The sequence below is a fragment of the Oceanicoccus sp. genome (assembly GCF_029238675.1).
Lineage (GTDB): Bacteria > Pseudomonadota > Gammaproteobacteria > Pseudomonadales > Dasaniaceae > Oceanicoccus.
The window spans coordinates 1-57,671 of sequence record NZ_JAQWFR010000016.1; the positions used below are offsets into that span (position 1 = coordinate 1).

Sequence of the window (57,671 nt, forward strand, 5' to 3'; positions counted from 1 at the left end):
TTTGGTGGAGCCGGCGGGAATTGAACCCGCGTCCGTCAGTCCGCTGCTTAGCGCTCTACATGCTTAGATTCCGTCAATTAATTTAGCCGCATTCAGCCCGACGGGCAGGACGAAATTGGCGATCCTGATTAATGTTTAGCAGATCCACCTCAGGCGCGGCTTCACAACGATCCAGTTCTGAGTGACGGACATTAGCGCGGTACTGGCACCTTGCTAAAGGCCGCTAGCGGACGCATCCACTAGAAGGTACAACAAAAAGCTACTTACGCAGCTAGTTGAGCACCGTAGTTGTCATCGTTGGCAACTAATAGTTTGCAGCTTTGGATTTACGTGATTGGCTACCATCACGGCATGCACACATAAGTTTTGTAACCGGCGTCGAATCCAAATCGGCCCCGAAACTTGTGAACAAGGTAATTGTACACCTGCTGATGATGCATAGGTAGCGGATGGGAGGATTTAGCGGAAAATAACCATAAATGTACAAAGGGTGCGGCCAGCCTCGCGCTGGTCCGCACCCCAGGCTCTCCTATAGGAGGGCAATCACGGTAACAAGTACCTCTTTAAATATGGCGTACTTTGACGGGATTTCAACTGTGCCATTAGAGGATTTATGACTTTAAAAAACGCTGTAAATAAATATTTTTGAGGGCTGTTCGGGAGTTAATTGGGGTGGCGCATAATCCGCTGCTTTTGCTTATCCCAATCCTTGTTCTTCTCTGCCTGGCGCTTATCGTGCTGCTGTTTACCTTTGGCAATACAGATTTCAGCTTTGACTAAGTGGCCCTTCCAGTACAGAGCGGTACAGACACAGGTACGGCCATCTTGCTGGGTTGCTTCCAGTAGTCTGGCTAGCTCCCTTTTATTCAGCAGTAATTTGCGGGTGCGGGTGGGGTCGGTAACGTAGTGAGTGGAAACGGTTTTTAATGGGTTGATATGAGCGCCCAGCAAAAAAGCTTCACCGTCCTTCATTAACACATAGGTATCGGTAATCTGTATTTCGCCCATGCGCAGGCTTTTGACTTCCCAGCCTTGCAGCTGAACGCCCGCCTCAAACTTCTGTTCAAGGTGATAGTCATGTCGCGCTTTTTTGTTCTGCGCGATAGTATTGCTGGATTGTTTCGGTTTCTTTTTGCCCATAGCGGCGCATTATAGCGGTTGTCGCTGGTAAAGCGTAATGGTCTGGGTTAAAAAGAGGCTTCATATCGACTAAAAAAGATTGAATAAAAAGCTAAATGAATAATCATTATAAATCCAGGCGCCGGGGGTGGCGTCGCAGTTGGTCGTTTGTGGCGGCAACCACTGGCGCGACTATCGGTTTGGGTAATCTTTGGAAGTTTTCTTACCTCGCTGGTGAGAATGGCGGCGCGGCCTTTGTATTGGCCTATTTAATCTGCATTGTGGTGGTGGCGATGCCGGTAATGATTGCCGAGGTGGTGTTGGGCAGTCGCGGTCGGTCTAACCCTGTGAGCACAATGCAGGATGTGAGCCTTGAGGCTGGAGCCTCATCATCCTGGCAGCTGATCGGCTGGTTGGGTTGTATTGCGGGTTTATTGGTGCTGTCTTATTACAGTGTGATCGCTGGCTGGAGCTTTGCCTATGTGGGTAAGCTGTTAGGAGGAGAGTTTGTTGCCGCCAGTGCCCAGTTGTCGGGGGATATGTTTAACAATCTATTGGCGGCTCCGGCTTTGCTGATGCAGTGGCAGGCGTTTTTCCTTTTAAGTATTTTATTAGTCGTGGCCCTGGGTGTCCGCAAAGGTATCTCTGTAGCGGCTCGCTTATTAATACCGCTGTTGCTTGTTATGCTTATTGCCCTGGCGATTTACAGCTCTCAAGTGGGTGATTTTAAAGCTGCCGCTGAGTTTCTATTTCAGCCAGATTTTTCAGCGTTAAATCAGCAAGCCTTACTCGATGCTTTGGGTCATGCCTTTTTTACTTTGAGTATTGGGGTGGGGGCGATGATGGCCTACGGTGCCTATGTGCCTGACCAGCGTTCGATTACTGGTATGGTTTCGACTGTGGTGTTGATGGATACACTAGTGTCTGTGTTGGCCGGTTTGGCCATTTTCCCCTTAGTATTTAGCTTAAATATGGCACCGGCTATGGGGCCGGGGTTAATGTTTGTGGCCATGCCCTATGGCTTTGGTAATATGATTTACGGCAATTATTTTGGTGCGCTGTTTTTTGTGATGGTTTCATTGGCAGCAATAACCTCCGGCGTTGCCCTGCTTGAGCCCGCCACTGTCTGGCTGGCACAGCAGTTTCGCTGGTGGCGACCCGTCGCCGCTGTGGTGATGGTGTTAGTGGTTTGGTTACTGGGCCTGGCGACGATTTTCTCCTTTAATATCTGGCAGGATATCGACCTGTTTGGCATGTCGGTGTTTAGCTTTCTGGATTTTGTGACGGCTAATTTGATGTTGCCGGTGGGTGGTTTCATGACGGCAATCTTTGTCGGCTGGGTGATGCGCAAAGAAGTTCTGCGTGATGAATTATATGTTGAAAGCCGGCAGATTTTTTCGCTTTGGCATTGGCTTTTGCGGTATATTGCCGCGCCCGGTGTGTTAGTGGTGTTTTTATGGTCACTTTCCCCATGGCTAAAAAACCTGTTTATTGAATAAAGGTATTGAGCTATGACCGACATTAATCGCAGTGCCTTATTGCCTTATGCGGCGGATAGAGTCTATACGTTAATCAATGATATCTCTGCCTATCCCCAGTATATGGATGGCTGTGTCGGCACCGAGATATTAGCGCAGGGTGAGGATGAGCAGGGTGAGTTTATGGAGGCCCGGCTGGATTTATCCAAGGCGGGTTTGCGTCATAGCCTGACCACCCGCAATCGTTTGCAGCGACCGACAACCGTTAAGATGGCCCTGGTTGATGGCCCTTTTGATGATTTTGCCGGGATTTGGACAGTTCAGCCCTTGAGTGATTCTGCCTGCAAGGTAAGCTTAGAGCTCAGGTTTACAATAACAAATAAGCTATTAAACATGGCGGCCAAAACCTTGTTTAATCCCATGGCAGATAATTTGGTAGATGCCCTGGTTAAAAGAGCCCATGATTTACACCAGAGTGAGTAACGAGTTAAGTTCCTATGAGCGATGAGATGATTAATGTCGAGGTGTCTTACGCCTTGCCCAATAAACAGCAGATTATTGCGCTTGAAGTCGCGGAAGGCACTACGGTCTATGGTGCGGCTGAAGAGTCCGGGATTGCCGGTCAATTTTCGGATTTGGATTTAGCCTCGGCAAAAATGGGTGTTTTTGGTAAAGCAGTACCCAAACCAAAACAGGAGCTGGTTAAGGCGGGGGATCGTGTTGAGATTTATCGTCCGTTAATCGCCGACCCTAAAGAGGTACGCAAGGCGCGGGCGGCTAAGGTTAAAGCAGAAAAAAAAGCGGCTAAAGAGTCTTAGCCTTCTTTTTCAGCAGACTGCTGTGCTTGCTCGGTAATTGCCGTAGGGACAAAATCACCAGTGAAGTAATCCAGCCTATCGGCTTTAAAGAAGATGGTCATTCGTTGTTCTTTGTGCAGCTCGTCACCACGTCGGATGTTATAGATATAATCCCAGCGCTTGGCATTAAAAGAGTCTTTAATTAGCGGGCTACCCATAATATATTCTACCTGGTCTTTAGACATACCGGGCTTTAGCTGGTCGACCATTTCCTGGGTGATGACATTCCCCTGTTCAACGGTGATTTTATATACCCCTGGAAATTGCAGGGTACTACAGGCCCCAAGCAGGCTGCTGATGGCAAGCAGGGCGACAATAAAAATATATTTTGGCATTTGGCTTTCACTCTATTACTGTGACGTGGATAATACCCCAAACAATTCTTTAACGCTAAGGCGGTCTTCAATATGGCAGTGGAAAATCAGGAACTACGGAAAGCGGGCTTAAAAGTCACTTTGCCAAGGGTAAAGATTTTGCAGCTAATGGAGCAGGCAGAAGAGGACAATCATCATCTGAGTGCTGAGGATGTGTACAAGTCGCTGCTGGAAGCGGGTGAAGATGTGGGTCTGGCCACGGTTTACCGGGTATTAACCCAGTTTGAAACCGCAGGTTTAGTGGTGCGTCATAACTTTGAAGGTGGCCATTCTGTCTTCGAAATGGCCAAAGGTGATCACCATGACCATATGGTTTGTCTTGAAACCAATCAGGTTATTGAGTTTGTTGACGATGTGATTGAGCAGCGCCAGCATCAACTGGCCGAAGAGCAGGGTTTTGAGATTGTTGACCATAGTTTGGTGCTTTACGTAAAACCCAAAAAATAACCCTATTCCAAAAACCCTCCGTCATTCCCGCCCCCGAGTGCATTTGTCGGGGGCGGGAATGACGGGCGGTTAGTGCGACAACATCTCCTTAGCGTGGGCCAGGGACTGATCGGTAATCGCAATCCCCCCCAGCATGCGAGCAATTTCCTCAATTTTCTTTTTGTCGCTAAGCTGCTCCAGCTTGGTACTAACGCTTTTCTTGCTGGCGGTTTTGCTGACATAAAGATGCTGGTGCCCTTTGGAGGCCACTTGAGCCTGGTGGGTTACGCATAATACCTGCCCGCGATCACCCAGCTCCTGTAGTAAGTTACCCACCACCTCAGCTACCGCACCACCAATACCCACATCGACTTCATCAAATACCAGGGTAGGTATGGCACTGGTTTTGGCAGTAATCACCTGAATGGCGAGGCTGATTCTGGATAGCTCACCACCTGAAGCAATTTTGGAAAGAGCCGCAGGTTCCTGCCCCGGGTTTGTGCTAACTAAAAAGGCAATATCTTCATTGCCGTTAGCATGAGGTGCATTATCAGTTCGGGCTGCCAGATCAATACTAAAACTACAGTTAGCCATAGCGAGCTGTTCTAGCTGAGCTTCCACTTGTTTCTGTAACTTTTTAGCAGCAGTTTTACGCTTCTTGCTAAGCTTCGCAGCTAGCTGTTGGTATTGTTGTTCTGTCTCGGCAAGCTGCTGTTGCAGTTGCTCAATTTCTTCATCACTACCTGCAATACTGGTCAATTCATCTTGCAGGCCCTGGTGTAATTCAGGCAATTGCGTCGGTTGAATATGGTGCTTGCGGGCGATGTCATAGACGGTGCTAAGGCGATTCTCTACAACATGTAAACGCTCTGGGTCCAGCTCAAAGCTATCCAAGTGATGTTGCAGTTCGTTATTGGCTTCTTCGGCTTGGATCAATGCGCTACTTAATAATTGCGACGCTTCATCGAGTGATTGGCTTTTAACGGGAATATCACCTAGTGAGCGCAGGGCCTGATTTAAAATACTAACCACGTTCAGTTCGCCTTCACTGCAAAGAGCGATTGTGTGCTGGCAAGCTTGCTGAATCTGTTCACCATTGGCGAGTTGTTTTTGTTCTTGCTCTAATTTTTCCAGTTCGCCATCGATGAGTTCAAGGTTATTCAGTTCATCAACCTGATAACCTAGCAGTTGAGCCCGAGCGCTTTGCTCGGTGCGGTTGCACTCTAGTGTATTGAGCCGCTGTTGTGTTTGTTGAAATTGTTTAGCAATGATTTTCAAGTTAGCGGTACTGTCACCTAGTCCCGCAAATTCATCGAGCAGGCGGCGTTGCTGGTCTTTTTTAAGCAATGATTGGTGGGCGTGCTGGCTATGAATATCAATCAGCATTTCGCCAAGAGATTTTAGGTCTTGCAGGGTGACAGGGCGGCCATTGATATAACCGCGAGAGCGGCCTTCTTTGGTAATGACTCGACGAAGCAGGCAATCGCTGCCATCCAGTAAGTCATGTTCTTGCAGCCAGCTTGTGGCGTCTTTGATATCGGAAATATCAAAACGCGCATGGATGTCGGCGCGTTCTGTGCCGCTGCGGACTATGCCAGCATCCGCTCTATCGCCCAGTGCCAGCCCCAGTGCATCCAGCATAATCGATTTACCGGCACCGGTTTCGCCGGTAATTACGGTCATACCCCGATTAAATTCCATCTCAAGTTCGGAGGCAATGGCAAAGTTATTCACACTGAGATCGACTAACATGGCTGCTTTCCATTATCTGTTTATTTGTACAGTATTATGGTTGTATATACAGTGGTTTGTCCAGTGCCTTTTTCAAGCCTGTGTCATTCCCGCGCAGGCGGGAATCCAGGCTGCGCTGATACCAGGTGTTATCGGCCCACTCCTATGCTCTATGAGCAGTTTATCCCGATGGTGGATATCACCGCACAAACCCTCAGCGTGGCCCTGAAAAAGTCATAATTCTCACCGCTTTTACTTAATTTAAGTCATTGAATTATATGTAAAAATCAATTCTGTAATAACTCCTTAATTATTTCCCTTGAATTGCCTTGCTATGCCCCCATATAGCAGGTCAGTGAAGATATTGGCCAGACAGTAAAAACCGGAGAACGCAGTGTCCAACGAAGAAACCATTAACCCTGATCTTGAAAGCGCTGAGCAGTCAACAGAGGAGCTTGTTGAAGAAACGCAAGCCACAGAAGAGGTTGCGCAAGCCGCTGAAGAGGGTCCAGGCCCTGAAGCTCAAATTGAGGCACTTCAAGACGAATTGACAAAAACCAAAGACGACGCCCTGAGAACCCTGGCTGATGCCCAGAATATCAAGCGTCGTGCCGAAGGTGAGATCGATAAGGCGCGCAAATTCGCCCTGGAAAAATTTGCCTCTGAATTATTGGGTGTTGCCGATAATCTTGAGCGCGCTCTGGAAGCCGCTGATACGGATAACGAAGCCGTTAAGCCTCTGGCTGAAGGCGTTGAGTTAACGCAAAAAACGCTGGTTGATGCACTGGCCAAATTTAATGTTAAGCAGCTAGACCCGGTTGGCGAACCCTTCGACCCGCAGTTTCATCAGGCGATGTCGATGGTAGAAAACCCCGACGTGGAACCTAACACCGTCACACTGGTGATGCAGAAAGGCTATACCTTGAATGAGCGCCTATTGCGCCCAGCCATGGTGATGGTATCCAAGGCTGCAGCCGGTTCTATCGACGAAAACGCATAAATAGTAAGCACATAGCCGGTGTGGACTTGAAATGATCAAATTCGCACCAATATACAGAATCATCTAACGAAACAATTTATACAAACAACTGAATTTAAAGCATTGATTGGCCTTAGCGGCCAGTTGAAAACTGGAGAAAGAACAATGGGTAAAATCATCGGTATCGATTTAGGCACCACAAACTCATGTGTTGCTGTACTAGACGGCGACAGCAGCAAGATCATTGAGAATGCTGAAGGCGATCGCACCACCCCTTCAATCATTGGTTACACCGATGATGGTGAAATCCTGGTAGGCCAGAGCGCCAAGCGCCAGGCCGTTACCAACCCTACTAACACTTTGTATGCGGTTAAGCGTTTAATCGGTCGTAAATTTAAAGACGATGTTGTGCAAAAAGATATCGCTATGGTTCCTTACACCATTTCCGCCGCCGACAATGGCGACGCATGGGTTGAAGCTCGCGGTGAGCAAATGGCACCGCCACAGGTGTCTGCTGAAATCCTGATGAAAATGAAAAAGACCGCTGAAGAATATCTTGGTGAGCCAGTCACAGAAGCGGTCGTTACCGTTCCTGCTTACTTCAATGACTCACAGCGTCAGGCCACTAAAGATGCCGGTAAAATCGCAGGTCTCGAAGTAAAACGTATTATCAACGAGCCAACCGCTGCGGCACTAGCCTACGGTATGGACAAAGCTAAAGGCGACCACACTATCGCGGTATACGATTTAGGTGGCGGTACTTTTGATATTTCTGTTATTGAAATTGCAGAAGTCGATGGCGAACACCAGTTCGAAGTACTGTCTACCAACGGTGATACTTTCCTGGGTGGTGAAGATTTCGACTTACGTTTAATTGATTATCTGGCAGAAGAATTCCAGAAAGAAAACAGTATGGATCTTAAAGGTGATCCACTGGCGATGCAGCGTTTAAAAGAAGCTGCGGAAAAAGCCAAGATCGAATTGTCTTCTTCACAGCAAACTGAAGTTAACCTGCCATACATTACTGCCGATGCTTCAGGTCCTAAGCACTTGGTTGTAAAAATGACTCGTGCCAAGCTGGAGTCTTTGGTTGAAGACCTGGTTGCTAAATCTTTAGAGCCATTAAAAGTGGCGTTACAAGATGCCGACCTTTCTACCAGCGAAATCGACGATGTTATTCTGGTTGGTGGCCAGACGCGTATGCCTTTAGTACAAGCTAAGGTTGCTGAGTTCTTTGGTAAAGAGCCACGTAAAGATGTTAACCCTGATGAAGCGGTTGCCATGGGCGCAGCGATTCAAGGCGGTGTATTAAGCGGCGACGTTAAAGACGTATTGCTGTTAGACGTAACACCCCTAACTTTAGGTATCGAAACAATGGGTGGTGTTGCCACGGCATTGATTGAGAAAAACACCACGATTCCTACTAAGAAATCGCAGATTTTCTCAACCGCTGAAGACAATCAATCAGCTGTTACCATCCATGTTGTTCAGGGTGAGCGTAAACAAGCCTCTGGTAACAAATCACTGGGTCGTTTTGACTTGGCAGACATTCCGCCGTCACCACGCGGTATGCCACAAATCGAAGTAACCTTTGATTTGGATGCCAACGGTATCTTGCATGTAGGTGCAAAAGATAAGGCGACAGGTAAAGAACAGTCTATCCGTATTACCGCTTCTTCCGGTTTATCGGATGATGAAATCGAGTCAATGGTACAGGATGCCGAAGCTAACGCTGAAGCCGATAAGCAGTTTGAAGAATTAGTCACTGCCCGTAATACTCTGGAAGGCTTAATTAATGCTACTAAGAAAACTTTAGAAGAAGCCGGTGACAAAGCTTCTGCTGAAGAGAAAGCAGCCATTGAAACTGCGGTTAAAGAAGCCGAAGAAGTGGTAGCTGGCGACGATAAAGCAGCGATGGAAGCAGCAACGCAAAAACTAACTGAAGCTTCTGGTCCACTGGCTCAAAAGATGTATGAAGAGCAAGCAGCTCAAGCACAGGCGGAAGGCGGTGCTGAAGCACAGCAAGACGATGGCGCCGCAGGCGACGACGTTGTTGATGCCGAGTTTGAAGAAGTTAAAGAAGACAATAAGTAACTCATCGTCGTTCCCGCGAAGGCGGGAACCTAGACTCCCGCCTTCGCGGGAGTGACAGTGGTTTTTATACACGCGGGACTAGTTCCCGCGTTTGTGTTTAAAAAATTTAGTCATACCAATACCAACGAAGCCATAATATATGTCCAAGCGCGATTACTATGAAATTCTCGGTGTAGACCGGGATTCCTCTGAAAAAGATATCAAAAAAGCCTATCGCCGAGTAGCGATGAAGCACCACCCTGATCGCAACCCTGATAACAAAGAAGCGGAAGAAAAATTTAAAGAAGCCTCTGAAGCTTATGAAGTGTTATCCGATGCCCAAAAGCGTAGCGCCTATGATCAATATGGTCACGATGCTGTAAGCGGCAATGGCGGAGCCGGTGGTTTTGGTGGTGGCGCTGGTAACTTCAGCGATATTTTTGGTGATGTATTTGGCGACATGTTTGGCGGTGGAGGTGGCGGTGGCCGCAGTCGTGGCCCGGCCCGCGGTAGTGATCTACGCTACAATCTGGATATTGATTTAGATGAAGCGGTTAAAGGTACTGAAGTAAAAATTCGCGTGCCAACCTTGGTGTCCTGTGAGGTTTGTGATGGTTCCGGCGCCAAAAAAGGCAGCAAACCGATAACCTGTACGACCTGCGGTGGCGTGGGCCAGGTGCGGATGCAGCAGGGCTTTTTCTCGGTGCAGCAAACCTGCCCTAACTGCCATGGTAAGGGCAAGATTATTTCTGATCCTTGTAACAATTGTCATGGCCAGGGCCTGATTGAAGAAACTAAAACCCTTTCGGTTAAAGTGCCGCCCGGTGTTGATACCGGCGACCGTATTCGTCTAACCGGCGAAGGTGAAGCAGGTCCGGATGGTGGCCCTCCGGGTGATTTATTTGTACAGATGAATGTGCGCGAGCACAAAATCTTCGAACGTGATGGCAAGCATCTATACTGTGAAGTACCTATCAGCATTATCGATGCTTCTTTGGGTGGCGAACTTGAAGTGCCAACACTGGATGGTCGTGTTAAATTAAAAATTCCAGCTGAAACGCAAACCGGAAAACTATTCCGTTTGCGTGGCAAAGGTGTAACTCCTGTACGGGGTGGTTCAACCGGTGACTTATTGTGTCGCGTTACTCTGGAAACACCGGTTAATTTAACCAAACACCAGAAAGACCTGTTTAAGGAGTTGCAGGAATCCTTCGAAAAAGAAGGCAACCAGTCACCGCGTAAAAACTCGTGGTTTGAAGGTGTTAAAAACTTTTTTGATGATATGAAAATCTAACTACTGTCATTCCCGCGAAGGCGGGAATCCATTATCGTGATGGTGGATTATAATCCACCCTACGTAGAGAGTATTATGACAATAAAAATTGCAGTCACCGGTGCCGCAGGTCGTATGGGTAAAACCCTGATCGAAGCGATTGAGCAAAATGCGAATGCTGAATTAACCGCCGCTATCGAATGGTCTGAAAGCCCGGCCATTGGTGCTGATGCCGGTGAGTTAGCAGCCCTTGGTAAAAACGGCGTAACGATTGTTGGCGATGTTAATGCAGTGATTAATGATTTTGACGTGCTGGTAGATTTCACCACCCCGGCGTCAACCGTAGCCAATGCCAAAGTTTGTTCTGCTGCCGGTAAAAAAATGATTATCGGCACCACAGGTTGCACCGATGAAGACAAAGCCCTGATTGCTGATGCCGCTAATCAATCTGCGATTTGCATGGCTACCAACTTTAGTACTGGCGTTAACCTTTGCTTTAAATTAGCCAAAGAAGCCGCTGCAATTTTGGGTGATGACTACGATGTAGAAATTGTAGAGGCCCACCATCGCCATAAAGTGGATGCACCCTCCGGTACTGCCTTAAGTTTAGGCGAAGCGGTGGCCGAAGGTCATGGTCGTGATTTTAAAGACGTCGCAGTACTTTCCCGCGAAGGTCAGGTTGGCCCCAGAACCAATAATGAAATTGGTTTTGCCACCATTCGTGGTGGTGATGTTGTGGGTGACCATACCGTAATGTATATGGCCGATGGCGAGCGTATTGAGATTGGCCATAAAGCCAGCTCAAGAATGAGCTTTGGCCGCGGTGCTATCCGCGCAGCGGTTTGGGTTGCTACCCAAAAAACCGGCCTGTTTGATATGCAGGATGTATTAGGGTTTAAGTGATTGTTTAGCAAGAAGGCCGTTATTTAGCGGCCTTAGAAATATATAGAGTCGGTTATATTTCGGCACTATTATATTTCGGCGCTATGGAAGACGTTTTGTACATCGTCCAAATCGTTTAGCATGTCCAAAAAAGTATCCATCAAGGCAATATCATCACCGGCCAAAGGCGCTGTATTCTGTGGGATAAACTGGATTTCATCGACATCAAAGTCGATGCCCTCAATGGCTTCTGCCAGGGCTTGCTTGGCTTTGAAGTAATCAGTGTTGGGGGCAAAAACGGTGATTTTGCCGTCTTCGCACTCAATATCGCTGACATCGACATCGGCCATCATTAAGGCTTCCAAGGCGCCTTCTTCATCGTCACCGCTAAAGACAAAAATAGCGCTATGGTCAAACATATGGCTAACGCTGCCCTGGGTGCCGATTTTAGTTTTAGTCTTGGTAAAGCACTGGCGTACATCACCAAAGGTACGGTTGGGGTTATCCGTTAGGCAATCTACGATGACCATACAGCCGCCGGGACCAAAACCTTCATAGCGAGCTGTAGAAAAATCTTCTCCGCCACCCCCTTTGGCTTTGTCTATGGCCTTTTCAATAACGTGGGAAGGAACCTGGTCTTTCTTTGCGCGATCAATCAAGCCGCGAAGAGCCAGGTTACCATCGGGTTCAACACCGCCTGCTTTGGCACAAACATAAATTTCACGACCATATTTGCTATAGACCTTAGCTTTGGCATCTGAGGTCTTGGCCATTGACTCTTTACGGTTTTGATAGGCTCTGCCCATGATTATTTTCCACTGTTTCTGACAATAAGGCGCAAATTTTACAGATAAGCTTTATCTTAGAAAACCTTTAGTGCTGTCAATACGTGATATTTTGAAATAAGGGTGTTTTCAAAATTACGCGGCTATTCATAGGTTATTGCAACTTGACCGATGATTTCTATTTCACCGTCGGCTGCCATGATAATTGGTGGCAGCACTTCCGTTGGATCAACCAGGTTGATTGTTCCCAATGCGCGGGTAAAGATTCTTAAGGCTTTTTCCCCAGTGCTTTTATCCCTGCACATGACTTCTTTGCCAGTCAGGTCTTGGTCTTTTTCAATGGGAATAATAACAGCGGTTTTAGGGCGGCTATATTTGTGTGTGCTGCTATGGGGTAACACAATAGCAAAGGCCCTTTTGTCAATAACGGTAAAGGGTGAAATGACTTTATTTACTAAATCAAAACTGCTTGGGTTGGCGAGAAAATCGTCGATTTCGTCCCATTCAATGACCGGCGGGTTCATTGTGTAAGTGTTGGGGTTTTCTTTAATCATGCTTTGCAACATGGGGCCACTTTCCAGTTGTAACCACTCAATGCGAACACCTGTAGTTTCGGCAATGGTCAGGCAGTCAGCATTTGAGGCTGTACGACTACCCGCCTCATAATTACTGATACGATTTTGGCTCCAGTCACCGCACATCTTAGCTAATTCTTTCTGTGACACCTTGTGACCAAGGGTTTTGGAGAGATGCTGCCGTGCGGCTTTGATACGTCCTGATAGTTCCATAAGTGAAATATAGCATGAAATAACACGGAGCGTGATTAAAAATAAAATCACATAATGAGATTATTTATTGTAAAGCACACGCTTCGTGATATATTAGGGCCGTCTATTACAGGGAGGACGTAATGAACTTTATCGCCAGCTACAGGAAGGCTGCAGGTTTAAGCCAAAAGGGCCTGGGTATTTTATGTGGTGGCTGGAGCCAAAGCCGCATCGGCATGTACGAACTTGGTACCAGAACACCCGACATAGAAAATTGCAAAAAAATTGTAATGGCATTGCGTTCAGCAGGGGCTAATTGCTCCCTGGATGATGTCTTTCCTGTCGACGGCAAAGCAGTGTAAGCCGCTGCATTTAATCCATTTACACAAAGCTAATAAGGGAACACTACGGAGAGTATTATGCTGATATTAACAAGGTCTATCGGTCAAAGAATCAGAATTAGCGACGATATTTCAATAACCGTGCTGGATGTGCAAGGTATGCAGGTCAAGCTGGGTATTGAGGCGCCTAAAGATATTGAGGTGCATCGTGAAGAAATCTATCAACGTATAGCCATGGAGCGAGTGCGTCGGGAAGCTGGGGGAGCTGAAGAGGTTGAGGCTGAAGAGACAGAAGGGGTTGGGGAGGTTGAAGACGTTGAAGACGTTGAAGAAATATCAGGTAACTGCTGAGAACTGAAAACGCCAGAAGTCGAAGATAATTCGGCTTCTGGCGTTAGTTTTTTAAGGTTGGTTTACTGGGCCTTTAGAGCCAGGCGCTTGCGGTGTAACACCGGCTCGGTATAGCCGTTGGGTTGCTCGCAACCTTTAAGGACCAGGTCACAGGCCGCTTCAAAAGCTATAGTGTCGAAGCCTGGAGCCATATTGATATAGGCAGGGTCACCGGCATTTTGTTGGTCAACAACGGAAGCCATGCGCTTTAAAGTTTCCACCACCTGCTCTTGGCTGCAAATACCGTGGCGCAACCAGTTAGCAATATGCTGACTGGAAATTCTCAAGGTTGCCCGGTCTTCCATCAGGCCAATGTTGTTAATGTCAGGTACTTTTGAGCAACCTACACCTTGGTCTACCCAGCGCACGACATAACCGAGAATGCCCTGGCAGTTATTATCCAATTCTTTTTGAATGATATCTGCGCTTAGGGTTTGATCGCCCAATAAAGGGATAGTCAAAATATCATCAACACTGGCACGGGTGCGTGATTTTAATTGTTCCTGTTTGCTGGGCACATTGACCTGATGGTAGTGCAGGGCGTGCAAGGTAGCCGCCGTGGGTGATGGTACCCATGCGGTATTGGCACCTGCATTGGGATGGCCAATTTTGGCTTCCATCATCTTGGTCATATTGTCGGGCTCTGGCCACATGCCTTTGCCGATTTGCGCTTTGCCTTGCAGGCCGCAGGCCAAGCCCAGGTCTACATTCTGGTCTTCGTAGGCGCCAATCCAGGTCATGGTTTTTAGCTGGGCTTTAGGGGCAAACGGGCCCGCCTCCATACTGGTATGAATTTCATCACCGGTGCGATCCAGGAAGCCGGTATTGATAAATACCACGCGCTCTTTGGCGGCGCGAATACACTCTTTCAGGTTGACAGAGGTGCGACGCTCTTCATCCATAATACCGACTTTTAAGGTGTTGCGAGGTAGCTTAAGGGCATCTTCAATGCGGCCAAATAATTCATTGGTAAAGGCTACTTCTTCAGGGCCATGCATTTTGGGTTTTACAATATTAATGCTGTTGGCGGTGGAGTTCTTTAAGCTGCCAGAGCCTTTTAGATCGTGAATGGCCGCCAGTGCGGTTACCATGCCGTCCATAATACCTTCAGGAATTTCGTTACCGTCTTTATCGATAATGGCAGGGTTGGTCATCAAGTGGCCGACGTTGCGAACAAACAACATGCTGCGGCCTTTTAAGGTTATGGCGCTGCCGTCTGCTGCAGTATATTCCCTGTCAGAGTTCATTTTACGGACAATAGTCTTGCCGCCTTTTTCCAGGCTCTCTTCCAGGTCGCCTTTCATTAAACCCAGCCAGTTGCGGTAGGCAACGGACTTATCTTCAGCGTCTACTGCCGCAACGGAATCTTCGCAATCCATAATGGTGGTAAGGGCAGCTTCCATCAGGATGTCTTTAACCCCGGCGCTATCGTGTTTGCCGATATGGTGGTTGCGGTCGATTTGAATTTCGATATGCAAATTATTGTGCTTTAACAAAATCGCATCAGGGGTTTCAGCATTGCCCTGATAGCCAATAAATTGTGCTGGGTCGCTTAATACGGTAGTGCTGCCATCAGTTAGTTTGATCTGTAGCTGTGCATCAACAACGCTGTATTGACTAACAGAATCGTGGGAGCTTTCAGCAAGCGGTGTAGCATCATTTAAAACATTGCGACCATAGGCGATAACTTTGTCGCCGCGAACAGGGTTGTAGGCACCGGTTTTTTCTGCACCGTCATCTTCTGGAATAACGTCGGTGCCGTAAAGTGCATCATATAAACTACCCCAGCGAGCATTGGCTGCGTTTAGGGCAAAGCGGGCATTCATAATCGGCACAACCAATTGTGGGCCGGCCTGGGTTGCGATTTCAGGTTCAACACCTTCGGTGGTGATTTGAAAGTCTTCGCCTTCAGGTACCAGATAACCAATCTCGGTTAAAAATGCTTTGTAGGCTGCGGCATCGCCCGCACCATTGGCCTGATGCCATTGATCAATTTGCCGCTGTAACTGATCCCGCTTGTCTAATAGCGCTTTATTTTTGGGCCCAAGGTCATTCAGGATCTGCTCAAGTGCGCTCCAGAACTGTTCTGGTTCAATACCTGTGCCGGGGGCAATATCGTTGTTAATAAGGTTGAAGAGTTCGTCGGCGATTTGCAGGCCGCCCTGCTGGGTGCGCTGAGTCATGTGGGTACCTTAAGAAAAGTTCTTGAATGGGATGCTTAATGAGGGAGGATTTTACTGGGAGGTCAAAGATTTAGCGAATTTATCGTTTTCATATTGGGTATAAACTTAGTGAATAACAATGCCGCAAAGTAACGTCATCCCCGCGAAGGCGGGGACCCAGCGCTGTAGATTCCCGCCTGCGCGGGAATGACAGAATATATTTCGGGAATGACAGAATATTCTTCGGGAATGACGAGGGGACGTCAGGTTTTACTCTTTTCAACAATAGCCTGCGCAACATCCACAATTAAGCGGCGTAGCCAGGTGTGCCCAGGGTTGTGGTGCAGCAGGGGGCTCCAGGCCATATTTAACTCGATCGGCACAATAGGAAAGGGCGGAGGCCTGGTAATCAGGCTGCCATGTCTGGTATGCAGCAGAGCTGCTTGTTTGGGAAGTGTGGCAATCAGGTCCGGTTGCTCGGCTAGCAGTGCGGCTACCTGGTAATGACGGGTAAAGACCCGGATATGCCGGGTTCGGTCAATTTCAGCCAGTGCCTCGTCAACCCAGCCTAGTCGTTGGGTATCGGTAGGGTTCATGCCCACTCCTACACCCATACCGGTTTTGCTGACCCAGATATGGTGGGCATTAAGATAACTGTCCAGGGTGAAGTCGTCCTTAATGGGGTTGTCTTTGCTCATCAGGCAGGTGAAATTATCTCGCCACACATTGACCTGGTGGAAGGATTGGGGCAAATAATCAAACCGGTTGATGGCCATGTCGACCTTGCCTTTTTCCACGTCTTGAAAAGTCACATCACTGGGGGTAAGTATATCCAGGCGGATATTGGGGGCTATATGGCGGATCTCCGTTAGCAGGGCCGGTATCAGCGTTGACTCTGCATAGTCACTGGCCATAATCCGGAATACCCGGTCGCTCTCTTTCAGTTTGAACTCGGCGGAAGGCTGTACGGCTTTTTCGATATTGCTAAGGATGGCCCTGACCTGGGGTTGCAGTTCCTGGGCTCTTTGAGTCGGGCTCATACCTTGGCTGGTGCGGATCAGCAGGGGGTCATTAAATAAATCCCGCAGTCTGCGCAGGCTATTACTCATTGCTGGTTGGGTAATCCCCAGCTGGTCAGCGGCCTTGGTGACGTTCTGCTCGCGCAGTAAAACATCCAAATACACCAATAAATTCAGGTCGATGCGAGATATATTCATTGAAGAAATGCCATTGGTAAAAGATATAATTTAGCTTGATTTTGGTTTTATTTCTAGTTTTTCTATACCGTGATTCCCGAGACCACACCTTGTCATTCCCGCGCAGGCGGAAACAACAGCATAAGCACGCAGGCTGGATTCCCGCCTGCGCGGGAATGACAAGGTGTGGGGGTGGGGTGTTTTCCAGAATTATCAGGCCACTATTCGCCATCGAAATGCTGAAGATAAGAACTATAAATTTCCTAAATTGTAGTGCGAGCCATAGACTCCACACCATCACAACACAGCCCTGATTTTAGAGGATATATCATGTCAGATTACACGAACGATATCGCAGCGGTTTCCAGCCTTTGCGAAAGCAATGGCAGTTCCTGGAACGCCATCAACCCTGAGTCTGTAGCCCGTATGCGTGCTCAGAACAAATTCAAAAATGGCTTGGATATTGCCAAATATACCGCCGATATCATGCGTGCCGATATGGAGGCTTATGATAACGATACCTCCAAGTACACCCAGTCACTGGGTTGCTGGCACGGTTTTATCGGACAACAGAAAATGATTTCTATCAAGAAGCATTTTGAAGGCAATACTGACCGTCGTTACTTGTACCTTTCTGGCTGGATGGTTGCGGCTTTGCGCAGCGAGTTCGGTCCTCTTCCTGATCAGTCTATGCACGAGAAAACTTCGGTTGCCGGTTTGATCGGTGAGCTTTACACCTTCTTGCGTCAAGCTGATGCCCGTGAGCTTGGCGGTTTGTTCCGCGAAGTGGATGCGGCTCGTGAAGCTGGTGATACGGTTGCAGAAAAAGCAGCGCAAAACAAAATTGATAATCACAGAACTCACGTTGTGCCCATCATTGCTGATATCGATGCAGGTTTTGGTAACGCTGAAGCGACTTACCTGATGGCTAAGCAAATGATTGAAGCTGGTGCCTGCTGTATCCAGATTGAAAACCAGGTATCTGACGAGAAGCAGTGTGGTCACCAGGACGGTAAAGTAACCGTTCCTCACGAAGACTTCCTTGCGAAAATCCGCGCTGTTCGTTACGCCTTCCTTGAGCTTGGCGTAGACAACGGTGTAATCGTTGCACGTACTGACTCTTTGGGTGCTGGCTTAACCAAACAAATCGCTGTGACTAAAGAGCCGGGCGACTTAGGCGACCAGTACAACGCATTTTTAGATTGTGATGAAATCGACGCAGCCGATCTTGGTAATGGCGATGTTGTTATCAATCGCGGTGGCAAGCTACTACGTCCCAAGCGTCTACCTTCTAACTTGTTCCAGTTCAAACAAGGTACCGGTGAAGCTCGCTGTATCCTTGATAGCGTAACTTCTTTGCAGAACGGCGCTGACTTAATCTGGATCGAAACTGAAAAGCCACACGTTCGTCAAATCGGCGGCATGATGGATGAGATCAAAAAGCAGGTTCCAGATGCGAAATTGGTTTACAACAACAGCCCATCATTTAACTGGACCTTAAACTTCCGTCAGCAGATTTTTGATGCCTGGACTGAAGAAGGTAAAGATGTTTCTGGCTACGATCGTGACAACCTAATGAGCGCTGACTATGACGATTCAGAATTGTCTGCAGCAGCTGATGACAAGATCCGTACTTTCCAGGCTGATGCAGCCCGTGAAGCCGGTATCTTCCATCACTTGATCACTCTGCCTACTTACCACACTGCGGCCCTGTCTACTGACAATCTGGCTAAAGAGTACTTCGGTGACCAGGGTATGTTGGGTTACGTTAAAGGTGTACAGCGCAAAGAAATCCGTCAGGGTATTGCCTGTGTTAAACACCAAAACATGGCCGGTTCCGATATGGGCGATGATCACAAAGAATACTTTGCTGGTGAAGCTGCACTAAAAGCTTCTGGTAAAGACAACACTATGAATCAGTTTGGCTAATCGTGTTGTGTTAAATTTTTAATACCTTCCCGGTATTTACAGGCGGCCATTGGCCGCCTTTTTTATTCACGCTATCTGGTGTGAACATCCAGTACAAACAGTAGGTGGTTTACTATGACAATCTCAACTCCTGATCTTTGTGATGAGTATGGTGATGCGGTTCGGGTAGCCGATCCGGTTTTTAAACACTATGGGGCTATCCGCCAGTTTGGTGGTGAAGTGGTTACCGTTAAATGTTTTGAAGACAATTCCAAGGTGGGCGAAATGGTACGCACTCCTGGTAAAGGACGCATATTGGTCGTTGACGGAGGTGGTTCGCCAAGGCGTTCTTTGCTGGGCGATCAGCTGGTTACACTGGCAGTTGAAAATGACTGGTCTGGCATTGTGATCTATGGTTATATTCGCGACATAGAAGAAATTGAAACCATGCAAATGGGTGTGGTGGCGCTAGGTGCTATTCCACGTAAAACTGAAAAGCTAGGTGTGGGGGAAGTTAACGTCACCATAGATGTTGCTGGTTTACAGATACAGCCAGGTCAATATATCTATGCTGATCGCAGCGGTGTTATCGTTGCTGATCAATCTTTACTATAGCTAACGCCCTAACATGATCAATAATAAGTAAAGAGGATGGATTGCATTCACCCTCTGGAGTAAGTGGGTTTTTATAACATGGGAATGAGTAATGCACAGGGTTTAGCCAAAGCCATTCTTAATGGCTTTGATGCTTTCTTTGGTGACTTCCAAAATGTCACCCTGGGTGCCCAGACTCGTTTTGAAAAAGCTGACTGGCAGTTGGTTCATGCCACTATGAGCCATCGGCTGGAGATGTATAAGAAAAAAGTCAGGGATGTGGTCGGCATGGCTGAGGGTATTGTTGGCAGTCCCTTAAATGATCGTTTTTTATGGCGGGAGGCCAAAGCTGAATATGCCACGCTTGTTGAAACTCACAGTAATTACGAAATAGCCCAAACCTTTTTTAACTCTGTTTATTGTTTTGTTTTTGCCCACGAGAAAGTTAGCGACTTACATTCTTTTGTCGTTGCCCCAGATCTATTACCCAAAAGCCTTAATGACGAAGTCATTTTTACTGAGTACCCGGTTACCGATGACTTGGCAGCGGGTGTTCATGCCATGCTTTTGGATACCTGCTTTAGTATTCCCTTCGAGAACCTCGATCGTGATGTTGAGCGTATCGTTGCTTTAATAGAAAAAATACTGCCCCCACGATTAGATAAAAACCAACAGATAAAAACCCAGGTTTTAAATTCACTGTTTTATCGTAACAAGGCAGCTTATCTGGTCGGACGAATTGTAACGGATAATGAAATGCTGCCTTTTGTTTTTCCGTTGCTAAACAATGAGCAGGGTGGGGTGTATGTCGATACGGTGTTATTTTCACCGGACGATGTCAGTAAGTTATTTAGTTTTACCCGCAGCTATTTTATGGTTGATGCCTCAGTGCCTTCCCAGTATGTGGGCTTTTTACAAAGCATTATGCCGCAGAAAAAACTCTTTGAGTTATACAGTGCGATTGGTTTTGGCAAACATGCAAAAACAGTATTTTATCGCAGTGCGGTGACTCATACCGCTAAAACCGATGACCAGTATGTGATTGCCCCGGGTATCAAAGGCATGGTGATGTTGGTGTTTACCCTGCCTTCCTATGATTATGTGTATAAAGTGATAAAGGATCGCTTTACCCCACCTAAAGATATGACGCGCCAGGAGGTGAAAGATAAATACAAGCTGGTTAAGCGTTGGGATCGTGCCGGGCGTATGGCGGAAACCCAGGAGTTTAACAATCTTGCCTTTAATCGGCGCCGTTTTTCCGAAGAATTATTAGCCGAATTACACAAGGAAGCGCCATCTCTGCTGGAATCAAAGGGCAATGCTTTGATTTTGAATCATGTTTATGTAGAGCGGAGGATGACCCCCTTAAATCTCTATTTAAAGGATGCCTCGGAGGAAGAAATCTACAGTGTGATGGATGAGTATGGCAATGCCATCAAGCAGTTGGCGGGAGCCAATATCTTCCCCGGCGATATGCTGCTAAAAAACTTTGGTGTTACCCGTCATGGCCGGGTGGTGTTCTATGACTATGATGAAATCTGCCCTTTGGTGGATTGCAACTTCAGAGCCATCCCCACTCCCAGAACTGAAGAGCAGGAAATGGCTAGCCAACCTTGGTATGACGTAGCCCCTGCTGATGTCTTTCCAGAAGAGTTTCGCCTGTTCTTCTCCGGCAACCGTCGCGCCAGAGAGGTCTTTGACGAACTTCACCCCGAACTCTACAGCGCTGACTTCTGGCGCAATTTGCAGGAGCAGATCAAGGCAGGGATGGTCGAGGATGTCTTCCCCTACCGCCGCCGCTACCGCTTCCCAAGGCAGGGTGGATTATAATCCACCATCGCCGCCGGGTTAGGCTGCGCTAATCCAGCCTACATGCCCACCTTAAGCCACTGAAATAACTACCATCTGGCTCCCTGTTTCTGTGGACACATACCCCTCTTTTGCGTACAATCTCCCGCCAAGTTATACCGGTGATCAACAGCCCGGCATCCCCGTCCAGATCAGTGCTTTAGGTCGTTTTAGCGGCTAGCCATGGAAACAACACAGGGGAAGAATATAGAGCGAGATGAGGCTGTACCTTCATCTCGCTTTTTTACGGCCTGCTGATAGCGATTTTTCGTTCTAATAATGTCGTTCCATCACCGGCTTTTACCTCACATTATTTGCCCTTTATTTAGGAGGTTTTCTTGACAATACCAGCCATACTCGCCCTTGCGGACGGCAGTATTTTCAAAGGAATCGCCATCGGTGCCGCTGGGCATTCGGTGGGGGAAGTCGTTTTTAATACAGCGATGACGGGATATCAGGAAATCCTTACTGATCCATCCTATGCCAAACAAATAGTCACCCTGACTTATCCTCATATCGGCAATACCGGTACCACCGCGGAAGATGAAGAGGCGGCAGAGATCTGGTCCGCTGGTCTTGTTATCCGTGATTTGCCGCTATTGGCCAGTAATTTCCGTAATGAGCAAAGCTTGCAGGACTATCTGGTCAGCAAAAATATTATCGGTATTGCAGATATTGATACTCGCCGTTTAACCCGAATTCTTCGCGATAAAGGCGCCCAAAGCGGCTGCATTATGGCAGGCGAAGACCTGGATGAAGCCAAAGCGTTAGAGCTGGCTAAAGGTTTTGCCGGTTTGAAGGGTATGGATCTGGCTAAAGTTGTCTGCACCAAAGAACAATATAACTGGCAGCAGGGCAGTTGGGCATTACCCAGTGACCAGCTCACTGGCGATAGCTACAAAGAGTTCAGTGATGAAGAATGCCAATACCATGTCGTAGCTTACGACTTTGGTGTTAAGCGTAATATCCTCAGAATGTTGGTTGATCGCGGTTGTAAGTTAACTGTAGTTCCCGCCGAAACTCCGGCTGCTGATGTTCTGGCAATGAACCCTGATGGCGTATTCCTATCCAACGGTCCTGGCGATCCGGAGCCTTGTACCTACGCTATCGAAGCTATCAAGCAAATTTTGGAAACTGATATTCCAGTGTTTGGTATCTGTTTGGGTCACCAACTTCTGGCCTTGGCCTCCGGTGCTAAAACCGTAAAAATGAAGTTTGGCCACCACGGTGCCAACCACCCGGTACAAAATATCGAAGACGGTACTGTTTTGATCACCAGCCAGAACCACGGTTTTGCCGCTGATGAAGCAAGTTTGCCAGCGAATTTAAAAGTGACACACAAGTCACTATTTGATGGTTCCTTGCAAGGTATCCACCGCACGGATAAAGCGGCCTTTAGTTTTCAGGGTCACCCTGAAGCTAGCCCCGGCCCCCATGATGCGGCGCCTCTATTTGATCATTTTATTGAATTAATCCAACAGCGACAGGGTTAACAAAGCACATGCCAAAAAGAACCGACATAAAATCCATCCTGATTCTTGGTGCTGGCCCTATTGTTATTGGCCAGGCCTGTGAGTTTGATTACTCCGGTGCGCAAGCGTGTAAGGCATTAAGGGAAGAAGGCTTTCGCGTTATTCTGGTGAACTCTAATCCAGCGACGATTATGACGGATCCGGCGATGGCCGATGCGACTTATATCGAACCCGTCGAATGGCAAACCGTTGCCCGTATTATCGAAAAAGAAAAGCCCGATGCTTTGCTGCCGACTATGGGTGGCCAGACTGCTCTTAACTGTGCATTGGATTTGGATCGTCACGGAGTCTTGGCCGAACACGGCGTAGAAATGATCGGCGCTACCAAAGAAGCCATCGACAAAGCAGAAGACCGTGACCTGTTTGATAAGGCAATGAAAAAAATCGGTTTAGAAACCCCTCGCTCCGCCATTGCCCACAGCATGGAAGAGGCACTGCAAGTACAAAGCCAGTTAGGCTTCCCGTCGATTATCCGTCCCTCATTTACCATGGGTGGCTCGGGCGGTGGTATCGCTTATAACAAGGAAGAGTTTATTGAAATTTGTGAGCGCGGTTTAGACCTGTCGCCCACCAACGAATTATTGATTGATGAATCATTAATTGGTTGGAAAGAATATGAAATGGAAGTAGTGCGAGACAAAAATGACAACTGCATTATTATCTGTTCGATTGAAAACTTTGATCCCATGGGTGTGCATACCGGTGACTCGATTACCGTAGCGCCAGCACAAACCCTAACCGATAAAGAATACCAAATTATGCGTGATGCCTCCTTGGCAGTACTGCGTGAGATTGGTGTTGAAACCGGTGGTTCCAATGTACAGTTTGGTCAGTGTCCAAATACAGGCCGACTCGTTATTATCGAAATGAACCCACGGGTAAGTCGATCTTCTGCCTTGGCGTCTAAAGCCACCGGTTTCCCGATTGCGAAAGTGGCCGCTAAATTAGCCATTGGCTACACGCTGGATGAGTTACAAAACGATATTACTGGCGGTGCAACGCCAGCATCCTTTGAGCCGGCTATTGATTATGTTGTTACAAAAATTCCTCGCTTCACTTTTGAGAAATTTGCCGAAGCCGATGCCCGTTTACACACCCAGATGAAATCTGTGGGTGAGGTGATGGCGATTGGTCGCACTTTCCAAGAGTCTATGCAAAAAGCGTTGCGCGGCTTGGAGGTCGGTTCAGCCGGTTTTGAACATCAGCTAGATACAGATAAGCCCGATGCCCGCGATGATTTGATTCGTGAATTAATCAACCCCGGTCCTGAGCGTATTTGGTATGTGGCCGATGCTTTCCGTTCGGGTATGACCCTTGATGAAGTCTTTGAATTTTCAAAGATTGATCGTTGGTTCCTGGTTCAGATCGAAGATATTGTCACTACTGAAAATAACCTAAAGAGCAAAGCGCTTAAAGATTTAGACGCTGATGCCATGTTCCGTTTAAAACGCAAAGGTTTTTCAGATATCCGCTTATCTGTTTTACTGAATGAAACCGAACAGGCCATCCGCGATTACCGTCGCTCTTTAAATATTCGTCCAGTCTATAAGCGTGTAGATACCTGTGCGGCAGAATTTTCTACCAGCACCGCCTATATGTACTCTACCTATGAAGAAGAGTGCGAAGCGGATATTAGCGACAAAGATAAGATTCTAGTGTTAGGTGGTGGTCCAAACCGTATCGGTCAAGGTATTGAGTTTGATTACTGTTGTGTACACGCGGCCTTAGCGATGCGTGAAGATGGTTACGAAACCATTATGGTTAACTGTAACCCTGAAACTGTTTCTACCGATTACGATACTTCTGACCGCTTATACTTCGAGCCAGTTACGCTAGAAGATGTATTAGAAATTGTTGACAAAGAAAAACCCAAAGGCGTTATCGTTCAGTTTGGTGGTCAAACACCGCTGAAATTGGCCCGCGACTTAGAGGCCGCTGGTGTACCGATTATTGGTACCACCCCTGATGCGATTGACCGCGCTGAAGACCGTGAGCGTTTTCAGCAAATGATTCAAAAGTTAGGTCTAAAACAGCCGCCGAATACTACAGTGCGCTCTACGGAAGAGGCGGTAGATGCTGCTGTTGATATTGGTTATCCGCTTGTTGTTCGTCCTTCTTATGTGTTGGGCGGACGTGCCATGGAAATCGTTTATAACGAAGATGAATTACTGCGTTATATGAATGAAGCGGTCCAGGCTTCTAACGAATCTCCTGTATTGCTTGATCACTTCCTTAATGCCGCGGTTGAAATTGATGTTGATGCTGTTTCTGATGGTAAAGAAGTGGTGATTGGCGCGATTATGCAGCATATCGAACAAGCCGGTATTCACTCAGGCGACTCGGCCTGTTCATTGCCGCCTTATTCTTTAAATTCTGAACAGCAAGATAAAATGCGCGAGCAAGTTAAAGCGATGGCGATTGAGCTGGGCGTTTGTGGTTTGATGAATGTTCAGTTAGCTGAACAGGATGGCGAGATTTACGTGATCGAAGTCAACCCAAGAGCTTCACGTACGGTACCTTTTGTATCTAAGTGTATTGGCACGTCATTGGCTAAGGTTGCCGCTCGTTGTATGGCGGGTACCTCTTTGGCTGAGCAGAAATTTACTCAGGAAATTGTGCCGCCGTATTACAGTGTTAAAGAAGCGGTATTCCCGTTTAATAAATTCCCTGCGGTTGACCCCATCCTTGGGCCGGAAATGAAATCTACCGGTGAGGTAATGGGTTTGGGTAATACTTTTGCTGAAGCCTATGGCAAAGCCCAATTAGGTGCCGGTGAAAGATTACCAGCTAGTGGTAAGGCCTTTATCAGTGTTCGTGAAGCGGATAAAGGTGGTGTGGTTGCTGTTGCTAAAAAGTTAGCGGATTTAGGTTTTGAGTTGGTAGCCACCCGTGGCACCCATAAAACCATTGAAGCGGCTGGCATTGCGGTTGAGTTGGTTAATAAAGTGGAAGAGGGACGTCCGCATATTATTGATGCCTTAAAAAATGATGAAATCAATCTGATTGTGAATACCACTGAAGGTAGAAAGTCAGTGGCGGATTCAGCCTCAATTCGTCGTACGGCGCTGGCGAAAAAAGTCTTTGCTACTACAACTTTGGCCGGTGCTGATGCTGTTTGCGAAGCCATTAAAGTCAATACAAATGAAAGCCCTGAAGTTCGACGCTTACAGGAAGTTCACGGGAGAGTATTCGCATGAGTGATAGAGTGCCAATGACGGTTGCCGGTGAAGCTTCCCTGCGTGAAGAGTTAAATCGCTTAAAATCCGAAGACCGCCCACGGATTGTTCAGGCGATTGCCGAAGCGCGAGAGCACGGCGATTTAAAAGAAAATGCTGAATACCATGCAGCAAGAGAGCAGCAGGGTTTTTGTGAAGGCCGTATTCAGGATATTGAAGGCAAGTTAAGCAATAGTGTTGTCATTGATGTAACTTCTATGACCAATACCGGCAAGGTGATTTTTGGTACCACGGTTACGATTGTCAATTGCGAAACCGATGCAGAAGTCACTTATAAAATTGTGGGTGAAGATGAGTCTGATGTGAACTCCGGCAAGATTTCAGTCACTTCTCCGATTGCCCGTGCTCTGATTGCCAAGGAAGAGGGTGATGTGGTGATTGTTAAGGCACCCGGTGGCGATATTGAGTATGAGATTGATAAGGTTGAGCATATTTAAACAGTAAAACATTTTAAAAATGCACTAAGCACCCGCTTGCAAGGCAGCAATTCTTTTTTCCAGCGGAGGGTGAGTTAAAAATAACGACATCAAACCTTCTTTCATCTGGCCACTAATACCAAAGGCGGCCATTTCCCCAGGCATATCATTCGGTAGTCCCTGTTCGCTGCGTAAACGTTGCAGTGCTGCAATCATACCGCTGCGACTGGCCAGTTCAGCTCCGGCCACATCTGCCCGAAACTCGCGGCGACGGGAAAACCAAAACACAATGGTTGAGGCCAAAAAGCCCAGTATCATTTCTGCAACAATCGTCGCTACCCAGGCGCCAATGCCAAAGCCGCGTTCATTTTTAAGCACAATACGATCAAAGGCATGACCAATAATGCGAGCAAAAAACATCACAAAGGTATTGACCACCCCTTGAATCAAACTCAGGGTAATCATATCGCCATTGGCTACGTGGCCTATTTCATGGGCCATAACGGCCTTGGCTTCCTCGGGTGAAAACCTTTCTAACAAACCCGCACTAACTGCCACCAAGGCGTTATTGCGACTAGCCCCAGTAGCAAAAGCGTTAGAGCTGGGGGAGGGGAAAATACCGACCTCTGGCATACCAATACTGGCTTTTTGCGCCAACTCCGCCACCGTGTCCTTTAGCCACTGTTCCTGCCGGTTCTTAGGCTGGTCTATCAACTGCACGCCCATACTGCGCTTAGCCATCCATTTAGAGAGCATCAGTGATACCAGGGAGCCACCCATACCAAACACCGCACAGAACACCAGTAGAGCGCTGAGGTTAAGATCGACGCCATTGGCGGCCATAATTGAGTTAAAGCCGAGCAGGCTCAAGGTAATACTGGCTACTAATAGAATCGCCATATTGGTGGCAAGGAAAAGAAAGATTCGCAGCATGACAGGATAATGTCCTAAATAGTGAGCTCAGGGTATTAGATGGGGGTTATAGGCTAAGTTTCAATGGCCTAATAACTTAACTGTCGTTCCCGCGGAGGCGGGAACCTAGACTCCCGCCTCCGCGGGAGTGACGTTTTCTTTTTCAGTAACGCTAACTTCTTCGGGTTTGGCCTTAGGTGGCGCCGTCACCTCAATCACAGGCTGCTTCTTTTCATCCAGCTCAACACTGATCGCCTCAGCACGCAGATAAATATCTTTGGAGCTTAGCTCAAAAACAATATTTAAGGCCTCATCTTTATGTAGGCTGCGAAACAACAGTTTGGGTTCACGGCCACACTCCCATTCCTTTTGCTTGGTAGCAAAATAACCATCTTGATTTCTTACAACAAAGACTGTGCTCATAGGATTAAAATAACCGTACAAAGTGTGATTTTTTAAGATTCAATTTTATCGTGAAACTGCATTCACAGCTACGATAGATTGCGGATTAACAGCTCTTTGGCCTGATTAATTTGCGCCGCCAGATAATCACTGCCGCCCCGGTCGGGGTGGACTTTTTGCATCATCTTGCGGTGGGCCTGGATAATCTCTTCTTTGGTGGCGCCTGGGGAGAGCCCCAGTGCTGCATAGGCCGACTCTTCATCCATATCGCTATTGGCTTGGGGAGGAGGGCTTTGCCCGTTATCGTCGGCCTTTGTTTTAGTACCGAGAAATTGCTGGAATAGTGGAAACATCCTGATAAGAAAGGGTGTAGAGCGCCTAACAATAGGAATGAGTGCGCCAATCATTGCCCCAATCCAGTGGATGCGGCCGGTTACCGCCAGCAAAATCAGTACAATCGCCAGCCCACTTAAGCCCAGCTTTAAATACAGGCCTTTCTTTTGCTCTTCAGGGGTATTTCTGACCAGCTTGATAATCGTAACAACAGCCAGGACAAAGGCTATCAGTAAAATTAAACGGGGTAACACAATATTTCCGGCCTTTGGTTAAATGCTTGTTCGCATAATACCGGCGCCGGGCGATGGCTGCCACTGCTTATTGGCGTCTGCTAGCTAATTCAGGAATATAGTGGCGTCGGGTCAAAAGCTCTTGTTCGATAGTCTCTTGTTGTAGCCGGTCCAGACGCTGGTTAACCATGAGGATTTCCCATAACTTGCGGCTGCATAGATTATCTATATCGATTTTTTTGTCTGTATTCAGTGTGTTTATCGCTCTCATCGTTTTCTCTTCTCTTTTAATGATGAGAGCGATTATTGGGTCTTTACATTGCAGCAATGTGACATTTGGATGACGTTTTAAAGTTCTTCTTCAAGCTGGTCAGCGGGTAACCTAATGCCTGAAGACTCCACATTAAATAAGCCCAGACTTGAGCTGTTGGCGGCTACATTGGTCGTGGGAAGAGGGTTTCCTGAATCTGCGTTAACCACAGAGGCAGCTTCTTCAGCGGCCAGGCGAGTGGCTTCGGCTTCGAGAGCAGCCAGGCGTTCATTTTCCAGAATGCGGGCAGCTTCTTCAGCGGCCGCTTCCTCTGCTTGACGGGCGGCTTCGAGAGCAGCCAGGCGTTCATTTTCCAGAATGCGGGCAGCTTCCTCAGCAGCCGCTTCCTCTGCTTGACGGGCAGCTTCCAGTTCTTGTGCGATACCTGCCTGGTCCAGAGGGTTTACTTGCGTAGTCAACTGATCCTCTGATGACACCAGAATTTGTGCATCATCACTTAGCGTAATATTACCACCCTGTGCTACTAGCGAGACATTGCCTGAGTCATCACTGTTTACTTCCAAAGACTCAATAAGGCCAGAGAGATTGACAGCATTGGTAAAGATATTGGAGGCCACATGGGCTTGAATAACGATTTCTTTAGCAGTGATGACGCCATGATTCTCATCGGTATAGTCATTGTTGGTAAGAGCACTATCCAGATTGGCAATATTGTCAGAGACTTCCTCAGTCACCTCAAATTGCATCAGGCCACTACTATCAAAGGCCACCGTCATCGCTTCACCTGCAGCCAATGTTACGCGACCGGCAATGGCTTCAATCCTGCCATTGTTAATCACCGAATTACCTAACAGAGCAACGCTGCCGCCGCTTGCTGCTTTAATCAGGCCGCTATTGATAATTATTCCTTTATTGGTTTCATCGGCAAGTAATTGAAAGTTTTCCGCCATAAACGCATCGCTATCAATATTTAGGGTACTGGCTACCAGGCTACCGGCAAAAACTATAGAGCCGGAGGCAAAGTCGATACCATTTTTATTAACCAGGTAGATTTTACCGTCACCGGCAATACCTCCGGCAATAGTGCTGGCCTGATTGTCGTTAATAATATTCAGGGTGGCGTGGTCGCTGTTATTAGAAAACAGCACGATATCACTTGAGGCGAGGTCAAAGCTGTCCCACTCGATAACGGCCCTGGTGGTGGATTGAGTCACTATGGTTGTAGCACCGGGAGTGACAGCGGCACTGCCATGGGTAACCGTGGCGGCACCAGGGGCACCGAATGCCAGGGAGGAAGACATTAAACAGGCCGCGGCCAATTGTTGTATGGTGATTTTTTTCAGGCGCTTATTTATTCTCTGCTGCGTCTTCATTACTACAACCTCTGTATTCATAGCATTAAATTAGATTTCAAACCCGGCACTGAGCCAGTACTGCGGATTGTCGCCATTGCTGGCATCTTGATCACTCAGTGGTGTTGCTGCTTCAAAGCGGATAAAGAAAGCTTCACTTAAATTTAACTCCAGCCCAATACCGGCACCACTAATATTCTCTTCTTTATTTTCAAAACTGCGGGGGTCATTCTGTCTGCCTTCTGCATAATCCACAAAGAAAGAGACTTGAAAAACCTCTCCCCAGTTGCGGCCGGCAAAAGCCGGTTTGTCACTAAACCCCGGTGCGTTAATAACCCACTCAAGGCTGGCGAATAAAGCTTTATCGCGAACATACTCCGAGACCGGATAGGCGCGAACAGAGTTAGGGCCGCCCATCGAATACTGTTCAATGGAAGTCAGCAAGTCTTCGGAATATTGACCTTCCAGGCGAATCAGCAGTGAGTTGCTGCCATTAATTAATTGCAGGCGAGTCAGGTCGAAAGCATATTTCAGGAAGTCACCGCCAGCATATTCACCGGAGCCACCTTGGCGTAAAGAGTTATTGTCGCCATTGCTATCCATGGCACCGGCAAAATCTGCAAGGCCTTTATGAACTGAAAAGCTACCTTCGGTAATGGCAGCGCCAATGAGCGTATCAACACTGTCAAAATCAAACTCGCCACTCACTACACTCAGGTTGTCTTCCCCTAAATCAAAGTCGAAATCTTTAAATTCAACGTTGGCTTTCTTACGGCTAAAATCCAGAGTTGCTGACATGTTCAGGCTTCTGCTGCGAACAAAAGAATAACTGCCATAAATAGAGGCAGCTTCAGTATCACCTTCGGTATCTGGTATATCGAGAGCCTGGCTGATGGCGTAGTCATTGAGGTTATAGGCCACTCCTAAACTGATCGCAGGAGTAAAAACAGGTATTTCATAACTAAAGGCGCCGTAGCTGGAATCATCCGGGTCGAAGGTTTGCAGGGCAGTGACGATCAGGCGATCACCATTGCCGGTCGGGTTATTCCATGCCAGGCTAGCAATCAAACGGTTATTACCGGTGGTTTCAACACCATAGTTGTCGGCAATGACCACAAAGTTAATCGGCTTTTCTCTTTTGGTTTTGATAACCAGTTCGGTCTCGCCAATATGTTGGCCGGGCTTGAATACGCCATAGGCTTCCAGCCCTGGTATGTCATTTAAACTCAGTAAAGCACTTTCAATTTTCCCGGCTTCAATCGCCTGGCCAACCAGGTCTTCAAAGTGCCACTGTATAAGTTCATCGGAGTAATAATCATTACCTGACGTAGTGTTTTGACCAAGCTTGCCAGATAGCAAACTAATAACCACAACATTGTCAGTAATTTTCTGCTGCGGTATAAAAGCCTGGGCAAGAATATAACCTTGCTGACGATAGTACTGAGTGATTTCGTTAGCGACTTGCTGGAGTTGGCCAATCGTAAAACCATCAGGTCTTGATTTGCGAATCTTCTCAAGTACCTTATTCAGCTCTAGCAGGCTGACCTTGCCGTCTTCAATACTTTCTGCACCTTCTAAACGAAAGCGGTCTACTTGTACTTTGTCACCGTCGTCAGCATTGAGCGGTCTATCAGGTACAGCGGGAATATCATAAGCGGGTTGCTGGGGCGCTGTGGGCAGGCTTCGCTTTTCCAGGTGGGGCTGCACTCCGCCAGGCGTTACGGTGCCAGAGCCCTGGGCGTAAGTAGTGCTGGCCGTTAGAGGTAATGCAATTAGCGCAATGCAGGCGGTGAGTCGGCGTGACAATATCCGTGTTGAATAAGAGTGTTTCAAGTTAAACCCTTCTTTAGCTTTAATTATTGTTTGTTATCTGGGCTAGTTAAGGCGTCGATACTAGTGAGGCCTATTCCTCGTATATATAAACATTTACCACGAAAGAGTGCATGTTAATTATTAGCGCAATAATGCCCATGATTGAGTTCGAAAGTTTATGCATATGCTGAGCCAACTCATTTAACTATATGAATTATAAGGATTAAATAGCTTGTCTGCGGTTTTGCTTTTAGTGTGTGTCAAAAAAACCGACAGTCTGCTTGTCGGAGTCAAAAGCCCCATAAAGAGTTTTATGGATTTATTAACTTCCTATGATTGTTAAGGCCGATGAGGTTTGCGCAATAGTTTACAAACTTTTCGGTAGACATTTTTGCCTTGATAGCTTCAAAGCATCCACGGCTAATAAAATTACCCATTAAGGGCGGTTAAGGGGTGTCGGTATTTTTAACAAGAATATGTGTTTGCTGCTGAGTATATTTGCTATATCGTTGATTTGACTTAAAATTGTCACATTGTCACGATTATTGCCTAGGTATCAACATAAACCGAAATAATGGTACTTGGTTTTTGCGGTTAGCAGAGTGTTTGTTGCTGGTTTGCTGAAAAGTACCTTAATTTGGATAAAAAATTAGATGCAACCTGAATACATCAGATAAGTTAAAAAACCTTGAGGTTTATAATAATGAAAATATTAACACTCGTGTTTAGTGCCCTCTGGGCTCTCATGAGCCTGCAAGTCCAAGCCATTGAGTCGAGCTGTAACGACACTGCCGATCTTAATTTTTGCGGTACTATTACTTTGATTGATGGCGACGGAGATGGCCAGGTAGATGACCTGTCTATTGATAGCTTTAGCTTTACTGTCATACCAGCTGGTACAGTTTCAGTTACCGCAACCACTGGCTTTGACAGTTTTATCTTCCTATTTGACAGTAATAATACGGTGCTTATATCCGAAACCTCTAATGAAGGGTCTTCTAACCCTTTTAATCTTGATGCAGGATTTGATATCGAATTGTTGCCGGGAACCTATACCGGCACTATCGGCCTGGTCAGTAATGCTTCTGAAGCGCTTCAGGGTTATGACGCCGATAAGCTGTTTTTAGGCGATGGTGATTGGTACGTAGCCATCGAATTACCACCTTCGCCTGTTCCCCTTCCAGCTGGCTTGCCGTTATTTATGTCTGCACTTATTGGGCTGGGTTTATTTCGTCGTAAATAAAAGTCACACAGATCGTTGAAACCGGATAACCTTGTTGTTCTCCGGTTTTTTTATGCCTGTTAAAACCGTTGTACTCTTTAGTTTGATAGTTAAAATACCAACTCATAGTCGTCGGAATAATAACTTCCTGCGTATCAAGACAGTGTAAGTTTTGTAATTGGGCTTGAGGGCTTAAAGATGACGTTATTCGAAATGCCAACCCCTGACCGGGCATTACCCGGGCGTACAGAACCGATGCCGGTACCGCCAAAGCATGTTGTAAATGGCCACCCCATATCGGCTCCTTTCCCTGATCATCTTGAACAGGCCGTTTTTGGCCTGGGCTGCTTTTGGGGGGCAGAGAGAAAATTCTGGCAATGCGACGGGGTTTATTCCACGGCGGTGGGCTATAGCGCAGGTTATACACCTAACCCAACCTATGAAGAGGTCTGTAGCGGCGGCACCGGTCATAATGAAGTGGTGTTGGTGGTATTTGATCCCTCAGTGATTAGCTATCAAGACCTGCTAACGGTTTTTTGGGAAAGTCATAATCCTACCCAGGGTATGCGGCAGGGCAACGATCGCGGTACTCAATATCGGTCGGGTATTTATTGTTTTAATGAAGAACAAGAACAGAGTGCTGTGCGATCGCGCCAGCATTACCGGGCCAGTTTGGTTGAGGCTGGCTTTCCTGACATAACCACAGAGATATTGCAGGCCCCAACGTTTTATTATGCTGAAGATTATCATCAGCAATACCTGGCTAAAAATCCGGGCGGTTATTGTGGTTTGGGTGGCACCGGTGTGTCTTGTTCTTAATACAGTTTACTGGTGATAGCCGCTAAGGCATTTTCTACGCGGAGAATTCTTTCTCCCAGGTGAATGCCTTCAAATCCCGCCTCAATAAATTTATTCACCTCGTATTCGGTAAAGCCGCCTTCCGGGCCGATTGCTAATACGGCGCTTTCATTAATCGAGTGTGGGCAGGGTTTACCCGTGGCGGGGTGGGCAATAATACCGCGGGAGCCCTGAACAATAGCAGGTAATTCATCTTCTAAAAAAGGTTTAAATAAGCGTTTAAACGACACTCTTGGTAATACTGTGTCTTTTGCTTGTTGTAAGCCTGCCATTAAATAGCCCTCGACTTTTTCATCCGTTAACGCAGGGCTATTCCAAAAACTTTTTTCCACTTTATAACTATTAATAATAATCAATTCTTCAATACCCAGTTCGGCAATAGAGCGAAAAATACGTCGGATCATTTTTGGGCGAGGTAAAGCCAGGATAACTTTAAGGGGCAGCTTTTCAGGTGGTGCTTGATCAAGCTTAACCTCAATATCAACCTTATTATCGGTGATGGCTGTAATAATGCCCGTACCCATCATGCCATTGAGTTGGCCAAGCTTAACGCTATCGCCAACCGATGATTGATGAATAGTGCGAATATGCTCAAAGCGCTTATCCGTTAGCGTGATATGAGTGTCATCGATAAAATCGTTATTCAATAAAACAATCAGGTTCACAGGCGGCTAGTCTTCGTCTTCATAGACAGGTTCTGCCCATAAGTCATATTCATCGGCACCGGTAATGGTAGCGAGTAAAGCGTCACCGGGAAATGTATCGGTAAAGCCGTCTAAATACACTTTGCCATCGATTTCAGGAGCGTCGGCATAACAGCGGCCGGTAGCGCCTTGCTCATCAACTTCGTCGATTAATACTTCCATTTCCTGGCCAATACGTTGCTGCAACCGCTGTGTTGAAATCTTTTGCTGAGTTTCCATAAACCGTTCCCAGCGATCCTGCTGAATATCTTCAGGAACATGATCGGGGAGGTCATTGGCTTTGGCACCTTCAACGGGGGAATATTTAAAACAACCCACGCGATCAAGCTGCGCCTCTTCCAGCCAGTCCAATAATAATTGAAAGTCTTCTTCTGTCTCACCGGGGAAGCCCACCACAAAGGTGGAGCGAATAACCAGGTCGGGGCAGATTTCTCGCCAGGCTTTAATCCGCTCTAACACTTTGACTTGGTTGCCGGGACGTTTCATTAATTTAAGAATTTTAGGGCTGGCATGTTGGAACGGGATATCCAGATAGGGAAGAATTTTTCCTTCGGCCATCAGTGGAATCACTTTATCTACGTGAGGGTAGGGGTAGACATAGTGCAGGCGCACCCAGACGCCTAATTCACCCAGCGCCACCGCCAAATCCTGCATTCGTGTTTCCCGGGCCTGGCCGTCGACAAAGTCCAGCTTGTATTTAACATCCACACCATAGGCACTGGTGTCCTGTGAGATAACCAATAATTCCCTGGTTCCTTGCTCGACCAGCTTTTTAGCTTCATCCACCACTTCCGCGATAGGGCGGCTAACCAGGTCACCGCGCATATCGGGAATAATGCAAAAGGTGCAGCGGTGGTTACAGCCTTCGGAGATTTTTAAATAACTATAATGTTGAGGGGTGAGCTTAATACCAGCGGCGGGGAGTAAATCCGGGTAAGGCTTAGGGTCAATATCTTCTGCCGGTGGAATATATTCATGTACCGCGCCCATCACACTCTCATAGTCGGCGGGGCCAGACACACTTAATACGTTAGGGTTGGCAGCTTTGATAGCCTCAGCATCGCTGCCTTTACCCATACAGCCCGTAACAATCACTTTGCCATTTTCCTGCATGGCTTCGCTAATCGCCTCCATGGATTCCTGCTTGGCCGAGTCGATAAAACCGCAGGTATTAACCACCACCACATCGGCCTCATCGTAGTCGGGGCTGATCTCATAGCCTTCCAGTTTAAGCTGGGTAAGAATGCGCTCGGAGTCTACCAGGGCCTTGGGGCAGCCGAGTGAAATAAATCCGACTTTTTGGGGGAGTGAGGAACCTGTCATAGGGAGCATCCTAACTAAAAGTGGCAGGCATTATACGGGAATAGTCTGAAGCCGGCGAATAAACTTGATGCAAGCACAGTTGCAGCTAACACGAGATCTACGGCAGCCGCGAGATTATTATGATCTTAATTCAGCAAGCTGCTCACTGGCTATGATCAGCAACAGGCAAAATGCTTTTAAGGATATTCTCTGGCTTCAGTTTATGGTTTAGTTATTTGGACACTGATTCCCGTGAACAGCGTTTATTGCCACCGTTATCGCTGGTGGATTTGAAAGGGGGCTTCCGATAACTTTATTTTTCCAAATATCCGCTGGCTCCGGCAACCAGGACGCGTTTTTGTGCCATACTGACCCTTATTAAAAAGAGGAGCGTCTGTGAAAGGTATAGTCTATACATTGTTCCAGGATATGGTGGAAGAGGAATTTGGGCTGGAGGTCTGGGAACATTTACTTGAGCATTCATCGCTGCCCAGCGAGGGTATCTATACTTCGGTAAAAACTTATCCCGATGAAGAAATCGTAGAACTCATCACTCAGTTATCTGCCCACAGCGGCACCCCTGCCCCAGACCTGATTGAGCACTTTGGCCATTATCTATTGCCTAACCTGATGGCTACCTTGCCGGCCATGATTAGTCGCTACCATGATCTGTGGTCATTTCTGGGGGCGATTGATGATGTCATTCATATGGAAGTGCAAAAGCTTAATCCCGATGCCTTGACCCCGGAAATCAAAGTGATTGAGCACCATGGCGACCAGATGGATGTGTCTTATAAATCTCCCCGGAAATTATGCTTTTTGGCTATCGGCTTGATTAAACAAGCGGGTATCCACTTTAATACCCCGGTAGATGTAACTCATAAGCAATGTATGCATGATGATCACCAGCACTGTGTGCTGAGTATTACCCTGTCAGAGCCAATATATGCCTGATTACCAAGCTGCCTTTGAACGAGAAAAAAAAGCGCGAAAAGTTGCTGAAAAAGTGCTCGAAGATATGTCGCGAGAGTTATATCTGGTTAACGATCAATTAAAGAACCAATATGACAAAATGATTTCTGAGTTCAAACAGAAAACATTGCTGTTGCAGATATCCCAATATTCCCAGGACATGATCAAACTCAGTGAGCTGCTGCCCGACATTATCTCTAGCATGCTCTCCATGGCCACCTTGCCCTTTGGTATCTTTGACTATTTCCCCTATGACAAAAGCCGGGATAATTATCGTTCGCCTGTTTATACCAATAACAATTTGTCTGATACGCAATCATCAACAAGTACATTTGATGAGATCCTGGTCGGTGACTTTCTCAATGATATGACTGCGGACGTCATTCGTGAACAGCATGGGAAATATATTGATAACCCCCTCGGACTGGTAGAAGGGGATGCCAGGAATGTGATGGAACAGCATAAAATTGAAGGTGTTATGGTTATTCCTATCATCGCCAATAATCATGCGGTCGCTATTTTATATTTGTTTGTTAATGATGAGAGCACCAGCGTGGAGGATTATATGGAATTATTTTCATCCAGCGTAAAACAGTTGGGCTACCTGGTAGAGCATCGTTATAATGAAGAAAAATTAGAAGCGAATTACAAACAACTAAAATCCACGGTTAACGAGTTAAATCTCACCCAGAAGCAATTAGTGCAGTCTGAAAAGATGGCATCAGTAGGTCAGTTGTCGTCAGGCATTGCCCATGAAATCAATAACCCCATGGGCTATATAAAAAGTAATATAAATAGTTTGACCAAGTATCAGGATATTTATAAGCAAGGGTTTTTATTTCTGCAAGCGTTGCTGGCTGAGCCCGATAATGAAAAAAGATTATCAGAGCTCGATAAGTATTGGCAGAAAAACGATCTCAGCTATCTGTTAAATGATACTGATATACTGCTGGAAGAAACGCAACAAGGTATTGCTCGGGTGATTAATATAGTTTCTGGTCTTAAATCCTTTGCCCGAGCTTCCGATGAAAAATGGACCAAAATCTCGATTAATGATTGTGTGGAGGAGGCGTTAAAATTTTCTCATAATCAGTTGAAATACAACGTAACCATCGAGAAAAACCTAGCCGACGTACCTGCCATTAAAGGCAATGCGGGCGAGTTAACCCAGGTGATATTGAATTTGTTGATTAATGCGGGGCATGCTATTGAAAAAGATGGCGAAATCACCATATGCTCACAGCTAATTAATGACCGTGTCGTTTTGTCGATTGCTGATTCTGGTATGGGTATCGAACCTGAAAACCTTAAGCATATTTTTGACCCGTTTTTTACCACCAAGGAAGTCGGTGAGGGCACTGGGCTCGGTTTATCCATTTCCTTCGGTATTATACAGAATCATCTTGGCAGCATTGATGTTAAAAGTGCAGTGGATAAAGGCACCACTTTTACTATTTCCCTGCCAGTAGCCTTGGGTAATGACTCGGATGATGACTTGGGTAATAACGGGCTATAGGAAGAGCAGTCAAAGCCAAAAAATAACAAGATTAGAGCCATGAATACCGTAACAATTGGTGTAACATGTGTCACAGCCAACTATGGATGCTATAACTGATGCCTGCAAGTGATACCTTTCAACAGACCTTATTGCTGGTCGATGACGAAGAGAATGTGCTGAATGCTCTGCGGCGCTTGTTTCATGGTGCTGATTATCAGGTGGTTACAGCCAATTCCGGAGAGAAAGCCCTGGAAATGATGGAGGAATATAGCCCTGAATTAGTGATTTCAGATGTCCGCATGCCCGGTATGAATGGTGTAGAACTGCTAAGTATTATAGCCGCGAAATATCCGGATACCGAACGGGTGCTATTAACAGGCTACTCTGATATAGAGTTAACGATAGAAGCAATTAACGTCGGCGGTATCAGCCAATATATTCAAAAGCCCTGGAATGATGAAAAACTATTAAGCCTGGTGGAAAAAACCCTGAGCTACTTGGATTTAAAAGAGCACAATGAAAGACTCCAGGATACGGTGCGCAGTCAAAATAAGCAGTTAAAAACCTTTAATCAGCAACTGGAAGAAAAGGTGGCTAAGGGAACGCTGGCCCTGACCGCAACAAACCGCAAATTGGCCAAAAGCTCCGAGGATTTAAAAGCTAGCTACCATAATTTTGTGGAACTGTTTCTTAGCCTGATGAAATCCCGCCTCGGACATTTTTACCAGGATGATGATCAGGCCAGTCGGCTGGCGTCGGCAATTGGTCGATCTCTGGGCGTCGGTAGCGATGAGCTACAAGCGCTGCACTTTGCCGCCAAATTACGTCATATCGGCATGCTTGAGCTTGAAGATGAAATTATTACCACCCCCTATGATCAACTATCCGTGGTACAACAGCAGCAGTTGAAGTTATATCCAATAATCTCCTACGATTTATTATGCTCGCAACCCTTTTTAAGTGAAGCGTCAGATATTATTTTGACCCATACAGAGCGGCTGGATGGCAAGGGTTTCCCCAACAAACTGATGGCTGATGAGATTAGTTTTCCGGCAAAAATCCTGGCGGTAGTGAATGATTATTTGGCTCTGGTTAACGGTGCCACGATGGCCGAGCCTTTGACCAGTGGCGACGCACTTAATATGATTTATCAGCGAGTTGATACGCACTATGCTGAAGCTGTTGTAGCGGCACTGTTTTACTTAGTTGAAAATGATCGTCATACCGTTAACGAATCCAGGATAGAGACATCCCAGCTTGATCCGGGCATGATATTGAGTCGTGACTTTCATAATGCCAATGGTGGGCTACTATTAGCCAAGGGCAGCAAACTGAATGCTTCAATGATTACCAGAATTCGCGACATTGAAAGAACTGTAGACGAATCTCTCTCGCTTTATATTCATAATTATAAGTAAAACTATGAAATCAGTCCTGATAGTTGATGATGATAAAAATATCTTAAGCGTGCTGGGCCGTTTATTGCGCAGTGCGCGCTATGAATTAACGCTATGTCAGGACCCCGTAGAGGCTCTGGCATTGTGTCAGGATAAACGCTATAGCTTAATTATCTCTGACCAAAAAATGCCAGTGATGACCGGCACCCAGTTGTTTGAAAAAATCGCTGGCTTACAAATCCGCGCCAGCAAAATTATTTTGAGTGGCTACAGTGATTTTAATGAAATTACCCATGCTTTTAATCAACAGTGGATTAATCAATTTATTGCCAAGCCGTGGGATGACGAGACGCTACAGTCGATAGTCGACACCACCGTAGCTAGCGTGACTACAGGGGACGAGCTAGCACTACAAGACACTAATAGGGCAGACGCTTATGGTTTGCATAACTTTCATGGCTTGTTGTCTGCCAATGCAGTATTCAATAAGCTTTTTTCTAAAGTGAAGCGAGCTGCAATCTCTGGTACTTCAGTTTATTTATATGGTGAAACTGGCACAGGCAAAGAGCTTTTTGCTCAAGCAATACATAATGAAAGCCCGATGGCTGCGGGGCCTTTTATTGCGGTTAACTGCGCAAATTTTAATGAGCAGTTAATAGAGTCACAGCTTTTTGGTCATGTTAAAGGTGCTTTTACCGGGGCTGATTTTAATCAGGAGGGTTTATTAGCGGCAGCCTGCGGCGGCACGCTATTTCTTGATGAAATAACGACACTGCCGCCAGCTATGCAGTCAAAAATGTTGCGGGTTATACAGGAAAAAGAGTATATGCCGGTTGGCTCAACGGAAAAAAAATCCTTTGATGCCACGGTGATTTCTGCGTCTAATAAACATTTATCGATTGCTGTTTCTGATGGTGAATTTCGGGAGGACCTCTACTACCGTTTATGCGTCATCCCTCTGCCAATTCCGCCCTTAAGAAGGCGCGGCGATGATGCTCTCAGGTTGTTTGAATATTTTATTGACCAGCTTTCAGCAAGTAAATATCTGGGCGATGATGGCGTAAAAGATACCTTGCTTACCCATCATTGGCCGGGCAATGTTCGCCAATTAATTAATGTCTGCCAGTATGTGGTTGCGATGTCTGAGGGCGATGAGATTAGCCTGGCGGACTTACCTGAAGATATTGCAGTAAACCCGGGCTATGATTCAACTAAAACCAGTGTTGAGGTGATTGAATTAACCGAACAATCGATACGAGGTGCCCTAACGGAAAATAACAACAATAAGTCAGCGGCTGCCAGGGCATTGGGCGTAAGCCGTATGACCCTGTGGCGCAGGGTAAAAGACTTCAACATTGAGTAGCTGTAACTGGATGAGCCTTTTTTAGTAAAACAATTGTTAGTAAAATAATTGATAGACAATAGCGATGGTACCCACCACAAAACAATAATAGGAAAAGTATTTGAGTTGGGCGTTGCGCACCAACTTAATCATCCATTGGCAAGCCAATAAGCCGGTGACAAAAGCCGCAATAAAACCAGCACCCAGTACACTGATTTGGTCATCACTAATACTGATTCCGCCATCTAATAAGTCTTTAGCAATTTTCCCCAAAATTAACGGCACCACCATTAAAAAAGAAAAACTGGCAGCTTTGGTGCGGTCAATACCCAGTAAAACCGACGTAGAGATGGTTGCACCTGAGCGAGAGATACCGGGCAAAATAGCGACTGCTTGCGATATACCAATAATGATAGAGTGTTTGAGCGAGACTTCTTTTTCACTATTTTTGGCGCGGTCAGCCACAATCAATAGCAGGCCAGTAACCCATAGCATCAAGCCCACCAATAAAATCTGCCGGTCAAACAGTGTTTCCATTTCATCGGCATACAGCACACCGACTGCGGCAGCCGGAATCATACTGATAATAATTTTTACCGAAAACTGAAATTGTTCATTATTACTAAACTGGAATAAGCCCGCGATAATGCGCATCACTTCCCGACGATAAACCACGATAGTCGCCAGTGCTGTGGCAAAATGCAGCACAATGGTAAACATCATACTTTCCTGGGGAATGCTGGTGTCCCCCAAAATTGCCTTGCCTAATTCAAGGTGGCCACTGCTGCTAACGGGTAAAAATTCGGTAAGACCTTGGACAATACCAAGAAGAATAGCTTCAAAAAGAGACAAAGGGTAACTCCTGACCTAAAGACTAACTGGGCTATTGATCAATGACCGGTTGGGCTCAGCCTGTTATTATCCCGACCATTAATGACGATCAGCTAATAGTAGTACGAATTTGGATTCTTTGTCATCTGTCCAGCGTGTGAATATTGAAGCTGTTGCCGGCAGCCTGGCTATAATTTTTCCTGGAGATTCGGCCGATGGCCAATAAACATTATATTGATGCACAACAGTTATTGGATGATTCCTTTAACCTTGCCCTAAAAGTACTGGATGATGGTTATCAACCGGACTTAATTATTGCCATTTGGCGCGGTGGCACACCGGTAGGTATTGCCGTGCATGAGTTATTTGAGTACGTGGGTTGCCACTGTGATCATATCTCGATTCGCACCTCCCTGTATAAAGGCATAGAAAAACGAGCCAGCAATGTCAGCGTTCACGGATTAAAGTACGTGGTCAATAATGTTAAAGCCACTGACCGTTTACTGATCGTTGATGATGTTCACGATACTGGCCGCAGCATTCATCAAGTCATTAACGATATTAACAACGAGTGTGGTAGCGGCACGCCAGATATACGCATCGCCACGCCTTACTTCAAACCCGGTAATAATCAGGTTGGCCGTATTCCCGATTACTACCTGCACGAAACAGAAGATTGGCTGGTTTTCCCCCATGAGTTATCTGGCTTGTCGGCTCAGGAGTTGTTGGATAATAAGCCGGGGATTGCGGCACTCCAACATAAACTACAAGCACTGGCCAAACAGAATTAGCCTTTACTTAATTCGACACCGTTAAATTAACTTAAAAAATACAATTAAATCAATAATATAGGTGCATATAAAAATAAAGCCCCCAATTTTCTTCTCTGCCCCTTCAAAATTACTGATACCATAGCTGCCGTATTTAGCCGCTAAATTTACCCTGTCTGAGACCCCCCATGACATTTTCCAAACTTGGATTAAGTGACCCTATTGTGCAAGCCGTTAGCGAGCAAGGTTATACCGTGCCAACGACTATTCAGCAGCAGGCGATCCCCGCTGTGTTGGCAGGCAGGGATCTTCTGGCCACTGCCCAGACAGGTACCGGGAAAACCGCTAGTTTTGTCTTGCCGATCCTGCAATCGTTAGGCGGTGAGCGTAAGCTACGCGGCAAACGTATTCGAGCTTTAATCCTTGTACCTACCCGTGAGTTAGCAATGCAAGTCGAAGCTAATATTGCCGACTATGGCCGGCATCTTAATTTACGTTCGATGGTGATGGTTGGTGGAGTTGATGCGGAACCACAAAAGCACGGCCTTATTTACGGTGTCGATATTCTCGTTGCCACCCCAGGCAGACTGTTAGATATGGCCCATCAACGGGCGCTATATTTTGATGAGTTAGATGTGTTGGTCTTAGATGAAGCCGACAGAATGCTGGATATGGGTTTTATTGAGGATATCAATAAGATCATTAGTCACCTGCCCGAACAAAGGCAAAACCTGTTGTTTTCTGCCACCTTATCAAAAGAGGTACGCTCCTTAGCCAGAACTGCGATTGAAAACCCGGTTGAAATTTCGGTGATTGCCGATAGCAGCGCCAAGCCCGATATTTCGCAGTGGTTAATTACCGTTGATAAAGATACTAAGTCGGCGCTATTGAGTCATTTGATTAAAACCTATGATTGGACACAGGCATTAATTTTTATTCGCACCAAACACGGCGCCGCTAAGTTAGTTAGCCAGCTGGAAAAGCGCGGTATTAAAGCGGAGTCAATTCACGGCGGCAGAAGTCAGGCTGTGCGCACACAAATTCTGGCGGATTTTAAATCCGGCGCCATTGGCATTTTAGTCGCCACAGGCATTGCGGCCCGCGGTATTGATATTGATGACCTTGACCGAGTGGTAAATTATGACTTACCCGATGACGACGATGACTATATTCACCGCATAGGCCGAACCGGTAGGGCGGGTGCCAGTGGTGAGGCGGTTTCTTTGGTTTCTAAAGATGATTTCAAACGACTCTGCGCGATTGAGCGGCGTTTGGACCATTTGATAGAAAGAAGGGAAATTGAAGGTTTTGAGGCCAGCAAAGTCGTGCCTGTTTCTATTCTAAATTATGTAAAGAAGGACAGTAAGAAGTCCTATAACATTTAAATCAATTAACGAGAGTAAAAAAATGGCGAAATACCACGTATATGGACTCGGTGCAGCACTAGTGGATACCGAAATTGACGTTACTGATAGTGATCTGGACACCTTTCAAATTGAAAAAGGCCTGATGACATTGGTTGATGAAAACCGTCAGCATGAACTGATCGATAACCTGAAAGGCCACTTAGTCCATTCAAAACGCACCAGCGGTGGTTCCGCCTGTAATAGCGTTGTAGCGGCCAGCAGCTTTGGTGCCAGCGCTTACTATTCTTGTAAAGTCGCCAATGATGAAAATGGTGATTTTTACTTGAACGATTTAAAAGTGACCGGAGTAGATACCGATTTCGACGGCGACAAAGTTGACGGTATTACCGGTAAATGCCTGGTAATGATCACACCGGATGCTGAACGCACTATGAATACCTACCTGGGTGTGAGTGAAACCTTGTCAGACATTGACCTTAACCAAGCCGCTTTGGTCAATTCGGAGTACGTATACTTTGAAGGTTACCTGGTGACTTCTGACACTGGTCGTGCGGCCGCCATCAAAGCGCGCCAGTTGGCAGAGCAGAGTAATGTTAAAACGGCTATCAGCCTTTCTGATCCAGGTATGGTGCAATTCTTTAAGCCCGGCTTACAGGAAATGATTGGCGAAGGTGTTGATCTTTTATTTTGCAACAAAGACGAAGCGTTAGGCTGGGCTGAAACGCAAAATATTGACGAAGCCATTGCAGCGATTAAACAAGTGGCTAAAACATTTGCCATCACACTTGGAGCAGACGGCGCTGTAGTGTTTGATGGTAATGAGCTAATCACTATCAAACCCTATGCGGTTAAAGCGGTTGATACCAATGGCGCAGGCGATATGTTTGCCGGAGCCTTTATTTACGGTATTACCCACGGCATGTCTTTTGCGCAAGCCGGTGACCTGGCAAGCAAGGCGGCGGCCCAGGTTGTTTCTGGTTATGGCCCTCGCTTAAGTGTTGATGCGCATAAGGCGCTGTTAGCCTAGTTTAAGGATTCTGTTCGGAGGCAGCTGGCTGCCTACAGGCCCAGCCCAAATAAAAAGTACACAAAGCCAGTGCCACCAACCAGGCGGTTGAGAAGCCATAGAAATGCAATACAACACCGCCCAGTAACGGGCCTGTTACCCGTCCCCAGGCTGACATGGACGCGGTTGTTCCCATCATCTGTCCGCGAAAGCGCAAAGGTGTGCGTTTAGAGGTAATAGAATTAAGCATCGGCAGACAAAGCGAACAACCTGTCACCGTCATACAAAAGGCTAAAATCATAAAGGGCATTGTGTTGGCAAAAGCTGCAACCAGAAATCCCAAACAGGCAAAACTGATACCCATTATCAAGACGTTGATTTCACTCATACGAATAGATAGTGGACCAATGGCCTTCATCTGAATAACGGCAATTACCAAACCTTGAATACCAAATACGATACCGACATCCCGCGGGCCCCAATCCAATAAGCTGGCCACCCATAGCGGAAACAGGAAGCTGATCATGCTAACGCAAGTGTTATGTAGGGTATATACCGAAGCCAGGATGGTGTTATGAGTTTCTTTTAGCATGGCAAGCAAAGACACTTTCTGGTGTTTGGCTTGCTCTGCGGTATGCTCTTCACGCTTTTCCAGTGTGATGGTTTCTTCAAGCAAGAAGAAACCGGCAACAATGGCCAACGTTGAAAGACCGGCGGCAACAAAGAAAGGAAGAGTATAAGACTCGCCATTGCCACTTAAAATACCGCCCAGAGTTGGTCCAATCACCATACCCAGACCAAAAGCCGCACCAATCATCCCCATGCCTTTGGCGCGATTTTTTGGGGTAGTCAGATCGGCGATCATGGCAGAGGCCACACCAAAGTTACCCGCCATCAAGCCGCCAAAGGCGCGCCAGAAATAAATTGCGGTTAGCGTGGTGGCAAAGGCCAGGCCAATATAAGAAATTGCCGCGCCCGTTAAACAAATCAGGATAATAGGCTTGCGGCCAAAACGGTCACTTAAACGCCCCCAAAACGGCCCACAAAGGCCATTAAAGATAGAGTAGGTGGCGATAATCAGGCCAATTTCAAGGCTGGATGCACCCATATCCGGTGCCAGAAAAGGCAGGATAGGTATAACAATACCAAAGCCAATCAGGTCGATCAGCACAGTTACAAACAGGAATTTCATAAACAGGCTTCTTGGTTTAAACACTAGAAGCGCACTTTACTGATTTCCCTATCTTATGTATAGCCAGTGGTTATTGCCAAAGTGTGTCGGTTAGTTTGTTGAGCAGGCGTTACTGTCAGCGGTTTTACTTCGTTTTGTTGACCTTTACGTTAACGTCAAGTAAGCTCCCCATTATCAACTTTTAACAGGGTCTTTCCCCGTAGCTGAATATGCCTAAATCCAAGCAATACACAATCTCCGAGTTAGCCGCAGAGTTTGATATCACTACCCGCACCATCCGCTTTTATGAGGAGAAGGGACTACTGGCCCCCGCCAGAAAGGGTACCAGCCGTGTCTATAGCGGTGCTGATCACACCAAATTAAAACTGATTTTAAGAGGCAAACGCCTCGGTTTTTCGCTGGAGGAAAGCGGCGAAATTATCCGCCTGTATGACCCGGCCCATGGCAACAAGGCACAGCTTAAAAAGCTGATGAAGGCAATACAGGTACGACGTGAGCAGTTGGAAGATCAGTTGGAAGATTTGCAACTGATGATGTCAGAGTTGGATCAGGTAGAACAGCGGGCGGCTGAAACGCTTAAAAAACCCTAGCTGAAGCTCCTAAAAACGCTAAAAGGACAGAGTCAATGAATACCCCTTACCCCACCTTAAACTTTAACCTCGGCCAAGACATCGACATGCTTCGCGATGCGGCTTATAAGTTTTGCCAGGATGAAATAGCGCCCCGTGCACAAGCGATTGATGCGGACAATACCTTCCCCATGGACCTGTGGAAAAAAATGGGTGATATGGGTTTGTTAGGTATCACCGTTGATGAAGCCTATGGCGGCAGCAATATGGGCTATCTGGCCCATGCGGTAGTGATGGAAGAAATTTCACGGGCTTCCGCTTCGGTGGGTTTATCCTACGGTGCCCATTCCAATTTATGCGTTAACCAGATTTTTAAAAACGGTACCGATGCGCAAAAAGAAAAATACCTGCCCAAATTATGCTCCGGTGAACATATCGGCGCTTTGGCTATGTCCGAGCCCAATGCCGGTTCCGATGTGGTCAGCCTAAAATTAAAAGCCGAAAAGCAGGGCGATTGCTATATTCTGAACGGCAATAAAATGTGGATCACCAATGGCCCCGATGCCAACACCTATGTGATCTATGCCAAAACCGATAGTAGTGCCGGCTCCCGTGGAATTACCGCCTTCATTGTTGAACGTGATACCAAAGGTTTTAGCCAGCATCAAAAACTCGACAAACTGGGCATGCGTGGCTCTAACACCTGTGAACTGGTGTTCGAAAATGCCGAAGTTCCCGCAGAAAATATTCTGGGTAAAGAGGGTGGTGGTGTTGCGGTATTAATGAGCGGCCTGGATTTTGAACGGGCCGTGCTGGCAGGCGGCCCCCTGGGTATTATGCAAGCCTGTATGGATCTGGTGGTCCCCTATATCCATGACCGCAAACAATTTAACCAAAGTATTGGTGAATTCCAATTAGTGCAGGGCAAAGTAGCGGATATGTATGCGGAGCTGGCCGCCTCCCGCGCTTATCTGTATGCCGTGGCCCAAGCCTGTGACCGCGGTCAGGAAAGCCGCAAAGATTGTGCGGGGGTGATTCTATTTGTCGCCGAGCGCGCCACACAAAAAGCGTTAGATTCCATTCAGTTACTCGGTGGCAATGGATATATCAATGAATTCCCCGCGGGTCGTTTATTGCGCGATGCCAAACTGTATGAAATTGGTGCCGGCACCTCGGAAATTCGTCGCATGTTAATTGGCCGTGAGTTATTCAACGAAACCCAATAATTTTTAGGGAAAACAGGATGCCCGCTATGCCTCTTATTCAATCAAAAATTAATACTCGCTCAGCAGAGTTTAAAGCCAACACTGCACATATGCAGCTGCAGGTGGATGACCTGCGCCAGAAGCTGGAAACTATTAAACTGGGTGGAGGTGAAAAGTCCCGGCAGCGGCATCTGGCCCGGGGTAAATTACTGCCCCGTGATCGGGTGGCGGGTTTATTGGATCCCGGTTCGCCTTTTTTAGAAATTTCGCAGTTGGCCGCCATGAATGTTTACGATGAAGATGTCCACTGCGCTGGTGTTATCGCAGGTATTGGCAGAGTCAGCGGCCAGGAGTGCATGATTGTGGCTAATGATGCCACAGTAAAAGGTGGCAGTTATTATCCTCTCACCGTAAAAAAACATGTACGGGCGCAAACCATTGCCGAGGAAAATAATTTGCCCTGTATTTATCTGGTAGATTCCGGCGGTGCCAATCTTCCCCGCCAGGATGATGTGTTTCCGGATCGCGAGCACTTTGGTCGTATCTTCTTTAACCAGGCCAATATGTCGGCGCAAAATATTCCGCAAATTGCTGTGGTGATGGGATCTTGTACCGCCGGCGGTGCTTATGTTCCTTCTATGGCCGATGAATCCATCATTGTAAAACAGCAGGGCACCATCTTTCTTGGTGGGCCACCGTTGGTTAAAGCGGCCACCGGCGAAATAGTATCGGCAGAAGATTTAGGCGGAGCCGATGTTCATTGCCGCACCTCCGGTGTTGCCGATCATTTAGCGCAAAACGACCACCATGCCTTAGAGCTGGCAAGAAATTCGGTGGCCAGGCTTAACCGCGTTAAACCGCTGGCCTTAGATGTAACAGAGCCTGTTGAACCGCTGTTTGATCGCCAGGAAATTTACGGCATTATCCCCAAAGACACGCGCCAGCCCTACGATGTTAGAGAGATTATTGCCCGCATTGTCGATGGCTCCGACTTTGATGAGTTTAAAGCCCTTTACGGTTCAACCCTGGTCTGTGGCTTTGCGCGTATTTCTGGCTACCCGATTGGTATAGTCGCCAATAACGGTATTTTATTTGGCGAGTCTGCACAAAAGGGTGCGCACTTTGTTGAACTCTGTGCACAGCGAAAAATCCCTCTTGTCTTCCTGCAAAATATCACCGGCTTTATGGTCGGCAAACAGTACGAAAATGATGGTATAGCCAAACATGGCGCCAAAATGGTCACCGCAGTCGCCACCGCAAAAGTGCCTAAATTTACCGTATTGATTGGCGGTTCTTTTGGCGCTGGCAACTACGGTATGTGTGGCAGGGCCTATGATCCACGCTTTATGTTTATGTGGCCCAATGCCCGCATATCAGTAATGGGTGGTGAACAGGCGGCGGGTGTACTAGCGCAAGTAAAGCGTGACCAAAAAACCAAGGCCGGTGAATCCTGGAGCGAGAGCGAAGAGGCTGAATTTAAGCAACCCATCATCGACAACTACGAACGGCAAGGGCATCCCTATTATGCCTCAGCCCGACTGTGGGACGATGGTGTAATAGACCCGGCACAAACCCGTGAAGTATTGGCCCTTGCCATCTCAGCAAGCCTCAACAAAGAGGTGGAAGACACAAAATTTGGGGTATTCCGCATGTAAGCCCCCATCCACCGACCAACGTCATTCCCGCCTTCGCGGGAATGACGGAGTATTATTTGCGGGAATGACAGAAAACACTTTAATCACATTAAGGAAAAATTATGAACTTTGTAACAACCACCCTCGATAACCGCGGCGTTGCTACAGTCACCTTAAATAATCCTGCAAAGCATAATGCTTTCGATGATGTGGTTATTGGTGAATTAACCGAGGCATTTAATACCCTAAACGACAATGCGGATGTGCGTGTTGTCGTTTTGGCCGCCAAAGGAAAAAATTTTTCCGCCGGCGCAGATCTGGGCTGGATGAAGCGAACCGCTAACTACAGCCGCGAGGAAAATATCGCCGATGCACAAGCGCTTGCCGGCATGCTAAAAACCTTAAACACGATGACCAAACCAACCATTGCCCGCATACAAGGTGCAGCCTTTGGTGGCGCAGTAGGCCTGGTGAGTTGTTGTGATATGGCGGTAGCGGCTGAGCGAGCCGTATTTAGTTTAAGCGAAGTAAAAATCGGTCTGATCCCCGCCACCATTAGCCCCTATGTGATAGCCGCCATTGGCCAGCGTGCTGCCCGTCGATATTTTACAACTGCCGAACGATTTAGTGCCGCTGAGGCTTTAACATTGGGATTAGTATCAAAGCTTGTTAGCACCGAAGAAGAACTTGACCACGCTGTTACTGAATTAGTTAAGCAGTTATTAACCAGTGGGCCGCAAGCGGTAACAGCGGCCAAGCAATTAGCCTTTGATATGGACCGTGAAATTAGCGATCAGCTTATTGCGCAAACCTGCGAGCGTATTGCTGATATTCGCACTTCCCCTGAAGGGCAGGAAGGTCTTACTGCCTTTTTGGAAAAACGTTCACCAGCTTGGGTGCAGTAGCCTATGTCACAACACTACTTTAATAAAATTTTAATAGCCAACCGCGGTGAAATTGCTTGCCGGGTTATTCGCACTGCACGCAAACTCGGTATTAGCACCGTGGCGGTTTACAGTGATGCTGATAAAAATGCCTTGCATGTCAGTATGGCTGATGAAGCGATACATATTGGTGGCGCCCCGTCGCGGGATTCTTATCTGGTTTACGAGCGCGTTATTGATGCCGCGAAAAAAACCGGCGCCGAAGCCATTCACCCCGGTTACGGTTTTCTCTCAGAGAATGCCGAGTTTTGTAAAGCCTGTAAAGATAACGGCATTGTCTTTATCGGTCCCCCTGTTGCTGCTATTGAAGCGATGGGCTCCAAATCCGCCGCCAAAACTATTATGGAAAAAGCAGCAGTACCACTAGTGCCCGGTTATCACGGCGATGATCAAAGTCGCGATGTCCTTAAACAAGCCGCCGATGATATGGGCTATCCGGTATTGTTAAAAGCGGTAGCTGGCGGTGGTGGCAAAGGTATGCGCCAGGTATGGAGTGAATCGGAATTTGATGAAGCACTGGCTGCTGCCAAACGCGAAGCCAACAACAGTTTTGGCAACGACGATATGCTGGTGGAAAAATATTTAACCCAACCCCGCCATGTTGAAATCCAAGTGTTTTGTGACCAGCATGGCAATGCTGTTTATTTATTTGAACGGGACTGCTCCGTACAGCGCCGTCACCAAAAGGTCATTGAAGAAGCACCAGCGCCCGGTATGACAGAAGCCTTACGCACAGCAATGGGAGCGGCGGCTATTCGTTCCGCACAGGCGATTAACTACGAAGGGGCGGGCACGGTAGAGTTTTTACTGGATAGCGATGGCTCATTTTATTTTATGGAAATGAACACACGCTTACAGGTGGAGCACCCTGTTACAGAAATGATTACCAGGCAGGACCTGGTTGAGTGGCAATTGCGTGTTGCCGCCGGTGAAGTACTGCCAGCCACACAGCAGGCATTATCATTAACAGGTCATGCTTTTGAAGCGCGTATTTATGCCGAAGATCCCGATAATGATTTTTTGCCAGCCACCGGCAGCTTGTCCTTTTTACAACCCCCGCAAAACTCTACGCATGTGCGAGTCGATACGGGTGTATTACAAGGCGATGAAGTCAGTGTCTATTACGACCCGATGATAGCCAAACTGATTGTATGGGATGAAAATAGAGACAAGGCCCTGCAGCGATTAACCAAAGCGCTGAAGGAATATCGCATCAGCGGTATAACGACCAATATTGACTTTCTTTATAACCTGGCCAATTCCCAGCCCTTCCGCGATGCAGATTTGGATACCGGCTTTATTGAAAAACACCACGAGGCCATTTTCCATGCTGGCGCAGCGGATCTGGAAAAAGAATTACCGCTGGCCAGCCTTTACTTGATTCTGGAGCAACAACAACAGGCCCGGAAAAAACGCGCACAATCCCACGATGCCAATTCACCCTGGTTTGATGCCAATGGCTGGCGTTTAAATGAAGCACCTGGCCACCGTTTTCAATTACAGATTCACCAACAGGTCTACACCGTTGTTGCAGAGCAATTGGGTACGGGATCAAACAGTCGTTACGCTATAACAGTTAACGGTAAAACCGTTTTGGCCCAGGGCCAGTTGCAAGGCACCGAACTTAGCGCCACCATTGATGGCCACCAATTGCGTGCATCGGTGGCTGCTTACGAGGGTAGCTATAGTCTTTATACCCAGCATAGCGCCTTAAGTTTTAGTGAGGTCAAACCCGACCTGGGCGATACCGATACGGGCACAGACAGCGGTGGTTTAAACGCGCCCATGAATGGTACCATGGTCGCCCTGTTAGTAGAGGCTGATGCAGCCGTGAAAAAAGACGATGCACTATTAGTGATGGAAGCGATGAAAATGGAACACACGATTCGCGCACCTGCTGATGGCAAGGTCATAGAATTTTATTACCAGGCTGGGCAGCTAGTGGACGGTGGCGCCGAGCTCGTCAACTTTGAAGTGGTTGAGTAATAATGAACTACCCAAAAAAAGTCCGTATCGTAGAAGTGGGGCCGCGGGATGGATTGCAAAATGAAAAGCAGCCTATCGACACAGCGACAAAAATTCAGCTGATTGAAAAACTGGCCAGTGCTGGAATTAGCTATTTAGAAGCCGGCGCTTTTGTAAACCCTAAATGGGTGCCACAAATGGCAGGCAGTGATGAAGTCTTTATCGGTGTTAAGCGTGCAAGCCATGTTACCTACGCCGCATTAGTGCCTAACCTGAAAGGCTTTGAGCGTGCGGTTGCGGTTAATGCCACTGAGGTTGCTGTTTTTTGCGCCGCCTCTGAAGCGTTCACCCAAAAAAATACCAACTGTTCCATCGACGAAAGTCTTGCCCGGGCAAACAGCGTTATCGATGCCGCCAAAGCTGCAAATATTCCGGTGCGGGGTTATATCTCTTGTGTGGTGGGCTGCCCCTATGAAGGTGATATCGCGCCGGAGAAAGTGACTTATATTGCCAAACGTTTATTGGCAATGGGTTGTTATGAAATTTCTTTGGGCGATACCATCGGTGTCGGCACACCTGCCGCCGTAGCCACCCTGTTAGATGATCTCTTAACCGTCATTCCCGCCGCTCAACTGGCTGTACATTTTCACGATACCTACGGTCAGGCCCTGGCCAATATTTTAGTGGCCTTGCAAGCCGGCATTGCTGTGGTCGACAGTTCTGTTGCGGGTTTGGGCGGCTGCCCCTATGCCAAAGGTGCCTCGGGCAATGTTGCTACCGAAGACCTGGTCTATATGTTAGATGGCATGGCGATTGAAACAGGGGTTGATTTAGCGGCCCTGATTGATACTGGTAATTGGATATCCGGGAAGCTGGGCAGAACATCCTCCTCCAGTGTGGCGCTGGCCAGTATTTCTTAATCATTTGCAAATGGCCCGCCCTGCAGGAGTCGAACCTGCGGCCTTCCCCTTAGGAGGGGGACGCTCTATCCAGCTGAGCTAAGGGCGGAATAAATAACTTCCCAAACAGGAAGGTCGCTGATTTTAAAATATTCTTCTTCTTCTGCCCAGTCCTGATTGATCTTATGACATTATCTGAAAGACCGTCATTCCCGCGAAGGCGGGAATCCAGCCTGCATGCTTATGCTGTTATTTCCGCTAAGGCGGAAATTTACAGCACTGGATTCCCGCCTTCGCGGGAATGACGGGGAGCGGGGGGAGCGGGAATGACTGTCCTGTGGGGTGTGAAGTTATCGAGGCTTGTTAGCGGTTTTATTCGTTGTTAGAGTGGGCAGCAAGCCTCCTTGAGAATAATACGATGTTAGATAGTCGTCCGCTGTTATTAGCGACAGATTTTCCGCCGATAAAACGCGGTCATGTTGAAACCCTGCAAGTCAATCTCGGTTATCTCTGCAATCTAAGTTGCGTGCATTGCCATGTTAATGCCGGTCCTTCCCGCACCGAGTTGATGGATCTGCCCACTATTGAGTTAATCCTGCAATATATCGACCAGCACAATATCAAAGTATTGGACTTAACCGGCGGTGCGCCGGAAATGAATCCGCATTTTCGCTATTTGGTGACCGAAGCGCGCCATAGAGGTGTTGAGGTGGTCGATCGTTGTAACCTGACCATTTTATTAGAACCGGAATACGCCGAAGCAGACTTAGCAGAATTTTTAGCGGAGCAGGGAGTGGTGGTGACCGCTTCCTTGCCTTGTTACTCCGAAGAAAATGTTGAAAAGCAGCGGGGTAAAGGTGTCTATGATGAAAGTATTGAGGCGCTGTTAAAGCTAAATGCTTTGGGTTATGGGATTGATCCCGATAAACCGTTGAACTTGGTATATAACCCTGTGGGAGCCGTGCTGCCGCCACCACAGGAACAATTACAGGCGGACTATAAGCGTGAATTAAAGCAGCGTTTTGGTATTGAATTTAATCAGTTATTTACCATTACCAATATGCCCATCAGTCGCTTTGGCAGCGTGTTGATGTCCCATAATGAATTTGATGCTTATATGGAGCTGCTAAAAAATAATTTCAGTAGCGATAATTTAACCACGGTGATGTGTCGCAGTTTGATCAGTATTGATTGGCAGGGTTATGTCTATGACTGTGATTTTAATCAAATGCTTGAAATGCCTTTAATCGCCAATGATAGGGCCAAAACCCATTTGTCTGACATAGTGGCGGATTCAGTGGTCGGCAGTGATATTTATATCGGTGATCACTGCTTTGGTTGCACAGCGGGCCAGGGCAGTAGCTGTAGTGGCGCATTGAATGACTAAGCCCTCGTGCTTGCTCAGTATTATTGTTCCTACCCTGAATGAAGCTGAGACTATTACAGCAACTTTGCAGCCTTTACAGATGTTACGTAACCAGGGGTGTGAAATTATTATTGCGGATGGTGGCAGTGATGACCATACCGCTGAGCAGGCAGCTCCATGGGTGGACCAGTTGGTGGTGACTGAAAAGGGCAGGGCGAGGCAGATGAATGCCGGTGCAGATTTAGCGCAAGGCCGCTGGTTGTTGTTTTTACATGCAGACACCTTACTTACCGCTAATTTTTCTTCTTTTTTAATATCCCTTGCCAGCACTGAAAAACAGTGGGGTTTTTTCTCGCTGAGCTTAACCGGACGTCATATTTTTTTTCGGGTGATTGAAACCGCTATAAATCTTCGCTCACGGCTAACCTCTATAGGTACAGGGGATCAGTGTTTGTTTGTTAAAAAGGCTTTGTTTTTACAGCTTGGCCGCTTCCCTGAGATAGCGCTGATGGAAGATGTTAGTTTGTGCAAAACTTTACGCCAGCACTCATCACCCTGGGTTTGCATCGATAAAGTACTGACTTCCAGCAGGCGTTGGGAGCAGCATGGCATACTAAAAACGGTAGGCTTGATGTGGCGGTTGCGGTTGGCTTATTTTCTGGGAGCGAGCCCGGATCGTTTGGTAAAAATTTATTATGGCCGCTAGCAACAATAGAAAAACGATTGTCGTATTTGCCAAGGCACCGGTTCCCGGCGAAGTAAAGACCAGGCTAACACCTTTCTTAAGTGAAGCTAGTGCTGCAGATTTACATCGGCGTTTAGTGGTTCATACACTGCAAACAATAACTCAGCTAACAGATTGCTTTATTGAACTATGGGTGGGTAGCGAACACGATTGGTGGACTGAGTTGGCAGAGCGATTTGCTGTGCCTGTTTATAGACAGCGTGGCAATGACCTGGGAGAAAGGATGTCTTATGCATTGGATAAAGCATTGCAAGGCTCCAAACAGGTTTTGATTGTTGGAACGGATTGCCCCGATATTACACCGCAGTATCTTCAGCGAGCCCTTGATAGCGTGGAACAGCAGGGAGTGGTTATTGGTCCCGCCGATGATGGTGGTTATGTCTTGCTGGGTTTAAGCCAACCCATGCCCTGGCTGTTTAATGATATGCGGTGGGGGGCCGATAGTATTTTTGCCACCACTGTGGCGAGGATGGAAGAAAAGGGAGTTAGCTGGTTTGAATTGCAACCATTGAAGGATATAGACCGGCCTGAAGATTTTATTCGGTTACAACAACTAAGACCCAATCTTACTGAGGGCCTTAGTGTTAATGGTACTTGATCAGGCGCTGGTAATAGGGCGGCCAGTGCTGGTGGTAGTGGCATCACCTTCTTTAGTATAGAGCTTGTTACGGCTATTCTGGCCGCGCAATAGATCCAGAATTTGACCCACCACCAGGCGGGTACGCTTGGCAATACGTTCATTGATTGCATTTAGCTTTTGGCATTGTTGCCATTGGTCACCGAGCTGACGCCAGGCTTTGGCAATAGCTGGCGCCTGCACATCGGCGGCCTCCAGAATGGCTTGCTCGTCGTGGTAGCCGGCGGTTGCCAGTAATTGTTGGCGGGTGTTGGCGTGAAATTCCAAAATGGTCAGCATCTGTTGCTTTTGGCCGATGATCTTTTGAAACTCATCGTAGTTGCGTTGTTCCAGTGCGTTGCGCTCTCGTTGCAATAAATCGAGAAGCTTTGAGGTAGCGGGAATATCGTGTTCGAAGGTGGCTTCGATTTCTGACCACAGATTGCTATTAGGAGACTGTGTCATTGCTGTATACCTCTGATCGTTCGTAATGATGTTTTTGTATTTGCTACTGGTTAAGCCCCTGCCCAGGGGGTATTAGCCAGAAAATCCAGTGCCTTTAGAACAGCGCGCCTGAATTTATAATCTTGTCGGCGAGTACCAAATCGTCGACCTTATAGTCACCGTTTTCGAGGGCTGCCTTGATGTTCTCGGCGCGCTCGATATTGGCATCTGGCAGGCTGTTAATTTTGTCAGCCATGCTTTGCAGGGTTTTTACTTCGCTGCTTAGCTGCACATCATCGCTGTCAGCTGCGTTGCTGCTATCAGCGCTTGCAGGTGCTGCTGTGGGGCTGTCGGCGGATTTTTTGCCGCCTTGTTCCACTAGTGTTTTTGGGCCGGAGTAACCTCCTAAGCCATTGATATCTCTAACCATTTTCAACATCCATTACGGTAGCGCGGGCGCTGTTGGGCAATTTACTGAACGATCGTAGTGGCTATCGGCAATATCGCCGCGAACTTTAGCTTGACGGGAACAGTCCACACGACAGCCCCCCGTTTTACAGCTGGATAGCTACCTGCCCCGGCCCGCTCACCCTGGCTTCCACAACCCGTTTTGACTGGTTGTTGCGCACGCTGATTTGCTGTCCCTTATGGCCGTCCATCAGTGCAACACCGGCAATTTTGACCACCAGCCCCCCGGAGCGGGCGGTCATTTGTACTTGTTCCCCTTTTTTAATGAGCAAAGGGGGTGACAGATAGTTGGCGATAACAGTTTTATCGGCCCGGATCGGGCGCTTTGCCTGCATCCCTATGACTTCTTCCATAGCAGTAAAATAGGCACCGTTTAACTGGCTGATATCGACTTCCCGCATCTCAAGCTCGGCTTTGGTCAACACTTCGCCCTTGGCGATAGGGCTGATAGTGGTGACAATTGGGCGGAATAAGTTGACATCTACCGGAACGTATAACGACCAGGGATTCTGCTCATTGCAGCTAACCCGAATATTGACCCGGCCAATGCTATTGCGAGACTTTAGCTCGGTTTCCAGCTCATGGGGGCAGTCTTTCATGGCTAGTCTGGGGTCCAGGATATTGACGGAGTATTCAACACGGACGCCCACTTTATAATCTTCAGATAATTGGG

At 47.2% G+C, this 57,671-nt stretch carries 54 protein-coding genes, 1 tRNA gene and 1 other RNA gene (1 of these 56 running past the window's edge); 34 read left to right on the forward strand and 22 right to left on the reverse strand.

What is annotated here, in order from left to right:
• Positions 1-2: 2 nt before the first annotated feature.
• Positions 3-397: a transfer-messenger RNA gene (ssrA, locus tag P8H32_RS05160) on the reverse strand.
• Positions 398-663: 266 nt separating this feature from the next.
• Positions 664-1,140 (reverse strand): SsrA-binding protein SmpB, encoded by a 477-nt coding sequence (gene smpB, locus P8H32_RS05165; RefSeq protein ID WP_085757404.1) that lies wholly within the window; start codon positions 1,138-1,140, stop codon positions 664-666.
• Positions 1,141-1,235: 95 nt separating this feature from the next.
• On the opposite strand from smpB, the gene P8H32_RS05170 reads away from it, so the two are divergent.
• Genes P8H32_RS05170 through P8H32_RS05180 form a run of 3 tightly spaced genes read left to right on the forward strand, consistent with a single transcriptional unit; the run spans position 1,236 to position 3,415 of the window.
• The gene (locus P8H32_RS05170; RefSeq protein WP_301088617.1) at positions 1,236-2,618 is read left to right on the forward strand and encodes a sodium-dependent transporter; all 1,383 of its coding nucleotides are present in this window, start codon (positions 1,236-1,238) and stop codon (positions 2,616-2,618) included.
• Between the two features lie 12 nt (positions 2,619-2,630).
• The gene (locus tag P8H32_RS05175) at positions 2,631-3,080 is read left to right on the forward strand and encodes a type II toxin-antitoxin system RatA family toxin (RefSeq protein WP_297292395.1); all 450 of its coding nucleotides are present in this window, start codon (positions 2,631-2,633) and stop codon (positions 3,078-3,080) included.
• A gap of 14 nt (positions 3,081-3,094) precedes the next feature.
• On the forward strand, positions 3,095-3,415 hold the full coding sequence (locus P8H32_RS05180; protein WP_301088618.1) for an RnfH family protein: 321 nt from the start codon (positions 3,095-3,097) through the stop codon (positions 3,413-3,415).
• Here P8H32_RS05180 and P8H32_RS05185 read toward each other — a convergent pair.
• Complete coding sequence (locus P8H32_RS05185; RefSeq protein ID WP_301088619.1) at positions 3,412-3,789, reverse strand: outer membrane protein assembly factor BamE; 378 nt, start codon at positions 3,787-3,789, stop codon at positions 3,412-3,414. The genes P8H32_RS05180 and P8H32_RS05185 overlap by 4 nt on opposite strands.
• 72 nt (positions 3,790-3,861) lie before the next feature.
• On the opposite strand from P8H32_RS05185, the gene fur reads away from it, so the two are divergent.
• Positions 3,862-4,275 carry a ferric iron uptake transcriptional regulator gene (fur, locus tag P8H32_RS05190; RefSeq protein ID WP_297292392.1) on the forward strand — a complete coding sequence of 138 codons (414 nt, stop codon included), beginning with the start codon at positions 3,862-3,864 and terminating at the stop codon, positions 4,273-4,275.
• A gap of 69 nt (positions 4,276-4,344) precedes the next feature.
• On the opposite strand, the gene recN is transcribed toward fur, so the two are convergent.
• Positions 4,345-6,006 (reverse strand): DNA repair protein RecN, encoded by a 1,662-nt coding sequence (gene recN / locus P8H32_RS05195; protein ID WP_297292391.1) that lies wholly within the window; start codon positions 6,004-6,006, stop codon positions 4,345-4,347.
• A 373-nt stretch (positions 6,007-6,379) separates the two neighbouring features.
• Between recN and grpE the strand changes: the two genes are divergently transcribed.
• The 4 genes from grpE to dapB all read left to right on the forward strand — a co-directional run bounded on the left by grpE (position 6,380) and on the right by dapB (position 11,213).
• Positions 6,380-6,985, forward strand: coding sequence for a nucleotide exchange factor GrpE (grpE, locus tag P8H32_RS05200; RefSeq protein ID WP_297292216.1), 606 nt, complete (start codon positions 6,380-6,382; stop codon positions 6,983-6,985).
• Positions 6,986-7,129: 144 nt separating this feature from the next.
• Complete coding sequence (gene dnaK, locus P8H32_RS05205; protein ID WP_301088620.1) at positions 7,130-9,058, forward strand: molecular chaperone DnaK; 1,929 nt, start codon at positions 7,130-7,132, stop codon at positions 9,056-9,058.
• 139 nt (positions 9,059-9,197) lie between these two features.
• Positions 9,198-10,331 (forward strand): molecular chaperone DnaJ, encoded by a 1,134-nt coding sequence (gene dnaJ / locus P8H32_RS05210; RefSeq protein WP_301088621.1) that lies wholly within the window; start codon positions 9,198-9,200, stop codon positions 10,329-10,331.
• A gap of 75 nt (positions 10,332-10,406) precedes the next feature.
• Positions 10,407-11,213, forward strand: a complete 807-nt coding sequence (dapB, locus tag P8H32_RS05215; RefSeq protein WP_301088622.1) for a 4-hydroxy-tetrahydrodipicolinate reductase — start codon at positions 10,407-10,409, stop codon at positions 11,211-11,213.
• A gap of 68 nt (positions 11,214-11,281) precedes the next feature.
• On the opposite strand, the gene P8H32_RS05220 is transcribed toward dapB, so the two are convergent.
• The gene (locus P8H32_RS05220) at positions 11,282-11,998 is read right to left on the reverse strand and encodes a YebC/PmpR family DNA-binding transcriptional regulator (protein ID WP_301088623.1); all 717 of its coding nucleotides are present in this window, start codon (positions 11,996-11,998) and stop codon (positions 11,282-11,284) included.
• A gap of 122 nt (positions 11,999-12,120) precedes the next feature.
• Positions 12,121-12,765: a helix-turn-helix transcriptional regulator gene (locus P8H32_RS05225; protein ID WP_301088624.1), complete on the reverse strand. Its 645-nt coding sequence runs from the start codon at positions 12,763-12,765 to the stop codon at positions 12,121-12,123.
• Positions 12,766-12,887: 122 nt separating this feature from the next.
• Between P8H32_RS05225 and P8H32_RS05230 the strand changes: the two genes are divergently transcribed.
• Both P8H32_RS05230 and csrA read left to right on the forward strand, forming a co-directional pair.
• Entirely contained in the window at positions 12,888-13,106 is a 219-nt protein-coding gene (locus P8H32_RS05230; RefSeq protein WP_301088625.1) for a helix-turn-helix transcriptional regulator, read from the forward strand.
• Positions 13,107-13,163: 57 nt separating this feature from the next.
• Complete coding sequence (gene csrA / locus P8H32_RS05235) at positions 13,164-13,436, forward strand: carbon storage regulator CsrA (protein WP_301088626.1); 273 nt, start codon at positions 13,164-13,166, stop codon at positions 13,434-13,436.
• A gap of 62 nt (positions 13,437-13,498) precedes the next feature.
• Here csrA and P8H32_RS05240 read toward each other — a convergent pair whose 3' ends face one another.
• Positions 13,499-15,658 carry a malate synthase G gene (locus P8H32_RS05240; RefSeq protein ID WP_301088627.1) on the reverse strand — a complete coding sequence of 720 codons (2,160 nt, stop codon included), beginning with the start codon at positions 15,656-15,658 and terminating at the stop codon, positions 13,499-13,501.
• Between the two features lie 242 nt (positions 15,659-15,900).
• Positions 15,901-16,854: a LysR family transcriptional regulator gene (locus P8H32_RS05245; protein WP_301088628.1), complete on the reverse strand. Its 954-nt coding sequence runs from the start codon at positions 16,852-16,854 to the stop codon at positions 15,901-15,903.
• A gap of 309 nt (positions 16,855-17,163) precedes the next feature.
• Between P8H32_RS05245 and P8H32_RS05250 the strand changes: the two genes are divergently transcribed.
• The 6 genes from P8H32_RS05250 to greA all read left to right on the forward strand — a co-directional run bounded on the left by P8H32_RS05250 (position 17,164) and on the right by greA (position 26,388).
• Entirely contained in the window at positions 17,164-18,762 is a 1,599-nt protein-coding gene (locus P8H32_RS05250; protein WP_297290796.1) for an isocitrate lyase, read from the forward strand.
• Positions 18,763-18,876: 114 nt separating this feature from the next.
• A complete protein-coding gene (locus P8H32_RS05255; protein WP_297290795.1) occupies positions 18,877-19,356 on the forward strand; it encodes a putative 4-hydroxy-4-methyl-2-oxoglutarate aldolase in 480 nt (159 codons plus the stop codon).
• Between the two features lie 78 nt (positions 19,357-19,434).
• Positions 19,435-21,165: a bifunctional isocitrate dehydrogenase kinase/phosphatase gene (gene aceK, locus P8H32_RS05260; protein ID WP_297290794.1), complete on the forward strand. Its 1,731-nt coding sequence runs from the start codon at positions 19,435-19,437 to the stop codon at positions 21,163-21,165.
• A gap of 356 nt (positions 21,166-21,521) precedes the next feature.
• Positions 21,522-22,676 (forward strand): glutamine-hydrolyzing carbamoyl-phosphate synthase small subunit, encoded by a 1,155-nt coding sequence (gene carA, locus P8H32_RS05265; RefSeq protein WP_297290793.1) that lies wholly within the window; start codon positions 21,522-21,524, stop codon positions 22,674-22,676.
• Between the two features lie 8 nt (positions 22,677-22,684).
• A complete protein-coding gene (carB, locus tag P8H32_RS05270) occupies positions 22,685-25,912 on the forward strand; it encodes a carbamoyl-phosphate synthase large subunit (RefSeq protein ID WP_301088629.1) in 3,228 nt (1,075 codons plus the stop codon).
• The gene (gene greA, locus P8H32_RS05275; protein ID WP_297290791.1) at positions 25,909-26,388 is read left to right on the forward strand and encodes a transcription elongation factor GreA; all 480 of its coding nucleotides are present in this window, start codon (positions 25,909-25,911) and stop codon (positions 26,386-26,388) included. The genes carB and greA overlap by 4 nt, the downstream gene beginning before the upstream one ends.
• Positions 26,389-26,412: 24 nt before the next feature.
• Here greA and htpX read toward each other — a convergent pair whose 3' ends face one another.
• The 6 genes from htpX to P8H32_RS05305 all read right to left on the reverse strand — a co-directional run bounded on the left by htpX (position 26,413) and on the right by P8H32_RS05305 (position 31,703).
• Positions 26,413-27,300 carry a protease HtpX gene (gene htpX, locus P8H32_RS05280; protein ID WP_297290790.1) on the reverse strand — a complete coding sequence of 296 codons (888 nt, stop codon included), beginning with the start codon at positions 27,298-27,300 and terminating at the stop codon, positions 26,413-26,415.
• A gap of 105 nt (positions 27,301-27,405) precedes the next feature.
• Positions 27,406-27,702, reverse strand: coding sequence for a hypothetical protein (locus P8H32_RS05285; RefSeq protein ID WP_301088630.1), 297 nt, complete (start codon positions 27,700-27,702; stop codon positions 27,406-27,408).
• Positions 27,703-27,770: 68 nt separating this feature from the next.
• Complete coding sequence (locus tag P8H32_RS05290) at positions 27,771-28,268, reverse strand: DnaJ domain-containing protein (RefSeq protein ID WP_301088631.1); 498 nt, start codon at positions 28,266-28,268, stop codon at positions 27,771-27,773.
• 67 nt (positions 28,269-28,335) lie between these two features.
• The gene (locus P8H32_RS05295) at positions 28,336-28,518 is read right to left on the reverse strand and encodes a hypothetical protein (RefSeq protein ID WP_297290787.1); all 183 of its coding nucleotides are present in this window, start codon (positions 28,516-28,518) and stop codon (positions 28,336-28,338) included.
• A 77-nt stretch (positions 28,519-28,595) separates the two neighbouring features.
• The gene (locus tag P8H32_RS05300) at positions 28,596-29,891 is read right to left on the reverse strand and encodes a filamentous hemagglutinin N-terminal domain-containing protein (RefSeq protein WP_301088632.1); all 1,296 of its coding nucleotides are present in this window, start codon (positions 29,889-29,891) and stop codon (positions 28,596-28,598) included.
• 30 nt (positions 29,892-29,921) lie between these two features.
• Positions 29,922-31,703 carry a ShlB/FhaC/HecB family hemolysin secretion/activation protein gene (locus P8H32_RS05305; RefSeq protein WP_301088633.1) on the reverse strand — a complete coding sequence of 594 codons (1,782 nt, stop codon included), beginning with the start codon at positions 31,701-31,703 and terminating at the stop codon, positions 29,922-29,924.
• 724 nt (positions 31,704-32,427) lie between these two features.
• On the opposite strand from P8H32_RS05305, the gene P8H32_RS05310 reads away from it, so the two are divergent.
• Positions 32,428-32,925 (forward strand): VPLPA-CTERM sorting domain-containing protein, encoded by a 498-nt coding sequence (locus P8H32_RS05310; RefSeq protein ID WP_301088634.1) that lies wholly within the window; start codon positions 32,428-32,430, stop codon positions 32,923-32,925.
• A gap of 177 nt (positions 32,926-33,102) precedes the next feature.
• Positions 33,103-33,723: a peptide-methionine (S)-S-oxide reductase MsrA gene (gene msrA, locus P8H32_RS05315; RefSeq protein ID WP_301088635.1), complete on the forward strand. Its 621-nt coding sequence runs from the start codon at positions 33,103-33,105 to the stop codon at positions 33,721-33,723.
• On the opposite strand, the gene P8H32_RS05320 is transcribed toward msrA, so the two are convergent.
• Positions 33,720-34,427 carry a 16S rRNA (uracil(1498)-N(3))-methyltransferase gene (locus P8H32_RS05320; RefSeq protein ID WP_297291569.1) on the reverse strand — a complete coding sequence of 236 codons (708 nt, stop codon included), beginning with the start codon at positions 34,425-34,427 and terminating at the stop codon, positions 33,720-33,722. The genes msrA and P8H32_RS05320 overlap by 4 nt on opposite strands.
• Before the next feature lie 6 nt (positions 34,428-34,433).
• Positions 34,434-35,789, reverse strand: coding sequence for a 30S ribosomal protein S12 methylthiotransferase RimO (rimO, locus tag P8H32_RS05325; RefSeq protein ID WP_301088636.1), 1,356 nt, complete (start codon positions 35,787-35,789; stop codon positions 34,434-34,436).
• Between the two features lie 375 nt (positions 35,790-36,164).
• Between rimO and P8H32_RS05330 the strand changes: the two genes are divergently transcribed.
• From P8H32_RS05330 to P8H32_RS05345, 4 genes are all read left to right on the forward strand, one after another.
• Complete coding sequence (locus P8H32_RS05330) at positions 36,165-36,722, forward strand: heme NO-binding domain-containing protein (RefSeq protein ID WP_301088637.1); 558 nt, start codon at positions 36,165-36,167, stop codon at positions 36,720-36,722.
• Positions 36,715-38,256, forward strand: a complete 1,542-nt coding sequence (locus P8H32_RS05335) for an ATP-binding protein (protein ID WP_301088638.1) — start codon at positions 36,715-36,717, stop codon at positions 38,254-38,256. The genes P8H32_RS05330 and P8H32_RS05335 overlap by 8 nt, the downstream gene beginning before the upstream one ends.
• 98 nt (positions 38,257-38,354) lie before the next feature.
• The gene (locus tag P8H32_RS05340; RefSeq protein WP_301088639.1) at positions 38,355-39,656 is read left to right on the forward strand and encodes an HD domain-containing phosphohydrolase; all 1,302 of its coding nucleotides are present in this window, start codon (positions 38,355-38,357) and stop codon (positions 39,654-39,656) included.
• A 4-nt stretch (positions 39,657-39,660) separates the two neighbouring features.
• The gene (locus tag P8H32_RS05345) at positions 39,661-40,998 is read left to right on the forward strand and encodes a sigma-54 dependent transcriptional regulator (RefSeq protein WP_301088640.1); all 1,338 of its coding nucleotides are present in this window, start codon (positions 39,661-39,663) and stop codon (positions 40,996-40,998) included.
• A 36-nt stretch (positions 40,999-41,034) separates the two neighbouring features.
• Here P8H32_RS05345 and P8H32_RS05350 read toward each other — a convergent pair whose 3' ends face one another.
• Complete coding sequence (locus P8H32_RS05350) at positions 41,035-41,829, reverse strand: undecaprenyl-diphosphate phosphatase (RefSeq protein ID WP_297291575.1); 795 nt, start codon at positions 41,827-41,829, stop codon at positions 41,035-41,037.
• 194 nt (positions 41,830-42,023) lie between these two features.
• Here P8H32_RS05350 and P8H32_RS05355 point away from each other — a divergent pair, with 194 nt between their 5' ends.
• From P8H32_RS05355 to P8H32_RS05365, 3 genes are all read left to right on the forward strand, one after another.
• A complete protein-coding gene (locus P8H32_RS05355; RefSeq protein WP_297291576.1) occupies positions 42,024-42,599 on the forward strand; it encodes a phosphoribosyltransferase in 576 nt (191 codons plus the stop codon).
• Positions 42,600-42,766: 167 nt separating this feature from the next.
• On the forward strand, positions 42,767-43,963 hold the full coding sequence (locus tag P8H32_RS05360) for a DEAD/DEAH box helicase (RefSeq protein ID WP_301088641.1): 1,197 nt from the start codon (positions 42,767-42,769) through the stop codon (positions 43,961-43,963).
• A 22-nt stretch (positions 43,964-43,985) separates the two neighbouring features.
• A complete protein-coding gene (locus tag P8H32_RS05365) occupies positions 43,986-44,972 on the forward strand; it encodes an adenosine kinase (protein WP_297293203.1) in 987 nt (328 codons plus the stop codon).
• Position 44,973: 1 nt separating this feature from the next.
• On the opposite strand, the gene P8H32_RS05370 is transcribed toward P8H32_RS05365, so the two are convergent.
• Entirely contained in the window at positions 44,974-46,143 is a 1,170-nt protein-coding gene (locus tag P8H32_RS05370) for an MFS transporter (RefSeq protein WP_301088642.1), read from the reverse strand.
• Positions 46,144-46,352: 209 nt separating this feature from the next.
• On the opposite strand from P8H32_RS05370, the gene P8H32_RS05375 reads away from it, so the two are divergent.
• The 6 genes from P8H32_RS05375 (at position 46,353) to P8H32_RS05400 (ending at position 53,380) form a co-directional block, all read left to right on the forward strand.
• Complete coding sequence (locus P8H32_RS05375; protein WP_297290715.1) at positions 46,353-46,733, forward strand: MerR family DNA-binding transcriptional regulator; 381 nt, start codon at positions 46,353-46,355, stop codon at positions 46,731-46,733.
• Positions 46,734-46,768: 35 nt separating this feature from the next.
• Complete coding sequence (locus P8H32_RS05380) at positions 46,769-47,938, forward strand: isovaleryl-CoA dehydrogenase (RefSeq protein WP_301088643.1); 1,170 nt, start codon at positions 46,769-46,771, stop codon at positions 47,936-47,938.
• Between the two features lie 26 nt (positions 47,939-47,964).
• Entirely contained in the window at positions 47,965-49,572 is a 1,608-nt protein-coding gene (locus P8H32_RS05385; RefSeq protein ID WP_297290717.1) for a carboxyl transferase domain-containing protein, read from the forward strand.
• Positions 49,573-49,673: 101 nt separating this feature from the next.
• Positions 49,674-50,456, forward strand: a complete 783-nt coding sequence (locus tag P8H32_RS05390; RefSeq protein WP_297290718.1) for an enoyl-CoA hydratase/isomerase family protein — start codon at positions 49,674-49,676, stop codon at positions 50,454-50,456.
• A gap of 3 nt (positions 50,457-50,459) precedes the next feature.
• Positions 50,460-52,481, forward strand: a complete 2,022-nt coding sequence (locus P8H32_RS05395; RefSeq protein WP_297290719.1) for an acetyl/propionyl/methylcrotonyl-CoA carboxylase subunit alpha — start codon at positions 50,460-50,462, stop codon at positions 52,479-52,481.
• Positions 52,482-52,483: 2 nt separating this feature from the next.
• Positions 52,484-53,380: a hydroxymethylglutaryl-CoA lyase gene (locus tag P8H32_RS05400; protein WP_301088644.1), complete on the forward strand. Its 897-nt coding sequence runs from the start codon at positions 52,484-52,486 to the stop codon at positions 53,378-53,380.
• 11 nt (positions 53,381-53,391) lie between these two features.
• On the opposite strand, the gene P8H32_RS05405 is transcribed toward P8H32_RS05400, so the two are convergent.
• Positions 53,392-53,468, reverse strand: a tRNA-Arg gene (locus tag P8H32_RS05405).
• 309 nt (positions 53,469-53,777) lie between these two features.
• Between P8H32_RS05405 and arsS the strand changes: the two genes are divergently transcribed.
• Genes arsS through P8H32_RS05420 form a run of 3 tightly spaced genes read left to right on the forward strand, consistent with a single transcriptional unit; the run spans position 53,778 to position 56,068 of the window.
• Positions 53,778-54,746, forward strand: coding sequence for an arsenosugar biosynthesis radical SAM (seleno)protein ArsS (gene arsS / locus P8H32_RS05410; protein ID WP_301088645.1), 969 nt, complete (start codon positions 53,778-53,780; stop codon positions 54,744-54,746).
• The gene (locus tag P8H32_RS05415) at positions 54,739-55,431 is read left to right on the forward strand and encodes a TIGR04283 family arsenosugar biosynthesis glycosyltransferase (protein WP_301088646.1); all 693 of its coding nucleotides are present in this window, start codon (positions 54,739-54,741) and stop codon (positions 55,429-55,431) included. The genes arsS and P8H32_RS05415 overlap by 8 nt, the downstream gene beginning before the upstream one ends.
• Positions 55,421-56,068 carry a TIGR04282 family arsenosugar biosynthesis glycosyltransferase gene (locus P8H32_RS05420; protein WP_301088648.1) on the forward strand — a complete coding sequence of 216 codons (648 nt, stop codon included), beginning with the start codon at positions 55,421-55,423 and terminating at the stop codon, positions 56,066-56,068. Before P8H32_RS05415 ends, P8H32_RS05420 begins: the two co-directional genes overlap by 11 nt.
• Here P8H32_RS05420 and P8H32_RS05425 read toward each other — a convergent pair whose 3' ends face one another.
• The 3 genes from P8H32_RS05425 to flgA form a co-directional block, all read right to left on the reverse strand.
• The gene (locus P8H32_RS05425) at positions 56,069-56,551 is read right to left on the reverse strand and encodes a flagella synthesis protein FlgN (RefSeq protein ID WP_297291801.1); all 483 of its coding nucleotides are present in this window, start codon (positions 56,549-56,551) and stop codon (positions 56,069-56,071) included. It lies immediately after the preceding gene.
• 94 nt (positions 56,552-56,645) lie between these two features.
• Positions 56,646-56,960 (reverse strand): flagellar biosynthesis anti-sigma factor FlgM, encoded by a 315-nt coding sequence (flgM, locus tag P8H32_RS05430; protein ID WP_297291800.1) that lies wholly within the window; start codon positions 56,958-56,960, stop codon positions 56,646-56,648.
• A 124-nt stretch (positions 56,961-57,084) separates the two neighbouring features.
• Positions 57,085-57,671 carry the 3' portion of a flagellar basal body P-ring formation chaperone FlgA gene (flgA, locus tag P8H32_RS05435; protein ID WP_301088649.1) on the reverse strand. Its footprint extends 142 nt past the window's final position, so only the last 587 of its 729 coding nucleotides appear in the window; its start codon lies off the right edge, out of view; the stop codon is at positions 57,085-57,087.

Bases quoted from the DNA above. Each gene is read 5' to 3' on its own strand.
- smpB (WP_085757404.1), bottom strand. From the start codon at position 1,140: ATGGGCAAAAAGAAACCGAAACAATCCAGCAATACTATCGCGCAGAAC.
- P8H32_RS05170 (WP_301088617.1), top strand. From the start codon at position 1,236: ATGAATAATCATTATAAATCCAGGCGCCGGGGGTGGCGTCGCAGTTGG.
- P8H32_RS05175 (WP_297292395.1), top strand. From the start codon at position 2,631: ATGACCGACATTAATCGCAGTGCCTTATTGCCTTATGCGGCGGATAGA.
- P8H32_RS05180 (WP_301088618.1), top strand. From the start codon at position 3,095: ATGAGCGATGAGATGATTAATGTCGAGGTGTCTTACGCCTTGCCCAAT.
- P8H32_RS05185 (WP_301088619.1), bottom strand. From the start codon at position 3,789: ATGCCAAAATATATTTTTATTGTCGCCCTGCTTGCCATCAGCAGCCTG.
- fur (WP_297292392.1), top strand. From the start codon at position 3,862: ATGGCAGTGGAAAATCAGGAACTACGGAAAGCGGGCTTAAAAGTCACT.
- recN (WP_297292391.1), bottom strand. From the start codon at position 6,006: ATGTTAGTCGATCTCAGTGTGAATAACTTTGCCATTGCCTCCGAACTT.
- dnaK (WP_301088620.1), top strand. From the start codon at position 7,130: ATGGGTAAAATCATCGGTATCGATTTAGGCACCACAAACTCATGTGTT.
- dnaJ (WP_301088621.1), top strand. From the start codon at position 9,198: ATGTCCAAGCGCGATTACTATGAAATTCTCGGTGTAGACCGGGATTCC.
- dapB (WP_301088622.1), top strand. From the start codon at position 10,407: ATGACAATAAAAATTGCAGTCACCGGTGCCGCAGGTCGTATGGGTAAA.
- P8H32_RS05220 (WP_301088623.1), bottom strand. From the start codon at position 11,998: ATGGGCAGAGCCTATCAAAACCGTAAAGAGTCAATGGCCAAGACCTCA.
- P8H32_RS05225 (WP_301088624.1), bottom strand. From the start codon at position 12,765: ATGGAACTATCAGGACGTATCAAAGCCGCACGGCAGCATCTCTCCAAA.
- P8H32_RS05230 (WP_301088625.1), top strand. From the start codon at position 12,888: ATGAACTTTATCGCCAGCTACAGGAAGGCTGCAGGTTTAAGCCAAAAG.
- csrA (WP_301088626.1), top strand. From the start codon at position 13,164: ATGCTGATATTAACAAGGTCTATCGGTCAAAGAATCAGAATTAGCGAC.
- P8H32_RS05240 (WP_301088627.1), bottom strand. From the start codon at position 15,658: ATGACTCAGCGCACCCAGCAGGGCGGCCTGCAAATCGCCGACGAACTC.
- P8H32_RS05245 (WP_301088628.1), bottom strand. From the start codon at position 16,854: ATGAATATATCTCGCATCGACCTGAATTTATTGGTGTATTTGGATGTT.
- P8H32_RS05250 (WP_297290796.1), top strand. From the start codon at position 17,164: ATGTCAGATTACACGAACGATATCGCAGCGGTTTCCAGCCTTTGCGAA.
- P8H32_RS05255 (WP_297290795.1), top strand. From the start codon at position 18,877: ATGACAATCTCAACTCCTGATCTTTGTGATGAGTATGGTGATGCGGTT.
- aceK (WP_297290794.1), top strand. From the start codon at position 19,435: ATGGGAATGAGTAATGCACAGGGTTTAGCCAAAGCCATTCTTAATGGC.
- carB (WP_301088629.1), top strand. From the start codon at position 22,685: ATGCCAAAAAGAACCGACATAAAATCCATCCTGATTCTTGGTGCTGGC.
- greA (WP_297290791.1), top strand. From the start codon at position 25,909: ATGAGTGATAGAGTGCCAATGACGGTTGCCGGTGAAGCTTCCCTGCGT.
- htpX (WP_297290790.1), bottom strand. From the start codon at position 27,300: ATGCTGCGAATCTTTCTTTTCCTTGCCACCAATATGGCGATTCTATTA.
- P8H32_RS05285 (WP_301088630.1), bottom strand. From the start codon at position 27,702: ATGAGCACAGTCTTTGTTGTAAGAAATCAAGATGGTTATTTTGCTACC.
- P8H32_RS05295 (WP_297290787.1), bottom strand. From the start codon at position 28,518: ATGAGAGCGATAAACACACTGAATACAGACAAAAAAATCGATATAGAT.
- P8H32_RS05300 (WP_301088632.1), bottom strand. From the start codon at position 29,891: ATGAAGACGCAGCAGAGAATAAATAAGCGCCTGAAAAAAATCACCATA.
- P8H32_RS05310 (WP_301088634.1), top strand. From the start codon at position 32,428: ATGAGCCTGCAAGTCCAAGCCATTGAGTCGAGCTGTAACGACACTGCC.
- msrA (WP_301088635.1), top strand. From the start codon at position 33,103: ATGACGTTATTCGAAATGCCAACCCCTGACCGGGCATTACCCGGGCGT.
- rimO (WP_301088636.1), bottom strand. From the start codon at position 35,789: ATGACAGGTTCCTCACTCCCCCAAAAAGTCGGATTTATTTCACTCGGC.
- P8H32_RS05335 (WP_301088638.1), top strand. From the start codon at position 36,715: ATGCCTGATTACCAAGCTGCCTTTGAACGAGAAAAAAAAGCGCGAAAA.
- P8H32_RS05340 (WP_301088639.1), top strand. From the start codon at position 38,355: ATGCCTGCAAGTGATACCTTTCAACAGACCTTATTGCTGGTCGATGAC.
- P8H32_RS05345 (WP_301088640.1), top strand. From the start codon at position 39,661: ATGAAATCAGTCCTGATAGTTGATGATGATAAAAATATCTTAAGCGTG.
- P8H32_RS05355 (WP_297291576.1), top strand. From the start codon at position 42,024: ATGGCCAATAAACATTATATTGATGCACAACAGTTATTGGATGATTCC.
- P8H32_RS05360 (WP_301088641.1), top strand. From the start codon at position 42,767: ATGACATTTTCCAAACTTGGATTAAGTGACCCTATTGTGCAAGCCGTT.
- P8H32_RS05365 (WP_297293203.1), top strand. From the start codon at position 43,986: ATGGCGAAATACCACGTATATGGACTCGGTGCAGCACTAGTGGATACC.
- P8H32_RS05370 (WP_301088642.1), bottom strand. From the start codon at position 46,143: ATGAAATTCCTGTTTGTAACTGTGCTGATCGACCTGATTGGCTTTGGT.
- P8H32_RS05375 (WP_297290715.1), top strand. From the start codon at position 46,353: ATGCCTAAATCCAAGCAATACACAATCTCCGAGTTAGCCGCAGAGTTT.
- P8H32_RS05380 (WP_301088643.1), top strand. From the start codon at position 46,769: ATGAATACCCCTTACCCCACCTTAAACTTTAACCTCGGCCAAGACATC.
- P8H32_RS05385 (WP_297290717.1), top strand. From the start codon at position 47,965: ATGCCTCTTATTCAATCAAAAATTAATACTCGCTCAGCAGAGTTTAAA.
- P8H32_RS05390 (WP_297290718.1), top strand. From the start codon at position 49,674: ATGAACTTTGTAACAACCACCCTCGATAACCGCGGCGTTGCTACAGTC.
- P8H32_RS05395 (WP_297290719.1), top strand. From the start codon at position 50,460: ATGTCACAACACTACTTTAATAAAATTTTAATAGCCAACCGCGGTGAA.
- P8H32_RS05400 (WP_301088644.1), top strand. From the start codon at position 52,484: ATGAACTACCCAAAAAAAGTCCGTATCGTAGAAGTGGGGCCGCGGGAT.
- arsS (WP_301088645.1), top strand. From the start codon at position 53,778: ATGTTAGATAGTCGTCCGCTGTTATTAGCGACAGATTTTCCGCCGATA.
- P8H32_RS05415 (WP_301088646.1), top strand. From the start codon at position 54,739: ATGACTAAGCCCTCGTGCTTGCTCAGTATTATTGTTCCTACCCTGAAT.
- P8H32_RS05420 (WP_301088648.1), top strand. From the start codon at position 55,421: ATGGCCGCTAGCAACAATAGAAAAACGATTGTCGTATTTGCCAAGGCA.
- P8H32_RS05425 (WP_297291801.1), bottom strand. From the start codon at position 56,551: ATGACACAGTCTCCTAATAGCAATCTGTGGTCAGAAATCGAAGCCACC.
- flgM (WP_297291800.1), bottom strand. From the start codon at position 56,960: ATGGTTAGAGATATCAATGGCTTAGGAGGTTACTCCGGCCCAAAAACA.